Origin of the sequence: Larkinella soli, from assembly GCF_003703975.1 — a bacterium.
Classification (GTDB): Bacteria; Bacteroidota; Bacteroidia; order Cytophagales; family Spirosomataceae; genus Larkinella; species Larkinella soli.
Genome location: NZ_QTJY01000028.1, coordinates 1 through 57671 on the forward strand (window position 1 = coordinate 1; position 57671 = coordinate 57671).

The following is a 57671-nucleotide window of genomic DNA, read 5'->3' on the forward strand; positions in this document are numbered from 1 at the left end:
AATTTGTGCGGATGGCCTTTGCGGAGATTGGCGTCGAACTGGAGTTCAAGGGAGAAGGCGCGAAGGAAGTCGGCCTGATCGCCAAATCCACGAATCCGCAATTCCCGCTGGAAGCGGGCAAAGAAGTGGTCTGTATCGACGAGCGGTATTTCCGGCCGACGGAGGTGGACCTGCTGCTGGGCGACCCCACCAAAGCCATGACCAAACTGGGCTGGCAGCCTAAGTACGATCTGGCTGCGCTGGTGAAGGAGATGGTAGCGGCTGATGTTGAACTCTTTGAAAGGGATCAACTGCTGGAATCCAGCGGGCATCGCGTTCTCAATTACTTCGAATAAAAAAGACGCTTCCTAAAAAAACACCCGGACCTGGCGAAGAAAGTGTCCGGGTGTTTTATAAATTTCCTTTTAAAAATCCTGATTTAATTCGTAAATAACCAAAAATACGGACCGTACTGGCATACACTTTGCACTGATTTCTTCATCAGAAGCGTTAAATAGTGTGAAACCTAAATCAGGACGTGTTATGGTTACGAATCACATCCGGTCTGTTGAGAAGAAACAGCATGTAGCTCCAATGGCGAAAGAGAAGAAACGGCCTTATCGGTTGAACGTTCCTAAAGCTCTTATCTGGGCGGTCATTCTGCTTATCGGAATGGGATTTGCCGTTCTCTGGTACTACGTCATTGTCAGTGTAGCCAATCTGTTTTGACTTCCTGAACTTCTGTAACCTCCTCCTTCTCAGCCCCTTCTCTAACCGACCCCCTCTCTTATTTAACCACCGGAAAGGCAACGATTCTGAGCTTCGTGCAGCCGTACGGTATAAAGGTCAACGGCTCCTCCTTCTGCTCAACCTCTCCAAGATAAACGCCTTCCCGTGTCGTCACCGGCTGACGGGCAACGCCTTCCACCACCTGCCAGGCCGGGATTTTTTTCCCCACCGTCCGAATGATCACCGGAGCATTCGCTTCGTTCCAGACGAACGTATCGTCCCTAATCGGCTTCATTTCTACCTGCGTACCGGCTACGGGGTTCTCGATGACTTTCTTCGGCAACCCATAGTTCCAGTTGCTTTTCGGGCGGTATTCAAAATAGGTTCCCTCTTTGGGATGCTCCTTCTTTGAGACCTCGGCCTCGATCTTCAGGGCATACACCAGCGGCCCCCGTTCCAGGGTCCGGGAGTTTCTCGCCCAGTTGCTGGTTTTCACCTCTGCCGGCAGTTGCAGGGTCAGTTCGTCGCCCGGCTTCCAGGTCCGGTTTAGCGTAATGACCTGCCCGCCCCTGTCGGAACGCAGCCGGGAACCGTTCAGCAGCACCGTTGCCTCCCGGCACCAGCCCGGAATTCGAAGCGAAAGCGAAAAGGCAGCCGCCTTCTGTCCATTGATCCGGAAGCTTACGGTTTCTTCAAAGGGGTAATTCGTCCGTTCCTCGATCGTCACCTCTCTCCCGCCGGATAAACTGACTTTCAATGTATTAGGGGCGTATTCCAGAGCGGCCAGACCGCCGTCGGCCGTGGCATACCAGAGGTGATTCGCAAACTTGGTCCAGCCCTGGTGCATGTTGGCCGTGCAGCAGGTATAGCCTGCGTATGGCCCGAACACGTTGGTCATTCCCTCCTGAAAAGGCAGTGAGAAATCAAAGACGCCCCGCGTTACCTGCACCTGATTGGCGATCTGAAAATACTGTCGGGATACGTAATCTTCCGTCGACTGCGTCGGCATGGCATTGTACGTCATCCGCTCCAGTGCATCCATGTATTCCACCTCCCCGGTAATCCCGATGGCCTCCTCCAGCGAGAACATGGTTTCCACGATCGCGCAGAGTTCTACCCCCTGTGTCGGCTCGTTTCCGTGCAGGTCTTCGTCACCCGAAAACATGCCGTGGGGCAACCCGTGGAGTGTCATCAAATCAGAGAAACCAGTTCGGAAGGCGTTCAGGAGAGCCGGGTCCTTCTTCCCCTGATATTGCTCAACGGGTAATTTCAGCCCCATTCCGACATTGACGGCGTGGCGGTCCATCCACTTTGCACCGGTCTGGTTAACGGCCGCCATGATGGCCCAGTTGCGTCCACCGAAGTATTGAGTCCAGGGAGTCGTCTGCTCCGAAAGCAGGCCGGCCAGCTCCAGCAGGGCCTTGTCGCCGGTCTGATTATAGAGCCAGTACACCGACATCAGGTTGTCGCCACCCCGGGCGGTGGCCCATTCGGTCCACTTGCCCAGCGGGCAGGTTTTCAGGCTCGCCAGCTGGTAATGGAAGTAGTGGGTCATGAACGGAATGACCCGTTTGTCGCCCGTAGCGGTGTAATATTGCTGGAGGACTTTCAGCATAACCATGCGGGGCCACCAGTCCTCTCCGTCGGCGCAGGATTCCATTTTCCCTTTGGTGCGCTCGGCTTTGGTCAGCGGGCCGAAAAAGCCGTTCGGGCGCTGGTGGTCCAGACTCCAGTCGACATACTTCTTCACCTTTTCCTTCAGCCCGGCATCATCGAGGAGCCAGGCCAGCGGCAGAGCGCCGTCGAGCCAGTAAGGGGTTTCCTCCCAGCCGTCGCCCGGGCCGCCCAGCCAGCCGTTGTCGTTTTTGATTTTCGGATAATACTCGTCGAGGTGGCCGGTCGGACCGTCGCGCATGACCTGCAACTGCTTACGAAGCCACCCCTGGGGCCGGATCGCGCCCAGCGGGAGGTCATGGTATTTCCGGGGCGCCAGCGGAGCGCGGGTTGTGGTGAACGTCGGTGTCTGGGCCGGCAGGGCGCTTCCCGCCAGCAGCAGACCGGCCAGCACCGGCAGCGCCGGTTTCAGGGTCCTCATTCGGATCATACGGTCGGGGGGTCAGGGTTGTTTCAGCAGGGGCGCGTGAATTTCCCGCAGGGTCTCGATCGGTATTTTGATGATTTCGCGGTCGTAGGTCAGCAGGCCGTTCACCTCCCCTTCCACGTCGGTGGTCTGGGTATAAACGGCCGCCGAAACACCGAGTTTGCGGTACATCTCGGCCATCTTCGCGTATTTGGTCCGGTAGGCTTTGATCACCGTCTCCCGGTCCTGATAGGTCTGGTAGCCCCAGTTCCGGTTATTCGGGTTCCAGAGGTGGCCGGCGATGGGCCAGCCGATGCCGCCGAACTCCCCGACCACGATGGCCCGGTTGTTCTTCGGGGCCGGTTCCCGCGGGACTTCCTCGTAGGTATGAATATCGTAGAAATCGCCGGCGCCCAGATCCGACCAGCCGCTGGCCGCATTGACCAGCCGGCTGGGGTCCAGTGCCTTCACCCAGGCCGCCAGCCGAACGTTGTCGTACTGGCCCCAGCCTTCGTTATGCACGACCCAGGTTACGATGCTGGGGTGGTTATGCAGCCGGTTCATCATCCGACGCAGTTCCAGCTCAAACTGTTCCTTGCCCTTCGACCGGCGCAGGGGTTCGACCACCTCGCTGGGCGACATCGTCTGCCCTTCCAGAAAACCGGAGGGCATGTCCTGCCAGACCAGCAGCCCCAGCCGGTCGCAGTGATAGTAATACCGGGCCGGTTCCACCTTGATGTGTTTCCGGAGCATATTGAACCCCGCTTTTTTCAGGAAATCGATCTCGAACACCATGGCTTCATCCGAAGGCGGAGTCAGCAGGCCGCCGGGCCACCACCCCTGATCAAGCGGGCCGTTCTGAAAAACCGGCTTGTTGTTGAGGAGCAGCATCGGCTGGCTGCCGGCATGCCCCGGCCCGATCGAGATCCCACGCATGGCAAAATAACTCGTCACGACGTCGATCGGGCTGCCCGACACCTCGGCTCCCGCGTAGGCGGCACGTTCGGCCGGGTTGTGCCGCGGGCGGTTTCGGTTTTCGGTCCCGGCAAACGGGTCTTTCACGTTGACCAGTTCAACTTTCAGGTTATACAGGAAGGGACGGTCGGGCGTCCATAGCTTCGGGTTCGGAATGGGAAGGTAGCCCCCGCGCCCCGCCCGAAGCTGGGTGGTCGCAACGGCGGTATTCCCGTCCAGCGCGGTCAGCCGCACGGCCGTCGTCGGGTTAGTGATCGGCCGGTTGGTCAGCACCTCCACCCGCAGCCGGCTGCTGTCGAGGTCGGGGGTCAGCCGGACTTCTTCGATGTAGTTGGGATTGGCTACCGGTTCGAGCCAGACGCTCTGCCAGATGCCCGAAACCGGCGTATACCAGATGCCGTTGGGTTTCAGGTCCTGTTTGCCGCGGGGCTGTTCGCCCTCGGTGGTCGGGTCCAGAACGCCCAGCACCAGCTCGTTCGCGCCGGACTTCAGGAAGTCGGTAATGTCGAATTCGAACGGATCGGAGCCGCCGGTATGCGACCCCACCAGCCCGCCGTTGACCCATAGGCTGCACTCATAATCGACGGCGCCGAAATGGAGCAGGACCCGCCGGCCGTTCCACTGGGCCGGAATCGACACCTGTCTCCGGTACCAGAGCCGCTGGTCGGGTTTGAGCGGCTTCCCGACCCGCGAAAGGGCAGATTCGACGCAGAACGGCACCAGAATCTGCCCGTCGAAGCGGCTGGGTGCCGGGGCGGTTTTCGGCAGAATGGCATAGTCCCACATTCCGTTCAGATTCTGCCAGTCCGGCCGGGTCATTTCAGGGCGGGGATATTCCCGCCAGGCATTTTCGGGGGTAACCTGTCTTTCAAATCGGCTGAGGATGGCGGCCGTCGGGGCCTGCGCCACTGCGAAATGTACGGCGAAGGTGCCCGCGAGCACACAGCCTGCTGCCCAAAGGCCAATTTTCCGGGCCACACGGCGGAGGACGGATCGTTTCATAGTAGGTAAGGGTTCTGTTCGAATAAATGAAAAACGGACCCGAATCTACTGAAAGGATTTTACAACTTTGACCACCCCCCAACCCCCTCCTTAGCAAGGAGGGGGTGGCTTCGCCTTTTTATCATCCCGAGGAACGAGGGATCTGATGCCTGGGTACTCCAGGGAATGAGAAATTCAGCCCCAGGATCCCTCCTGCGTCGGGATGACAAAGAAAACCACCCCCCGGCCGGAGCGCCGGTCCGACCCCTCCTTGGTAAGGAGGGGGTGGCTTCGCCGGATTCAAAACGGGCAGCGCACTCCCCCTCCTTACCAAGGAGGGGGTTGGGGGGTGGTCCTGCGTGCGGAAATTACTGCTTCGTACTGGCCTGATCGATCAGCACATACCGCCCGCGGTGGTTGTCCGGCTGGGCTTTGGTGTTCACATCGATATGCTGAACCTGATAATTATTGGCGGCATTGGACGCCGGCCAGTTGGGCAAACCGGAGCCGTTGGGATTTCCGGTTTTGATAAAGTTGGCGAAGTAGTTCTGCATCACCTCCGACACCTTGTAGTCTTCCGGCGTCCAGGCATACACCTTGTTGGTCGAGAGGTTACCCATCGCGTATTCGATTTCGGCGGAGTGGACGGCCCCTTTGGCTTTGGGCGGTTTCGGGGCGTTCGGGTCGTTGCTGCGGATAACGCCCCCGGCCAGCCCAGGGGTGGCATTACCCATTTCCGGCGTCATGTCCGGGCGGGGGCGGGTATAGAAATACCGATACACGGGCTTGTTACCGCCGGTGCGGATGTGAAGGTCGCCCCACTTCCAGGTGCTGTAGCCGATGAACCGGTCGCTCGCCAGATCGGTGGCCGCCTGCATGATCTCCTCCTCGGAACTGCCCGCATATTGCTTCAGAACCTCCTCGGCGCGGGTGCCGTACAGTTTCTGAACCGCTTTGGCAAAATTCTCCGCAGTGGGGGCGTCCTGGCCGAGAACACCCCGGTACGAACCTTCTTCGGAGTTCCAGCCCAGCAGCAGCGGCACTTTTGCCTGCTCGCCGGCTTCGAAGATGGCTAACGGCGCTTTCGGAAAGAAATACCCGTCGACGGCGATGGGGAACCGGGCCGCCCCGGGTTTGGCCGTGGCTTCCAGAATCTGAGTGGCGGGCATGGCCCGCAGTTCGGCCAGCGATTTGGCCCCGATGCCGGCGGCAAACTGCTCACCCACCTTCTCGGCCTCCGCCAGCGGAACCGGCGTCAGCGTGCCCATCACGGAACCGCTCTCTCCGATGGCCCCGGCAATCAGGTTCCGGGCCAGCGGAGACGCCATCTGGGCGCTGACGGCCATCGAACCGGCCGACTCGCCCGCGATAGTTACCTTTTTCGGGTCACCGCCGAAGGCCGTGATGTTCTTCTGCACCCAGCGGAGGGCCTCACTCTGATCCATCAGACCGTAATTCCCCGACGCCTTGTTGGGCGACTCCTTCGTCAGTTCGGGGTGGGCCATGAATCCGAAAACCGTCAGGCGGTAGTTGACCGTCACGGCCACGATGCCCTTGCGGGCCATGCTCTCCCCGTCGTAACGGGGTTCGGAGCCGTCACCGGCGACAAAGCCGCCCCCGTAAAAATAAACCAGCACCGGCAAACGTTCCTTTTCCGATTTGGCCGGCGTCCAGACGTTCAGATAAAGGCAGTCTTCGCTGACGCCGTCCGACCGGAAATTCATATCCCCGAAGATAGGACGCTGCATGGCGCGGGGACCAAACTTGTCGGCTTTGCGGACGCCCGTCCAGTTCTTCACGGGCTGAGGCTCCCGCCAGCGCAGGTCACCAACGGGCGGCTGGGCAAACGGAACGCCCTTGAACGATCGGATACCGCTCGGCTCCTGGATGCCCTCCAGCGTTCCGTTAGTGGTTTTTACCCGGGGTGCGTTCTGTGCGACCACGGTTTGGGCAGCCAGAGAAGCCGCCAGTAGTGTTATAAAAAGAGTTTTCATTGGAAAAGGTTTTAGGGAAAAAAAACGCCCCTATTGTCTCAATTTATTACAATAATAACCCGATAAATCCAGACCCGCAAGTTATTACTTACCTTGCACCAAACTATGGCCTGAGGGAATGTTCTGGCATCGCGTCTCCGCTTTTATTCTGAGGAACCGGGTTTTCCTGCTGGTCACCGTCGTCCTGGGAACGATCTTCATGGCTATCCGCTCGGGGCAGGCCCGGCTTTCTTACGAACCGGCTGACCTTCTGCCCGTCTCGGACCCCGATTTTGAGTCGTACGAATCCTTCCGAAGGCAGTATGGAGAAGACGGGAACGGGATGGTCATCGGGGTCGAAACCGCCGAAATGTATTCGCTGGAAACGTTCCGGGGCTGGTATGCGCTCCACCAGGAGATCCGACGGATCGGGGGCGTCCGGGAGGTGGTGTCCAATGCGGGGTTGTTCGGGATCGTCCGCGACGACAGCCTGCTGCGGCTCCGGTTCGAACCGCTGCTCACCCGTCCGCCCACCACCCAGGCCGAAGTCGACAGCCTGCGGGGGGCCATCGGGCGGCTTCCGTTTTATCAGGGGTTTATTTCCGGTGAAAACGGCCGGACTCACCTGATGGCCATCACTTTCGACCCCGACCGGCCGGACACCCCGGAACGGTTCGGGCTGGTGAGAATCATCCGGGAGCGGGCGAAGGCCTTCGAAAGCCGCTACGGTATTCCGGTGCATGAGTCCGGAATGACTTATATCCGCACCGAATTTACGGCCAGGGTCAGCCGGGAAATGGGGCTGATCCTGAGTCTGGCTGCGGGAGTGGCGAGCCTGACCCTGCTGCTTTTCTTCCGCTCGCCGGTGGTCCTGATCGGTGCGCTGCCGGTGGTCGGCGCCGGGGTGGTCTGGTCGCTGGGCTACATGGCCCTTCTCGGATATAAAATCACCCTCCTGACCGGCCTGATTCCTTCGCTGATCCTCCTCACCGGAGTGTCGAACTGCCTCATTCTGATCCACCAATACCAGGAGGAATTCGGGCGTTCGGGCCATAAGCTCCGGGCGCTCGGAGAGGCTGCCCGGAAGGCCGGAGAAACGACCTTTTTCACCAGTCTCACCATTTCTGTCGGATTTTTTGGCTTTCTATTCACCGGAAGCCCCCTGCTGACGGAATTCGGTCTGGTGACGGCTCTCGGCGTGATGACCACCTACCTGATCTGCCTGATCCTGCTTCCGATCGTTTTCAGTTACCTCCCCTCCCCGACCGACCACCGGCAAAACCACCTGAATGGCCGGTGCATCCGGCGGTTTCCGGAATGGGCCGATGGGCGGGTTCATCGCCGTCGAAAATCCATGTATGCCCTCGCCGGGCTTGCGGTAGTGGTAGCCGTGGTCGGTATGACCCGGATTACGGCCGTGGGCTATTTTACGGACGATCTTCCGGACAATGATCCTATTGCTGCCGACCTGAAATGGTTCGAAAAGAACTTCCGGGGGTTTATTCCGTTCGAGGTGTCCATCGATACGCGCCAGCCCGGCCGGGTGCTGACGCCCCAGGTGCTGAACAAAATCCGCCTGATCCAGCGTGAATTTGAGAAGTATCCGGAATTTACGCGGCCGCTGTCTGTGGTGGAGGCTCTGAAATTCATCTATCAGGGCTACCGGGGCGGAGACCCGAACGATTACGTGCTGCCGACGGCTCTGGATTGGGGCAAACTGGCAGTTTTCACCCCGCAGGGAATAGGGAAAGAAGACCGGTTTCGGGGCCTTCTCGACAGTACCCGGCGCTACACCCGCATCAGCTTCCGGATGCGCGACGTTGGATCGGTACGAACCGCCCGCCTGGTTCAGGAACTGGAGCCTAAAATCGACTCGATTTTCAACTTCGACCGGGAAACCGGCCGTCGGCTGAGCAACGGCGACATCATCGACGCCCGGCTGACCGGCAGCAGTCTGGTGTACGCCAGGGGCCGCGAGATCCTGCCCGACTACCTGCGAAAAAGCACCGCCTGCGCCCTGGTGCTGATGTCGGTCCTGATGGCCGTTCTCCTGCGCGATCTGCGCACCATCCTGATCGCCGTGCCGGCCGCCATCGTACCGCTCCTCTTCACGGCGGGGCTGACGGGATTCGCCGGGATTCCGCTTAAACCGTCCACCATCCCGATTTTCAGCCTCGCCTTCGGTCTGTCGGCCAGCGGTACGGTCTGTTTCATCACCCGTTACCGGGACGAACTTCGGAACCGGGGAGGGAACGTCCCGCAGGCGGTTTCGGACACCATCCGCCAGACCGGGGCCGGCATGGTCTATACCGCCCTCCTCCTGTCTGCCGGTTTCGCCCTCTTTACGGCTTCGGCCTTCCGGGGGACGGTGGCGCTGGGCATGCTGGTACCCATCGCCCTGCTGATGGGCCTGCTTTCCAACCTGATTCTGCTGCCGGCATTGCTGCTGTCGCTGAACAAGCGACGAAAGAAGGAGCTAAGCGTTTGAGAATCAAACTTCTTCCAGAAGGCTACGGAAGGATACGAAGCGGTCCGGATACCGTTCCAGCACTTTCTGCTGAAGCCCGGTGGAAAAGCGGTCCTGATACTGCACATAATCCTCCATCCTGCGGAAGGAATATTGAAAGGTGTAGGTGGTTCCGCCGTTGTCGACTTCCGTGAGCAGCCGCAGCACCTTGCTCGCCACGGGCAGGCCGGTCGCCATGACCTCGGGGACGTGTACTTCCTGCATCCACCCGAGCCACTCCTGTTCGACGGCCTTATCGATGTTGATCGTTACGTTGTAAAGGATCATTATTTCAGTTTTGGAGATAGTTTCTGCCGTGGGGAACACGCCTTTTTCGGGAAAAGTTAGCCGGAATGTTGTTTCTTTGCCACGGTTTAATTCCCAAAACTACTAACTATGCTCTACAATATACTTGTCCACGCCCACTCCGGCCTTCGATGGATCGTTCTGCTGCTGCTGCTGGCGGCCGTCATCACTTCCTTCCGGAAATGGCAGGCAAAGGACGACTACACGTCCGGCGACAATAAACTGTATCTGTTCACCCTCATCGCCACCCACACGCAGGTTCTGCTCGGCCTCATTCTGTATTTCATCAGCCCGAAAGTCCCGATTTTCGGGTCCGACATCGATTTCGGCACCATCATGAAAGAGACCCTCTACCGCTTCTATACGGTCGAGCACATCACGGGTATGCTGATCGCAGCCGTGCTGATCACCATCGGCCGGTCCCGGTCCCGGCGGATGGGCGGAGCCACCCAGAAACACCGCACGGTGTTCACCTTTTTCGCCCTCGGTCTGCTCATCATCCTTGTTTCGATTCCCTGGCCGTTCCGGATTCCGGGCGCGGGCTGGTTCTGAAAAATAGAATAAAAAAGGGGACGCGGCCGCGTCCCCTTTTTTACTTCAGACCCTACTGCCCCACCCGGTTCTGCTCATCCTCCAGGCTGGTCCGCCGGTTGCGGGCGGCTTTGACGTTGCGGTTTCCGAAGTTATAGCTGAAGTTGAGCCGCACCACCCGTGATTCGTAGAACGACCGGAACCGGATGTCCATGTTCTGGTAGGCGATACGGCCCCGGTTCTGGTTCGTGTAAAAGAGGTCACTGACGTTCAGCCGCAGCGTCGCCTTCTTCTCCCACAGACTTTTCTGCACCCCCAGGCTCACCTGCCCGAACCCCCTCATTTTGTTCAGCCCGTACACAAAGGGGGAATTGTACTGCCCGACCACTTCGGCCGAAAAGCCTTTCGGCAGGGTGAAGCTGTGGTTCGACATCAGGTTGGCCGAATAGCCGCTGTTGGTCAGCCGCTTCCCGAGATAGTCGGCATCATAGGCGTTGCGGAACAGGTTGACCGACTGCCGGGTGGTCCACCAGCGGGCCACCGTGACCGGAAAGCTCAGGTTCAGGTTTAGGTTCGTCAGCACGTCAAGGTTCAGCAGGGTGACTTTCGTGACCCGGGTCCGGTCGTTCTGCTCCGTCACGTCGGTGATGACGTCCGTCGTCCGGTTGAACCCGAAACTCAGCGTCGTTTCCCCCTTGTAGGTATAGCCGACCTGGAAGGCGTTCGTGTACTGCGGTTTCAGGTAGGGATTGCCCTGAAAGTAGGCATATGGGTCCATAACGTACACGAACGGGTTCAGATGCTGGTAGTTGGGCCGGTCGATCCGGCGGCTGAACGAATACTGAAGCTGGTGTTTGTCACTGAGCTTCTGGGTCAGAAAGACGCTGGGAAACAGATTGGTATAGCTCCGCTCCACGATTTTACTCAGCGTGATCGAATTTCCCGTCGACCGCGTCTGCTCCATCCGCAGACCGGCCTGAAGGGTCCAGCGTTTCCACTCCTGCCGTCCGTTGAGGTAGGCGGCATGGATGGTTTCTTCGTAGACGAAATGATTGGTCCGGCTGGAATCCGACTGCCAGGCCCCTTCGGTCCGGGTTTCGAACCGGACGTCGTTGTCGGAGGTCACGTAGCTGGTTTTCCAGCCGGCCTCCAGCCTGGCTTTTTTGCCCAGCGGATGTACATAGTCCAGTTTCCCGGCCCGAATGGTCACTTCTGAGGGCGACAGGCTCCGCTGCACCAGCGGGGGTCTCGACTCCGCCCCGGAAGCATGGAAACTGCGGGTAATCAGGTTGTCGGTCGGGTCGATCGTCACCTTCGAACCGTCGAGGTCGACGAGCAGTTCCCGGCCCTGACCGCCCCGTCGGGTGCTGTCGAACGTATGGCGATAATTCAGATTGGCGGCCAGCCGCTCCGAGGAACGCCGGGTCGCGTTGATCATGGTCTGGCTCGACAGCAGCACCCGGTCGGCCGTCAGCACCCGGTTGTCGTTGTTGATCCGGGCCCGGCTGTCGACGAGCAGGCCGTTCAGCAGCAGACCGAAGGTGTTGCGTTTCCCGGGTGTGAAATCGATGCCCGCCCGAAAGGTGTGTCCGTCGCTCCGGTTAGGCCGGTAGCCGGTTTGTTCCACGATGCTGCGGACGCCGTTATCGTTGAAACGGCGTTCCAGGTCGATCCCGCCATAGCCTTCGCGGTGGTCGTAGTTATAGTTTCCGTAGAGGTTCCAGGCCCCCCGCCGGGAATTCAGCGTCAGCCCGCCGTTGTATTTCGGAAAACGCCCGTACCCGGCCCCCAGCGTCAGAGAGCCGTTGGTGCCGTCCGAAGCCCGGCTGCTGCGTTTCAGCCGGATATTGATGATCCCGGAGGTTCCGGCCGCGTCGTACCGCGCGGAGGGGTTGCTGATGATTTCGATGGTTTCGACGCTGTTGCTGGGCGTACTGCGCAGCAGGTTCATCACTTCGGCGGCCGAGAGGTAGGTCGGTTTGCCGTCGATCATGACCAGCACCCCCTCCCGTCCTTTCAGACTCAGCCGGTCGTTCTGCTGATCAACCACCACCCCGGGCGCTTTTTCAAGCACTTCGAGGGCCGTTCCTCCGCTCGCCACGATGCTGTTTTCCACATTCAGCACCAGTTTGTCGGGCTGTTGCTCGATGAAGGGCTTCCGGCCGGTGACCTTCACTTCGCCGAGCTGCTTCGCATCTTCGGAAAGCACCAGCGAAGCCAGACGATGGTCTGGATGGGAGGCATTTAGGGAAAATACCGGGGAGAAAACCTTTTTGTAACCGACCAGTGAAGCGGCCACCCGGTATGTTCCCGAAGCCGCAGCCTCCAGCACATAGCGGCCGTCGACGTCACTGATCGCTCCTTTGACGAGGGAGGAGTCGGCGGCCTTCACCAGCATCAGCGTAGCGAACTGAACGGGCTTACCGGCCTCGCTGCGAACGTCGCCGGACACGGTTCCGCCGGACTGCGCCCGAACACCGAAGGGAATCAGCCCGGCGACCATGACCGGAAAAAGCGGATGGCGAAACCATCGGGAGTGTAGAAGTGTCATCGTATCTGTTGTTTTCTGATGACACAAAATTCCGCTCTTTCCGCTCACCCGGCAATCGCATGAAGATGTGAAAAACCGCTACTTATTGGTAGCGATCATGGTGGATTCTTCGCTGGGTTTGAAGCCGATCCGGGCGGCTTTGGTGGTGAGGTGGCTGGTTTTAGGCAGTCGGAAAGGCTGGGTGTACAGTCGCCACGGCCCCTCGTCGATCCGGTAGCCGATGGAAGCGCCGGGCGTGTTGCAGGTCAGGGTGATCAGGTATTCGGTGTCGGAAACGGCTTTCGTCTGAACGTCGGGAAGGGCGGTTTCGGGCTGGCGGTTGTTGGGCCAGAACAGCCGGATGAGGTCGCGCTCCTGCATAAAACCCTTATCCTGAACCTGCCGCACCCATTGCTGTTCGAGCCGGCGCAGCTGCTCCATCTGGGGCCGGTAGGCGGAATTACCGGCGAGGTTAGTCAGTTCGAACGGGTCCTTTTCAGTATCGTACAGTTCCTCCGCCGGTTTGGGTCCGAACCAGCGGCCGGTGATCTCCGGCAGTTGTCCCTTCTCCTGCAACCGCAGGATTTCCAGCATCATCGGCATTTGTTTCCGGTAAGCGAGATCCTGATAATACGGCCGGTCCGGCTGATAGTTCCGGATGTATTTGAACCGTTTGTCGCGGACGGCCCGGACGCAGTCATATTGTTCGTCCATACGGTCGCGGGCGGCAAAAATGTGTGTGCGGGGCGTTCTGGCCCGCTGATTTCCCAGAAAAGCCTGCCCCTGCATGTGTTTGGGAACCGGCACGCCGGCCAGCGACAATACCGTCGGGCCCAGATCGACGAAACTGTGCAGGTCGTCCTCCCAGGTGCCGGCGCCTTTGCGGTCGGGATAGCGGACGATGAAGGGCACATGCAGCCCCCGGTCGTACAATTCGCGTTTGTACCAGGCCTGACCGGAACCGTGGTCGCTGAAGAAGAAGATGATGGTTTTGTCGAGCAGACCGTCGGCTTCGAGCTGCTTCAGAATCACCCCCACCAGACTGTCCATCACCATGATGTTGTCGTAGTTGCGGGCGAGGTCTTTCCGGATGACGGTATTCTCCGGATAATACGGCGGCAGCCTGACCCTGGCCGGATCGACCCGCAGCGGCCGGGCGGCCCGCATCCAGATCTGGGATTCGTGGGTTACTTCGAGGTTGAAGACCGAAAAGAAGGGCTGTCCGGCGGCCCGGTTGCGCCAGTGGGCGGCTTTGCCGTTTTCATCCCAGGCCGAGAACGGTGCCGCAAACTGGTAGTCGGTTTTGCTGTTGTTGGTGCAGAAATAGCCGGCCGCCCTGAGGTATTCGGGGAAGCATTTGACGTCGGCCGGCGGCACGGTTTCATAGTCGATGAGGCCGTTTCCGACCCGCGACCCCTGTACCGTCCGCATGTGGTTGCTGCCGATTCCGTTCGGATACATGCCCGTGATGATGGCCGAACGGCTCGGCGCACAGACCCCGTTGGTCGAAAACATCCGCCGGTACCGGACGCCCTCCCGGGCCAGCCGGTCAATGTTCGGTGTCCGGATGGTGGAATCGCCGTAGGCGGGCAGGTGGGCGCTCATGTCCTCACAGGTGATCCAGAGGACGTTGGGGCGGGTTTGGGCAGGCACCTGGTGCAGAACCGCAAGCAGGCCCCAGAGGATCGGCAGGATTCGGGTCATTCTCATGTACTTCAGGGTCAGGGCGGGACGAAACCCGGCGACAAGGCCACGGAAGATACACGAAGGCCGGTTCAAATCAGGCGTGAACGATAAGAAAATATCACAAACGCACCCGGGCGTTGAGCGAAATCTGGGCCGGACCGGCTTTCTCTTTGGCCAGGGCGATCCGTTTCTGGGCCTCGCGCAGCTCGTGGGCGTAGGGCTGGTTCAGCACCCGTCGGTATGGCTGTTGGGTGGGAATGCCCGCGTCGTCGAGTTCGGCGTCCCACAGACCGGAGCGATGCCAGGGCGTCAGGTGGTCCCAGTCCGGCCGGTCGATGATCGGGTACAGGCAGATGCCCCAGAGCGGAATCCCGCGCTCGATGACGGCCGCGCTTTCCCTGGAAACGAATTTGATCCAGCCCGGCCGGTCTTCGCCGGGATGGCTCGTTTCCGACAGCACCATCGGCCGGCCGTAGCGGTGATACGTCTCCAGGAACAGTTCCCGGAGCGGGCGCCAGCGGGGGTCCAGATCCTCGTTGGCCCAGCGCAGAAACTGGCCCGTGCCCACCACCCACTGGTTGTTGTAATAATAGTTCAGCCCGATGATGTCTAGGTATTCCGGCTTTCCGCCCAGTTCGGGGCACATGCGGCCGCAGAGCATATCGGTGGCCTGATACTGGTCCTGGTGGGCACGGGCCGCCTGGGCGATCTGCTCCGGGTCGGCCTCCAGGGTCGGCACCATATTGACCAGCGGCTCGGTGGTCATGATCCGGACGCCGGGGTCGATCTCCCGGAGCGCGGCCACGCCTTCGATATACGCCCGCATCAGACCGTATTTCACCTCCCAGCCATTGTTGATGCAATAGGGCGACGTGCCGCGGGCATCCCCGCCCAGCCATGACAGAAAACTGACTTCATTGATCGGCGTCACGATCAGGATTCCGTCGGGGACGAGGGATCGGTAAAACCGGATAAATTCGCGGCAGAGGGCGGCAAACCGGCGGGCAAACAGCGGGTGGAGCGGACTCAGGTCGTCCGGAAACCCGAAATGACACAGGTCCCACACCTGCTGCACTCCGCCGGCCTGACCGCGCCGGATCATCCCGGCTACGGGCTGCCAATCGTATTCATACGGTTTTTTTTCGACCCGGCTCCACCGGATGCCTTCCCGGACCGTCCGGATGTTGAACTGCTGGATGTCCTGATAATCAGCGTCGATGTGTTCGAGGTGTCCGGTCACTTCCAGAAAATCGACCCGATTGCCCCAGGCGTTGAGTTTATCGGTGCATTCATACCCCGCCATCCAGAAGGTTTGGAACGGATTTTGAAGGGAAGAAGATGAAAGAGTACCTGAATCGTTCCTGGCTTGCATGGAATGATGGGTTGATATCCGGTAAATGTAGGAAAGAAGCAAAAGGCCTAATCTCTCTTCCGGAAAAAGGTAGCGAACGGCCCCAACCCGACTCAAAAGAATTTTCCCGTTTTTTTCTCAATATGATCGTTTCAACGTGGTGAAAGAATCTTTTTTTCTCTCAATTTGTATTACCGGATCAATACTTTATCAATAACCGTAACTTAAATAAATGCAAAATCCCTACCTGGCTCTGCTCCGCACGGCCTGGCAATATGCACGACAGGAAAAAGGTCGATATGTGCTGGTGTATGCCCTGTTCGTGCTGGCGAACGTCGTAGGGGCTCTCCATCCCCTCTGGTTCGGCTGGTTTATCGATTCCATTCAACGAAAAGGGGCCGAAGTGCCGACCATCGCCATCTGGTATGCCGGTGGTTTCATGGGATTGAAAGTGCTCGAATGGTGCTTTCACGGCCCGGCCCGGGTCATGGAGCGGGAGCTGGCCTTCAACGTGAGCCGTAACTTCCTGACCGAGCTGTACCACCAGACGGTCCATCTGCCGGTCAGCTGGCACAAGGACCACCACAGCGGGGCTACCATCAACCGGATCCGGAAGGCCTACGAAGCCCTGAAAAACTTTTTCCAGAGCGGTTTTACCTACCTCCACACCATCATGAAATGCCTGTTCTCCTTCGGGGCCATGGTGTATTTCTCACCGGTGTTCGGGCTGGTCGGCGTAATGCTCGGCGCCCTGACGGTATATGTCATCCTGCGGTTCGACAAGCCGTTCATCAAGGCCGTCGACGAAACCAACGAGCGGGAGCATGAAGCTTCCTCCACCCTCTTCGACAGCCTTTCCAACATCATCACCGTGATTACACTGCGGCTGGAGAAGCAGATGGAAGTCAGCATGCTGGGCAAAATTATGGCCGTATTCCCGCCCTTCCGCCGGAATATCCGGATCAACGAGTGGAAGTGGTTCGTAGCCAGTATGCTGATCGCGCTCATCTATGTGGTCGTGACGCTGGGTTACATCTACCAGCACTACACCTCCGGGGCGGTATTTTTCGTCGGCGGGCTGGTGACGCTGCTCGGCTTCATCAACCAGTTTACCAGCGTCTTTACCGACGTGGCCTACCAGTACACGCAGATCGTGCAGTATAACACGGACGTGCAGACGGCCCGGGGCATCGGCGAGGCTTTTGCCCGCAAACATCAGCCCGACACCGTCGAATCGCTGACCGACACCTGGCATACCATCGAGATCAGCCACCTGAATTTCACCCACCCGCAGTCGGCGGTGAAATCGCTCTTCGACGACCGGGGTAAACGGCCCAGCCTGCGCGACCTGAGCATCCGCATCGAGCGGGGCCAGCGGATTGCCTTCATCGGCGAAAGCGGAAGCGGAAAAAGCACTCTGCTGACGCTCCTGCGCGGTCTGTATGCTCCGGAAGCCGGTCTGAAACTGAATGTCGATGGGGAAGAATACGGTGACCTGAGCCTGCTGGCCGATTCGGTGACGCTGATGCCGCAGGAGCCGGAGATTTTTGAGAATACCATCGGGTACAACATCACCCTGGGCCTGCCGTTCGACGAAGCGGACATCATGAACGCGTGTGAAACCGCCCGCTTCGCCGACATCGTCCGGCACCTGCCGCAGGGCCTCGACACGGCCATTCAGGAGAAGGGCGTCAACCTGTCCGGCGGGCAGAAACAGCGGCTGGCGCTGGCGCGCGGCATCCTGGCGGCCCAGACAAGCGAAATCATCCTGCTCGACGAACCGACCAGTTCGGTCGATCCCAAGACGGAGTTCGAGATCTACCACAACCTGCTGAACGCCTTCAAAGACAAGGCCGTCATTTCGACCCTGCACCGGCTCCATCTGCTGACGATGTTCGACCACATTTACATCCTGCGCGACGGGCGGGTGGTGGATCAGGGCAGCTTCGTGGATCTGCGTCGCCGGAGCCCGATCTTTCAGGAAATGTGGAAACACCAGAAAGAACAGACCGAAGAGACGCTGGAAGTTTGACCTCCAGCGAAATAGAAATCAAAAGCCGGCCCGCCAGCCGGCTTTTTTGTTAAACTAGCCCCTCGCGCATGGCTTTCAGGATGGCTTCGGTTTTGGAGTTGACCTGGAGCTTATCGTAGATGTGCCGGATGTGCGAACGAACGGTGTCGATGCTGATGTGGAGGTCGTCGGCGATGAGTTTGTAACTATACCCTGAAACCAGCCCTTTGATGATGTCCAGTTCGCGGGGCGAAAGGTTATAGTCGCCGGTGCGGACGGCCTTCTGCTGCTGAAAGAACTGGAGCACCTTCCGGGCGATGTTGGCCGTCATCGGCGATCCGCCCCGGTGAATGTCGAAAATGGCCGCCACGATTTCGGAAGGGGGCGTATGCTTCAGCAAATACCCGCTCGCACCGTTTCGGATCGCCTGGAAAATTTTGTCCTCGTCGTCGAACACCGTCAGCATCAGCACCTGCGTCCGCGGGGATACCCCCTTGACGACGGGCACGGCATCGATACCGCTCAGGCCGGGCAGGTCGATGTCCATCAGCACCACGTCGGGCTGCAACTCTCCGATTTCCTGCCGGATCCGGCTGCAATCGGCGAAAGTTCCCACCAGTTCCAGGCCGGGGGTGGCCTGAAGCAGAAAGGCAATGCCTTCCCTCAGGTTCGTATTATCCTCGTAATGAACGATATTGATCATTTCCTCCATGACAGGTTTCCTGCGGCTCCGTCTTTGACCGAAGTAAGCCGGCGGGCCGCAGCGTTCAGGTAATTCGGGTGGTCAGTTCAATCCGCGTTCCCCGGCCGGGGGCTGATACCACGGCCAGTTCTCCCCGGATTTCCTTCGCGCGTTTTTTCAGATTGGGCAGGCCGTTCCCCGACCGGACGGTGGCCGGATCGAAACCGCTGCCGTTGTCCTGAATCCTCATCGACAGCCGGCGGCCGTCCAGGACCAGATGAACTTCGATGGCCGTACAGCCGGCGTATTTGACCGCATTGTTGATGCTTTCCTTAAAGATGAGGTACAGGTTCCGGCGCTGCTCCACGTCCAGGCGCGTCGACAGAAACTGGTCCGACACCTGCATCCGGAAGTCGATGCCTTTGGCTTCGGCCAGTTTCAGCCCGAACTCCCGCATCCGGGTGACGACATCCTCCAGGCTGTCGTAACGGGTCTGGATAGTCCAGATAATATCCTGCATCGATTCGGAAAGCGTGGTGGCGCTGGTGCTGATCCGCTCCAGAATCGGCACGGCTTCGGGCCGCACCGGGCCGATCTGCTGCTGCACCACGTCGCTGAAAATCCGGATGCTGCTGAGCGTGGAGCCCATATCGTCGTGGAGGTCGGTGGCGATCCGGTTGCGGATGGCTTCCAGCCGCCGGCGCTGCCGTTCCCGGTATTGATAAATTCCAAACCCGGCCGCAGCCACCAGCAGCCCCCCGGCCAGACGAAACCACCAGGTTTTCCAGTAGGGCGGCACTACTCGAAACGCCAGGGCCGTTCCCTCCTCGTTCCAGACTCCGTCGTTGTTGGCGGCTTTCACCCGGAACGTATACCTGCCCGGTTCCAGGTTGGTGTAGGTCGCCGTCGGGTTGTCGGTGAAAATCCAGCCGGTGTCGAAGCCTTCCAGGCGATAGGCGTACCGGTTTTTCTCCGGCTGGCTGTAGTTCAGGGCCAGAAACTGTATCTGAAAGGTGTTCTGATCCGGCTCGATCCGGACCTCCCCGCCCGGCAGCGGCTTTTGTTCCTCCCCGCCGATCCGGACTTCCGGAATCACTACGGGCGGGGGAACGGCGTTACGTCGGAGCCGCTCCGGACGGAAGGCGTTGAAGGCTCCCGAAAATCCAAGAAAAACTTCCCCGCTGCGGTCCATGCAGACCCGGTTGTTGGTCCGGTCGGCGAAGAGGCCCTCGGTTTTGCGGTAATACCGGAACCGGCCCGTCTGCGGGTTCAGTTCGTGCAGCCAGCGGTCGGTGGAAAGCCAGAGCGTCCCGGTCCGGTCTTCGCCGATGCCCGCGATGTGGTCGGCCTGCAACCCGTTTTCGAGGGTATACACCCGGCGAACGTTCCCGTCGAGGTCGGCCTGCGCCAGAAATCCGATGCCGGATACCCATAGGCGGTTTTTGGAATCGATTCGAAAGGTACTCTGAATCCGGTCGGTCGGCTGCACCCGCGGGTCGGACGATCGCAGGGATACGGCTTCGGTCCGGTCGGAATGCCGGTCGATCCGGAACAATCCGTCGGAAGTCAGCACCCAGGTCCGCCCCAGACCGTCCTGATCGAGCTTATTGACCCGGGCCGGGCTTTCCGGCCGCCCGGCCGCCTTCAAAGGCCAGGAACGGACCATCCGGTTTTCCGGGTCGATAAGAAATAACCCGCTGGACGGCGTGCCGGCCCAGATCAGTCCGTCGCGGTCCGGAAAAAGGACCGTACAGTTGGGAGCCTTATCGAGGGCCAGTCCGGGGAACCGGCGCCAGCGAACCCAGCGGTTCTGCTGGGGGTCGTACTCGTCCAGGCCGCCGGTCAGGCCGATCCAGAGATGGCCGCGCCGGTCCTGAGCAAGGTCATGGACATCCCAGTTGCTCAGCCCCCTGCGGTGGTCGATGAGCGTAAACGTGTCCGAAGGGCGGTGCCACCGGAACAGGCCCGCCCCCCAGACGCCGATCCAGTACAGGGATGAATCGCTCCGGTCCTGAAGCACTGTTCCTACCTGATTATAAGGATTGGCCTCCCTGGGAATCGGCAGCCATTTCCGGGTGAATTTCACCGCATACGGATCGACTTTCTGAAGCCCGCGCTCGGTCCCGATCCAGACCAGGCCGGTCTGGGGATCTTTATAGAACGAATCGGCCACTCCTCCGTTATGACTGAAGGCATCCCGGAAGTCAGGCCGGAAATAGTGGTACCAGCGCCGTTCGGGAGAAAAGGCAAACAGGCCGTTGGGGCCGCCCCCCGCCCAGAAAAACCGGGTTCCGTCGGGCATCCGGTCTTCCAGCAGACTCATCACAACACTGGAGCCGTCGGGCAGGTCGATGAGGCTCCCGCTGCGTTCGTCAAACTGCATGAGCCCCTTTCCGAAGGTGGGGAACAGGATACGGCCCTGACGATCCTCATAGATCGAGGTAATGGGCGTGCCGGAGTGCCGGCCGTCGCGGCCGCCCAGATAGGAATAACGTCCGGAAGGCGGATCGAACTGGTAGGCCGCCCCGCCGTGCAGCACCCAGAACCGCCCCTTCCGGTCGATATAGGGCACGCTGAAAAACGAAGGGGAGACGGCCGGGACCGGAAAGGCCGTCAGCTTCCGGGTACGGAGGTCGATCCGGTAGAGATTCCGGACGGCGGCAAACCAGCCGAACCCCTTCGGGTCGGTGACGAGGATGGAGACGAAGTCGTTGTCGGCTTCGCGGTCATGCTGGGTCGGCAGCGGAATCGGCTCGAACCGTTCCGTCAGCGGGTCCAGCCGGCATAGGCCGCGGTGCGTCGACACCCAGATCGAGCCGTCGGGGGCCAGGGTCAGGCCGGTGATGTAATTTCCCGGCAGTCCGTCCGGGCGCCCCGTTCTCCGAAACACCCTGAACCGCAGCCCGTCGAAGCGGTTGAGGCCGTTTTTGGTCCCGAACCACATAAAGCCCTGCCGGTCTTTCAGGATGGTGGTGATTTCGTCGTTGGAAAGCCCCTGATCGGTGGTATAGTGCTGAAAGGAGAAGTCGGCCGTCTGGGCGAAACCCCGGCCGGGCATCCCCAGCCCGACGACCAGAACCAGCCGTCGCAGCCAGGCGGCCCCTACTCCGGATTGAAAGCAGCATCTACCCATACCCAAAGATACGATCCTTCCGGCCGCCGTCCCAATCCGGGAGGATCGCATGAAGATGCGACTTCATGGGGTCAGGTCAGACCGCTTCATGACCCGATCCCCGGCGTGTATTGCCGGATAGTAAAAACTTTCAGGGAAGAACCCGTTTCCTTCCATTCAATCCCCTATTTTAACTTTAACAATTTGATTAACAGGCAAAAAACAAGTCTTATAATCTTCCTCCAGGTTCTTTTTTTAACCACATTGACCCGATGAATCTGATCCGAACCCTCCGCACCCTGACGGGCCGATGGAATTTACCCGAAAATTCGCCCCTGACGGAAACAGAAAAATTCAAGCAGGAGCAGCGAACGCGCCTGAATAATTATCAGATCGGCGGAAAAGATAGTTATGGAAACACCATTTCCACCGTATACGGCCGGGGAAATGAATATGTCATTTATGGCATTGAAGCCAAAAACATCGTGGATTCAGTCAGAATCTGGGTCGATCCTGAAACGGAAGAGGATAAAAACGGAGTTCAGAAAAAATTCGACGCGGTCCGGATCCAATATACGCATGTCAAGGGACTGCTTTTCAAAACCGGCGGTGATCCCTCCTATAAAACCCGGATCGCCCACATTCTGGCTCATGCGCTGACCGTCGACCCCGACGAATCCAATGCCATGTTTGGGAAACTGGCGGATGAAATCAACGAGAACTACCAGGACCTTTTCAATAACCGGATTCGCTATCTGCTCTCTTCTCTCGCCTTTACGCTTTTAAACTGCGCCGTTGCCGTTCTGGTTTTCCGATACCCGCTGTTGCTTCCATCACAGGAACTGCATAATCTGGTCTACGTGGCGGCCGGCGGCAGCCTGGGCGGCTTCATTTCCATCTCGCGACGGCTGAATCAAACCACCTTCGAGAAGGGGGTCAATAAATATCTGTATATTGTTTATGGAATCGAACGGATTATCATTGCCGTTTTCGGTGCCACCATCATCTACTTTGCCATTCGGACAAACCTGCTGTTCGGAATTGCCAACAAGGCTGAAAATCCGCAGTTCGCCTACCTGATCTTCGCCATCGTCGCCGGATTCAGCGAAACGCTGGTTCCGAACCTCCTGATCAAACTGGAATCGGACAAATAAGGTGCCGTCATTCACCGCGGACATAAACCACATCTTCCGGCAGGCAGTAGGGCGGGCACGTTCTACCGTTCGCTAAAATCAGGCTTTGACCGAGCTGGTCTTTCAGGCCGGCATTGGAGGTTCCGATAATCGCTCTTCCCTCCGGATCGATTCCCATGACCACCAGCTTCATTTTACCGTCCGTCCCTTTCCCAAAACAGAAACTTACGGCATCGGCATGCTGCAGAATCTGCAACAGCATTTCTTTCCCAAACAGCTCCGACCATACGGTATCCTCCTGAGGCTCTCCTTTCTTCTGTTGATCGTCCTGATAACAATGGATGTAGGTTTGGGCTTCCTGAAGACTAATGAACTGACCGACCTGGGAAAAGCTAAACTTATTTTTATTTTCCATAGCCATCTGATTTTTAGCTTTTTCCATAAAAGTAAAAAATCAGAGCCAGATTACACACTGGCCAGACCGATGGATTCGGAATGGCGGATGGCTTCGGAACTGTGTTTAAAATAACAGCACGGCACACCGGCAGCCTCGATCTTCCGGACGCATTCCATCGTGCGGGCCTCGTTCTCCTGGTGGACCCGGCGCAGGTACACGCAGCGAATCTGTTTCGGGAAGTGAGAAACGAGCGAAGCGTAGATGTTGGGGTCTTCCTGCGTATCGTCGCCCAGAAGGATAAACTGCATGTCGGGAAAAGCCTCCAGCACCCGCACGATCCGGGTGAACTTGGTTTTATGCTTGTTCTGCCCGGTTTTGAACACTTCGCTGAGGCTTTTCAGCTGGCTGAGCAGGAATATCCCGTCCGGGATGCCGTTCCTTTTGCAGAACGTCTTGATGTATTCGTAGAGATTCCACTCGCTGCTGGACACGTAAAAGAACGGGTTGGGCGTCCGTTCGTCGGTACCGGCGCGGGCCAGAAGCTGGTAGTGACGGGCGACATCCTCGAAGGGGTCCCGGCTGTGGGCGTTTTCGGTCAGCAGCACGTACAGGCGTTTCCGCAGGTTGGCCGAGTGGGAAATCAGGAACGTATCGTCGATGTCGGAGATGCAGCCGTACTGAGTCCGGTTGGGGAGATAAAATTCACCCTCCCCGGTGGCAATGGGTTGTTCTGCCCCCCGGTTGCCGGTAACCAGATCGATCCGGACGGGATGCCAGCCCGGCGAAAGCGTCGTTTCGGGCGTCCACTCCAGCCGAAAAAAACCATCTTTTTCGGTCACGAACCGAACGTCCTCCGCCATTCCCCGGACGCGGACGGTAGCTCCCCCGACGGGCTGCATCATGAACAGCCGCAGCAGCGAAAACGTGTTGACCAGTAAATTCTGGCGGTAGCGTTTCCGGGGTAACGGACTCAGGTCCAGCACATGGCCGAAGATCACGGCCTTTCCCTGATGCACATAGCCGCGATATACCTTCACTACGGGCCGGCTGGTCAGGCGCATCCAGCCTAATATTTTCTGTTTAAAGCTCTCCTTTCGCTTCATTCTTCGTTAATTGGCGATTTAGTTCCGAGAACCGTTTTTTTGTAGGTTCCCCTTCCATGCTTTCCTTGCAAACCGGTACCGGTAAAAAAACATGACTCAGGAGAAAAAGTTACGATTTCTGTTTGCCATCAATCCGGTTTCGGGCGGAAAAGACAAATCGGACTGGGACGCGGGCATCCGGGAGTACTTCCGGGAAGCCCCTCACACGATGGAAATCCTGAATCTGAACGGAGAGACCGACGAACAAACGCTGCCCGATCGCATTGCCGCCTACCGGCCCGACCGGCTCGTTGCCGTAGGGGGCGACGGCACCATCAAATTCGTAGGGGAGTTCGCTCTGGAAAGAAACCTCCCGCTCGGTATCCTTCCGGCGGGGTCGGCCAATGGCCTGGCCAGTGAACTGGGGTTGCCGATGACCGTCCGGGAAAGTATCGAGATTGCCGTCAACGGCATCGAAACCCCGATCGACCTCATCCGCATCAACGACCACGATCTGTGCCTGCACATGAGCGACATCGGCATGAACGCCCAGCTCGTCAAGTATTTTCAGGACAACAACCTCCGCGGTAAACTGGGCTACGCCCGGGGGGCGTTTCGGGTGCTGATGCGGAGCAAACTGATGCAGATCGAGATCGACACGGGGGAGGAAACCGTCCAGCGGGCGGCTTTCATGGTGGTGCTGGCAAACGCCCGTCAGTACGGCACGGGGGCCGTCATCAACCCGGAGGGCGACGTTTCGGACGGCCGGTTCGAGGTGGTCGTGCTGCGGAAGCTTTCCTTCTTCGAAATCCTGAAAATGTTCTACCGCTTCCGCCCGTTCGACCCCTCCCACATCGAAATCTTCCAGGCCACCGAAGTCCGGCTGACGACCCGACGGAAAGCCTACTTCCAGGTCGACGGCGAATACCGGGGCAAAGTCCGGCAGATCCGCGCCGAGATCCTGCCGGGCCGGCTGCGGGTCATGCTGGCAAAACCGGCGTAATCTCCAAAAAGAGTATCTTGCCGATCAGTTTAATCACCCACCACATCGTGTATAGTTTCATTTTGCCCAGAAAACCAAAATCTTATAATACGTTAAACACCACTAAAAGACGGGATTACACCCAAGCCCTGCAAAATGCATTAACTCGGTATCACGGAACAATAAATCCATTGAAAGGAAACCTTTATGGCCTGGTATATCATTTCTTCCATAAAGACTCGGGCTTGGATGCAGACAACTTAAGTAAACCGGTCTGGGATTGTTTAAAGAGCATCTTATTTGATGATGATAAACAAATAAAATGGCGGACTGCGGGTAGCTTTTACTTACAGAGCCACGACATTACTCTTATCGACTTTTCAGGAATCCCATCACTGATCATTACGGACTTACTGGAAGCGATTGAAACGGAAGACCATATTTTATACGTCGAATGTGGGAGATTTGACATTTCTATGGTCAAAATAAACCTTGAGGTCTTATGAAAATCAAGCAACGACACTTGCAAAAGTATATGCATGACATTGCGGTCGAACAGTTAGCTGCGGATTATTCCGAAAAAGGCTATAAGGTCTCTAAAGAGGAACCGATTGGACAGTTTCGTGTAGACCTGGTAGCCCGTAAGGGCAATGAAACCATCCTGATCGAAGTGAAAGCCGGAAGTTTAACGCCTGAAAAAAAGAGCGAAATTCAGGCGATCGGAGATTTTGTAAAAAATAATAATAACTACCGATTTTTGATTGCAATTGCTACTCCCCCTAAGGAAAAGAAAATTGAAATAGAGAATCTGGACCGCCTATTATTCCTTTACATCAGTGAACACGTTCCCGAAGATTTATCCAGGCTTACCCACTTTGTTTCCATTCAAAATGTAATGGAAGTCGATCCAGACGAAATTATTACGACAGGTTCGCAAAAATTCAGAGTCGTGGGAGATGGAATCGTTACCGTTAATCTCAGGAATGAATCAGGTGAAGCACTAAAGCATAATAGTCTGATTGAGGAAAGCTTCCCTTTTACTTTTGAGGTCATTCTGACAAATGCCGGTAACGAAGGATTTATCCTTTCACAGGCCATCCAACTAACCGTGGATGTTTCATCAGTAGAGTAAACGGTTTGGAAGTGCTAACGACAGCGGACTGTCCGTTTTTTCTTCTTATTCCTCAAAAAGCACCCATTGCCGATTCCCGTTCGCCTTTTGGGTGGATGCGGTTTACCTTTATGGCCGTATTCACATTCGAACCAATCCACAACATGGCGAACGAAAAAACCACCATCGACGAATGGGCCGTCAAGGACCTGGAAGACGGCTCTTCCCTCCGGATCACCGTTCTGGGCTGCACCGAACTGGGCAACGAGGGCCAGCCGGGCATCCAGGTGTATTATATGGGTAACATCATCAACTACGAACCGCTCATCGTCGAACGCTGGGCCTACCAGGCGTCCAAAACCGGCCAGTCGGAGTACCTGCTGGAGAATTACTCGTGGCTGGCGCATGAGGACCAGTATATCAAAAATTCGCTGATCCTCGGTTCACCGCTCAAAGCCCGGGTCGAGGTGAAAACCCGGAGCTCGAAGCCGGTGGTGAAGGAATACGAACTGCCGTTCGAGGTCTGAGGCTATTTGGCCGCCACCATCAGCTGGTACATCTGATCGGCAACGAGCTGATTTCCGGCATCGTTCAGGTGAACCCGGTCGGTGGTCAGAATGCCCTTTTCGGCGTTGTTCGGGTTGTTTTTCAGGTTATAGTCCAGAAACGCCTTCCGCAGGTCGCACAGGGGCAGGTTGTTGCGGGCGGCCAGCTGCCGGATAAGCGTCGAATACTGATTCAGGTCGCCGTCCTGGTCGTTGGAGAAGTCGGTTTTCTCGCCGATCACGGCCGGAGTGCAGAGAATGACCCGGCTGCCGGCGGCCTGAAGCTTTTTGATGATCGCTTCGTAGAACTTCACGAACTTGTCGGGGTCGGTGCCGGTACCGGAGGAGCGTTTGTGCCAGACGTCGTTCACACCGATGTAGATGAAGGTGAGGTTCGGCTGTTTGGCCAGCACGTCCTCCTCCATCCGCAGAAACAGGTCGTAAACCTTGTTACCGCTGATCCCGGCCCCGATCAGCTCATAATTGGCCGCCAGATTCTGTTTGGCGAGCATCTCGTTCAGCCGGGAGATGTAACCGCCGGGTTTGACCGCGGCCTGGGTGATGGAGTCTCCGAAAAAGACCACCCGGGTTGGTTTCGACGGCGTTAGGGCCATCCACATGATGGTCAGGAGAAGAATGGGAAACGTACGCATTGGAATGTTAAGATTAAGAGTTCAGGCGCCCTGAAAAGGGTGAATGGATCAATAGGTCAATCTTCGTTTGCGGGCATCGACCGTCCACCGGCCGACCACCTCCCCGCCCTGCACCACCTGAGCTTCGTCGTGAAGGGCCACCGTCGGGCAGATGTGGAACGGAACGCCGTAGAACGCATCCCCCACCGCAATCATATCCCAGTCGGATACCTTCAGCACCAGGTGCTCCTCGCTCTGGCCGATGACCTCATAGCCTTCCAGATTCAGGAATTTTACCCGGCGGTCCAGCGGATTTTCGGCGGCAACGGCTTTGTGGCCGAGGTCGGTGGTGACGATGCCGGGGGCGGGTTTGGAAACGACCCGGGTCAGCAGCAGGGCCGCCCATTCGAACGGCTGCTCGGGCAGCAGGGCGTCGTAGCCCCAGTCCCACAGCAGGCAGGTTCCCGGACTGCACCAGACGCCGGGCCGGTGGGCGTGGACCGAAAAAGTCGGCGTTCCGCCCACGATGAGCACCGGACGAACGCCCGCTTCGGCCTCCAGCCGGTCGGCGAGGTCTTCCAGCGGCTTCAGAGCCGCATCGGCTTTGGCCTGGCGGAGTGCCAGGTCGGTATCGCGGAGATGGCCGTCGTAGGCGTGAAAACCGCGGAGGTCGAACCGGCCGTCCTCCTTCAATTCCCGGTACAGAGCTTCCAGTCCGGCATCGACCGGGTGTCCGGTGCGGTGCATACCGACGTCGACGTCGAGGTAGATCACCGGTTTGTGGGTGGTCGCGGCAAACACCTGGCCGAGTTCTTCGGCGGACGCCGGATTATCGACCAGCGTGGCCCATTCGACCCAGGTGTAGGCCTGCACCAGTTCGCAGAACCGGCGGAGCTTGGGGCCGGTGAGCTGGTAGGCCAGCAGCACGTGACGGGCGCCGGTATCGGCCAGCATCTCGGCTTCGGCAATAGTGGCACACTTGAATTTGTCGATCCCGGCGTCCACCTGCCTCTTCACTACCTCGGCCATCTTATGGGTCTTGACGTGGGGAATCAGCTTTTCCGCATCGCCGTCGACCATCGCCAGCATCGTCTGAATGTTGCCGGCGATGCGCTCCGGATAGAGCAGCAGGGCCGGCGAATCGACCTGATTCAGGTTCTCGATCAAATATTCGTTCATGCCAGTTCAAAAACCGCTTCGATCTCCACCGGAATGTTCTCCGGCAACGAACCCATCCCCACCGCCGAGCGGACACCGACTCCCTTATCTTCCCCCCAGACTCCCACGAACAGTTCGCTGCATCCGTTGATGACGTACGGGTGGCGTTCGAAATCCGGGGTGGCATTGACCATGCCGAGCACCTTGATGACGCGCCCGATCCGGTCGAGACTGCCCAGATTGGCTTTCAGAGTCGAAAGAATGGTTAAACCGACCTGCCGGGCGGCCAGTTTGGCCTCGTCGGCGTCCATGCCGTCACCGACTTTGCCGATGATCCGGCTGCCGTCGTTCTGCACCGGGCCGTGGCCGGAAACATACACCAGGCGGTCGACGATCAGGAAGGGTTTGTAGACGCCCATCGGTTTCGGCGCGGGTGGAAGCGTTAGGTTGAGTTGCTCGAATTGTTCGTCAGCGGTCATAAAAAATGAAAACAGGTTGATTAAACCACCAAATTTAAAGCCAATACCCCAAACAGCCCGATAATCGACACAATAGTTTCCATTACGGTCCAGGTTTGCAGGGTTTGTTTGATGGAGAGGTTGAAGTATTCCTTGAACAGCCAGAAACCGCCGTCGTTCAGGTGCGACATCATCAGACTGCCCGAGCCGATGGCCAGCACCATCAGTTCAGGTTTGACGGTCTGCTGCTGAATCAGCGGGAGAATGATGCCCACCGTCGTCAGGCCGGCCACCGTGGCGGAGCCGACGCAGACCCGGATGACGGCCGCGATGCTCCAGCCCAGCAGCAGGGGCGAAATAGCGACCCCCTGGAGCATATCGCCGATGTACCGGCTCGTGCCGCTGTCGATGAACACCTGCTTGAGCGCCCCGGCCCCGGCGATCACCAGCAGCACCGGCGATGCGGCTTTGATGGCTTCCTCCAGATCTTTCATCACCGCCTTGACCGGCTGCCCGCGTTTGATGCCCAGCCAGTAAACGGCCACCAGCACCGACAGCAGCATCCCGAAATACGGCTCCGCCAGCAGCGTCACCAGCTTGTGGCCAAACGAGCCGGCCGGAAAAACGCTTTTCAGCGGGCCGGTCATCGTCAGCAGCAGAACCGGCAGCAGCGCCACCAGAAAGCTGATGCCGACGCCCGGCAGGTCATGGTCCGGCACTTCCCGGATGTTGAAAATTTCCTTTTCCGGTTTGATCTTAAATTTCGTCAGGGTTTTTCCGAAGATCGGCCCGGCGATGATGATGGCGGGAATGGCGACGATGATGCCGTAAATCAGCGTGCGGCCCAGATCGGCGTGCAGCTGGCCGGCAATGGCCGCCGGGGAAGGGTGCGGGGGCAGATACCCGTGCGCCACCGACAGCGCCGACAGCATCGGAATGGCGACGGTCATCAGCGGCAGGCCCGACGAAGCCGCAATAGTGAAAATAAGCGGGACGACGATGATGAAACCGGCATTGTAGAAGAGCGGTATCCCGATGATGAACCCGGCCAGGGCCAGCCCCCACCGGATATTTTTGATCCCGAAAATATTGATCAGGACATTGGTGATGCGCCGGGCGGCCCCGCTTTCGGCCACCAGCCGGCCGAGCATGGCTCCGAAACCGATGATCAGCACGAGGTCGCCGAGGGTGCCCCCGATGCCGGTCTGAATCGATTTGCCGACGGCCGTTACGTCCATGCCCGACGCCAGCCCGATGCCGAGCGAAACCAGAACGAACGAGATGAACGTGTCTAAGTGAAGGAAGGCGATCAGGAATATCAACGCCAGAATTCCCAGGAAAGTAAGTACAAGAGGCATCGGGAGGAAAGGTTTAGTGCCGCAGATTACGCAGATTTTCTCATATTTTCTACATCCGGGCCTAATCTGAACCCATCCCCTACCCTGTGGACATGATTTTCAGGACTTCTTCCTCCATCGGGCGGGTGAGGTCGAAGGGCACCACCCGCAACTGCATGGTCGGATCGTAACCGAAACCGTTTAGGGGGGACCGGAAGGATTCGCCGGCCGGGTAGATCAGCACCAGCTCGGAAGCCCCGTATTTCTTGCCGTACGCGTAAAGCTGGTAAAGATCGGCCTGGTCGAGGCCGTAGTTCCCGGTCGGGTTGGTGGGTTCAATGCGTTTCCATTTGGTATCAAGCACCGTCACCAGGCCGTTTCGCCGGATCACGATGTCGGGGCGGAGCCGGAATTTCTGAACCCCGCTGTGGTCATCGACCAGATGCCGCGACGACTCCTGAATCGACACCTCACCCTCCCCCGCATACCGCCGGAAGCCGGCCGCGACGTAATCCTCGAAGAGCCGGTCCATCGGAAAAAGCAGCGTCAGGCACTGGTTTTCACCTCCCGAAATACCAAACGCCCTTCCGCCCAGCAGGGCTTCGGCCCAGCGCAGGGCCGGCTCATACCGACTGAAAAGCCGGTTTTGCGTCCGGGCGGCCTGGAGGTCTTTCTGAACCTGTGACGAAGGAGGCAGATCGTCCAGAACGAAAAGGAGCTGCCGGATGCGGCTCTGGTTGGTGCGGTCGACGGAGCGCCCGGCCACGAACCGCAGGGCCGATTTCAGCAGCCGGTTCTGCGGCAGATCGGTCGTCTGTTCGTCGTAGGTGACGGAGAAACGGTCGGCTTCATACGCGGCCCGGCGAAGCTGATCGGCCAGGTTCAGTTTTCCCCGGAGAAACGGTTGCGTACCCGATTCGGATACGTAGGATGTCCGAAGGCCCTGTGCCAGCAGAGTGCTTACTTCATCCAGAAACAAAGCGACGAACACCTCCCAGAGCGGCAGCCGCTCGGAACGAAACCCGGCGAAACCGGCCCGGCAGAACGGACTTCCCCGCAGATGTTGCAGCATTTTCAGCAGGATTGCCCGGCTTTGCACCGCTCCGTTTTCTCCGGCTGCGGTAATTTTGGGAAGGATCTCGATCCGGCTTCCGTCCCTCGTCTCCAGCAGCCCTACATAATTCTTCAGGCGGATGCATTCCCGGCCTTTTTGCCAGAAAAACGTCATGACCGACTCGGTCTCGCTTTCGGTTATGAAGGATTTCAGGGCGTCGAAGGTGTCTGCGGGTACAACAATCCCGTTCAGGCCGTCGGGCGGGTCTGAGCCATCGCCGGCCCTGCGGATCAGGCCGTTTTCAAGGACGGAATACGTTTCCGGCAAGAGCTAAAAATTGATCAGGTGAACGGTAACGGCTCCGGCCGTCAGGGGGAAGCCCGCTGCGCCGTGCCGGTTTCTTTCGGCCCCTGTTTTCGGAACGACATGACGTACTGCCCGTCGGAGAGCAGCGTCAGCCGGTTGTTGCTGATCCGGTACAGGCTGGCGCTCTGGAGCGCCGACAAAAAGCCGCTTTCAAAGTTATACGGACAACCCCGGCGGGTCAGCGTGGCGGGTTCCAGTTGAATCCGGTCCCCTTCGGCCCGCATTTTACCCTCCATCGTATTGCAGCCGGTGAATCCCTGCAGCACCTTTTCCCGGGTGTTCAGGATCAGAAACGGCATCTGACGGTTGACGAACTGGGCGGAATGTAACCGCTGCCCCCGGTAGGATTCCAGCACCCAGGTGCTGTTCAGCCGGGATACTCCGTTCAGAAAAGAGCCGCAGCCGGAATACCGGCGGCCGTTGGCTTCCACGTTCACCGAATAGGCGAAGGCCTCTCCGGTTTTCGTTTCCCGGCAGGCCACCGGGTTGATGGTTACCCGCAGGCGGCTCCCCTGCGCCTTGGTGTCGAAGATGATACCGCCCGCCCGGGCATCCCGCTGCGGCTTCGGAACCGGAACCGACACGACCGCCCCGTTCTGGCCCTGGAAGCGAATGGTTTTGGTGAAGTCGATGTCCAGCACCCAACCGGGGTCTGCGCCCTGCGCGGTGAAGTCGAAGCCCTGTTTTCGTTTTCGGTCCCACCCCGACGTTTCAATCGGCCCGTCGTCTTTTTTGGGAGTACGACTGGGCGATGAGCGCCGGCAGCTTTCCGTAGAAAACGTCAATACCAGCAGGAAAACGGCGATCCAGATGTTTTTCATAGTCCATCGGGTAATCATTGCAATAACGACTTTCGATGGAATAAGTTATGGACCGCACGCTCGGTTATCCCGTAATTTTCACCACGGCCCGGGTGCGGGTTGATTCATAAATGGCCTGGAACAGCTCGACCACGCGCCGGCCGTCCTCTCCCGTGACCAGCGGCCGTCGTCCTTCCCGAATGGCCTCGCAGAAGTCGGTCAGCTGCTGAACGAAGAAGTAGGTGAACGAGTCGATGGAATGGAAAAAGTCGGAATCCTCCTTCTGCCAGTCGCCGAGCCGTTCGGCTTCACCCGGCACGGTCCAGATGTCGTTGACGGGCGGTTCGAGGATAGAGGTCATCCCGGCGATGAACATGGCCCCGCCGTCGGTCTGCACCCCTACGGACGCTCCGTTCTGCCCGTGGACATGAATTTTACCGTAAATACCGGGTTTCTGGGAGTTGCTGAAGGTGATGGAACCGACGCCCCCGTTTTTGAACCGGACCACGGCCACGGCCGTATCGTCCACTTCGATATAGGGGTGATTCACGTTGGCCCAGATGCCGTACACCTCCTCGGCCTCGCCCATGTACCAGAGCAGCAGGTCGAGCTGGTGGGGTGCCTGATTGACCAGAAGCCCTCCGCCCTCCCCCTGCCAGGTACCCCGCCAGGGGTCACTGCTGTAGTAGGCTTCATCCCGCCAGCTATACAGCTGGGCCGTGCCGAGCACAGGCTGCCCGATCTTTCCTTCGTCGATGGTCTGCCGCATCCGGCGGCAGGGCGCGTAAAACCGGCGCTGGCTCACCACCCCCAGTTCCCGCCCGACCCGCCGGGCGGTTTCGATCATGGCGTCGCAGTCTTCCAGCGACACGGCCAGCGGCTTGTCCACCAGCACGTGGGCACCGGCTTCGAGGGCGGCAATGGTCACCTCCCGGTGAACCGGATGCGGAGTGCAGACGATGCAGATGTCGACGTTTTCCCGATCCACCATGTCGTAAATGTCGGAGTAGGCAGCGATGCCGTACTCGTTCGCGAAGGCTTCGGCTTTGGTGTGGTTGCGGCCGTAAACGGCAACCAGTCGGGCGTCGGGGGTTTGAAGGGCGGCTTTGGCGTGCAGGTGGGCCACCTTGCCGGGGCCGATCAGGGCAATGTTAAGCGGTTTGGATGTGTTCACTATTGATGGAAAATTACAACCATTGGAATGCTAAAAGAGTCATACCGACAAAAACCATTCGGGTATGAAATACAGCGTTTTTCTCCTGCTGGGTCTGCTGATCGCCGTCTCCTGTAAAAAAGCCGACCGGAACGTTGCCCCGGACGACCTCCTGTACCGGACCTGGAAACAGGTCGGGGTAAAATTCGATAAGGAGGCCTGGAAACCGGTGACCGGCTCCCCCGTCCTCGAATTCCGAACGGACGGCGGCATTGTCCACTACAGCCCCAAAGCCGCCTGCTGCGCGCCGACGCAGGTCGAACGACGCGGTTCGGTGCTGAAGGTGACCGGTACTTATGCCGGAGCAGGCTGCGAATACGTCGACTGCATCGGTCCCTCCGACATCCGGATCGTTTCTCTGACGCAAAATCAGCTGGTGCTGGAATATATGTACGGAGCCATCGGGGCAATGTCGGCAAGATTCGAGCCGGTACCCGGACTGTCAGGGCTTTAACACGACCTTGATTAGCCCTTTCTCCTTGTCATACAGCCGTTTGAACCAGTCGGCGCCTTCTTCGAGCGGCACTTCCGCGCTGAGAATGGCCTCCACGTCGATCCGGCCGGAGGAAATCATCGCCAGAGCGGCTTCGTACTCGCCGTTGATGGCACACGACCCCTGAAGCCGGAGCTGGCTCGTCACCACTTTCTGGATCGGAATTTCGACGGTCGGGGTCAGGTTTCCGACCAGCGTCACCGTCCCCCCTTTCCGGACACTGTCGATGGCCGTCCGGACGGTGGGTCCGATGCCCACGACCTCAAAGGCCACATCCGCCCCTCGGCCGCTGGTCAGGGCCTTTATTTCGGCCGGAATATCCTCCCGGTCGACGTTCAGGACCCGATCGGCGCCCAGTTTCCGGGCCAGGGCCAGCCGGTCGTCGTCGAGGTCGACGGCGATGATCTGCCCGCAACCGGCCACTTTCAGAGCCTGGATGATGAACAGACCGATCATGCCGGCCCCTACCACCACGGCCGAATCGTTCACCTGCATGGGCGTCAGGCTCAGCGCGTGCAGGGCCACGGCCACCGGTTCCACCAGGGCCGCCTGCGTAAAGCCGACATTATCGGGAATGGCGTACAGGATATGCTGCGGCACCACTACAAACTCGGCAAACGCACCCTGCCGGCGAAAATCCGGCGTCGAAACGCCCAGCACCTCGCGTCCGTCGCTCAGGTTGTACATTCCCCGGCGGCTGTACCAGTCGTCGAGTGCATATACCGTCGAATCGAAGGTTACCCGGTCACCCACCTGCCAGTGTTTCACTCCGGCGCCGGTTTCGACGATGATTCCGGAGGCTTCGTGGCCCATTACGACGGGCGGAATCCGGCGGCCGCTGCTGCCGTCCATGCCGTGGACGTCGCTGCCGCAGATGCCGACGGCCTGCACCTTCACCAGCACGTCGGTCGGGCCGGGCGCGGGGCGGGGAATATCCTGCAATTCAAAATGATTGTACTCAGTCAGCACGAGCGCTTTCATACAATAAGACAGAAGTTAAAACGGGGCCTTCTCAGGCCGACGGTTTTTGGTAGATACAAATAAACGCTTCTTTCGGCACTTGATCGTAAGCCCGGGCCAGAAGATTGGGATTAATTTCGTAGGTGGTAGCGTCGTCGGTCCCGGACGGCTCTTCGCCGAACAGTTCTCTGGTTAAAGAAAGGGAATACTGCTTTTTTACCCGGATCAGTTTCTGATCGGGCGCTTTTCCCCAGGCCGCGTTGTCGGCCAGCACCAGCTGGATCTTTCGCCAGTCGTTGTAGAAATACTCCTGAAGCAGGGGAATGATGCGGTCCAGGAAGGCGTCGCACAGGGCTTCGTGCGACGCGACGCCCATCAGGTAGGCATGACCGATCTGATGATCCCGGTCGTACAGGTATTCGATGCGTTCGTTCAGGATGTGCAACAGGGCGCCGAGATCGACTCCGTCGACGGTCGGTAGCAAAGCCGGGTTCGGCAGTACTTCCCGGAAATGAAACCGACGGCGCAGGGCCACGTCGAGCAGGGCAATCGACCGGTCGGCGGTATTCATCGTTCCGATTACATACAGATTCGGCGGCACTCCGAACCGCTCCTGAGAGTAGGGCAGCGTCAGCCATAGTTCATCCCGCGCGCCGAGCCGTTTTTCCGGTTCGAGGAGCGTGATGAGCTCCCCGAAGACTTTGGAGAGATTGGCCCGGTTGGTCTCGTCGATCACCAGCAGAAACGCTTCGGCCGCGGCCAGGCGTTCCCGGCGGGAATCCGGCCGGTCATCGAGGCAGTCGGCCAGGGTCGCATACCCGGCTTTCTGAACGGCCGCCACGCAGGCCCGGTAGAACAGGCCTTTAGCGATGCGGTAACTGACCTGCCCGCCGATGGTCTCGGGCCGGATGCCCTCGATGAACTCTTCGTAGCCCAGTGAGGGGTGAAACGTCAGCCATTCCGTATCGAACAGGCGGCTCAGCCGCAGGGCCTCGTAGGATTTTCCCGTACCGGGCGGGCCGTACAGGATCAGGTTGAGCGGAATGTCGGGACGGAGCGGTTCGGGTCGGCGGTAGTCGGCCGGCGGTTCTTCGAGCTGCGTCATCGGGTCGCCGGTTTCGCCGGCGTCGGGCCGGACGAGGGCGGTCATCAGTTCCTCCCGCAGAGCCTCGTCGTCCGCTGCCTGATAAATATAAGGGTTATGCCGGATTTTATGGGGGCCGCGCTTGGATGTGACCAGCATTTCCATCAGGCAGTCCTCCCAGCACTGGCGCAGGATCGGGTGGTTCAGCAGATGGGCCGTCGACAGCCCGACAACGATGGAAACATAGTCGGATTTTTCCGACAGCGGCACCACATCCACTTCGGCCAGCGATTCGATGCGTTCCTGACATCCTTTTTTTACCGTCAGCCAGAACTCGGCTTCGCCGTGTCGGGGGCGGTACAGCCGCAGGCCGAGAAAAAAATTGATGTGGGCGGAGATGGACTTCCGGTCCGGGTCCACGACAAAGGCAAGGCGGACGTCACCGTTCGGAAGGTTCACGATATCAATCAGTTCTTTCAGCAGGCCGAGGTATTTCCGGACGGCTTCCGGCTGGTTGATCGAGCGAAGCTTATCGAGGAGTTGCTTTCGTTGGGGTGGCTGGGTCATGGTGTCGATGGAGAGCCCGCGAATCGAAGCTACGACATTTTGCCAAATAGTTTGTACTTTGGTAATCCGATTGCCCTCTATGCTGTCTTATTTATGAAGAATTGGTTCGGCTGCGGATGGCTGTCCATCCTGATGTTGGCCTGCACGCTCGATGACCCGACGCCCCACGACCGGGTCTGTCTGGTAACGGACATCGTCCGCTACCGGCAGGACAGCGCCTTGCCGAAGGAAAGCAGCCGCCAGTCGATCCGCTATCAGGGCGGGCTTCTTTCCGGCTACCAGGAGTCGAATGCCAAACGAAATGTTCTCTTTACCCTGAGTTACGAGGGCGGCATGGTGTCCCGCGCCCGGTCGGCCGACGGTTCGCAGGTGCTGGCGTTGAAATACGACAAAAACGACCGCATCGAAAAGGCATCCTTTCTTATCAACGACCAGGAGCAATCGATATTCTCTCTGTATTACAACGACAACAACGACCGGCGTGCCCGGCTGATCCGGCTGGTCGAATCCCGGGTGACGCTGCCGGGGAACAGCTTCATTTCCAGCCGCACCTTCCAGTTCGAACACGGTACCATCGGCAATAATACCCAGGACGTGGTGGCCCAGACGCTGCAGATCGGTTTCCGGGACGGCACCCGTTCGCAGGAGCGGCTTACCTTTCAGCAGGACCCCAACCGCCATTCGGCCTTTTACGACACCAGCCAGCCTATCGTTCTGGTCCTGCTGGCCCTGACCAACCCTACCGAGATGCTGCCGGCCCGTTTCCTGCAACGCTTCGGCTCTCAGTCGATGCTCCGCCGGGTTCTGGACATCGACGGCTCGACGCTCCTCAATGAATCCAGCACCTTCACCACGGAGGTCGACGGTAATTTCAACCCCACGCAAACGACCGAACTATCCCGCACTTATGCCCCGAACGAGTCCGGAGTCGCCAGAACCTACGGCCACACGTTTCAGTATGATTGCCGGGAGTGACGGGTTAGAGGGATTGTCGTCCCGGGGCTTTTTGTCATCCCGACGCAGGAGGGATCTTATAGCTTAATTACCCATTTCTTTGGGCGCTTAGCCACCAGATCTCTCCTGCGTCGGGATGACAAAAAGCCGCTGGTTGGCAAAGCCAATACCCAACCTCCCTAACCCCTCAACCCCCAAACGCTTAAACTCCTATCTCAACGCGTCGAACAGAATTTCGGCGGGGTGTTGGGCGTGGCGGCCGGTGCCGTCCTTGATCTGGTGGCGGCAGCTGGTGCCGGGGGCGGCTATGATGACGTCTTCCGGCAGACGGCGAACCGTCGGGAACAGCACCAGTTCCCCGATGTTCATGGAGACCTCATAATGCTCAGCTTCATAACCGAACGAGCCGGCCATGCCGCAACACCCGGAAGGAATCAACTGAACGGTATAATTCCGGGGCAGCGACAGCATCTTTTTGGTCGGCACGAGGGAGGAAATGGCCTTCTGGTGGCAGTGGCCGTGGAGTTTGATCAGCCGGGTTTCGGTGGTGAAGGCCTCCGGCGAGATGCGCCCGCCGTCGATCTCCCGGGCGATGAACTCATCGATCAGCAGGGCATTTTTCCCAAGATGCTGCGCATCGGCCTTCAAACCGGCGGGAACCAGATCGGGGTATTCGTCGCGGAAACCCAGAATGGCCGAGGGTTCGATACCGAGCAGCGGGGTTTCCTCACGGATCAGGGCTTTCAGGCTGCGGACATTTTCTGCCGCAATCTTCTGTGCGTCACGAACCAATCCTTTCGAAAGATACGTCCGACCGCTCTCCTGATGGTCCGGAATGACCACTTCGTATCCGAGCCGCCAGAGCAGCTGAACGGTTTTCTGTCCGACTTCCACGTCGTTGTAGTTCGTAAATTCGTCGCAGAACAGGTACACCCGGCGCGGCTCAGAACCGGACGGTATCTTCCCGGATTGCCTCCGTTGGTCCGATGCCTTTCTGAACCACGACCGCAGCGTCGTTGCGCCGAGTCCGGGCATGGTGCGCTCCGGGTGGAAACCGACCATCCGGTTGGCGATCCGCCGGAGGGCGGGCGTATCGAAAACCGCGTTGTAAGCCCAGGGTGCGATACTGGCGAGGCTCATCAGCCGGGTGAAATTGCCGACCAGCCGGGAGCGCAGGGGCGTCCCGTTGGCGTCGTAATAGTGCTGCAGGAATTCGGCTTTCATCCGGCTGATGTCCACGCTCGACGGACATTCGGCCTTGCAGCCCTTGCAGGAGAGGCAGAGGTCCATCACCTCCTTGATTTCCTCGTGGTTGAAGGAAGCCGGTCGGTCGGCGGTGCCGGTCAGGAAGTGGCGCAGGATGTTGGCCCGGGCGCGGGTGGTGTCCCGTTCGCGCCGGGTCGCCATGTAGCTGGGGCACATCGTCCCGCCCGATAGCTGCGTTTTCCGGCAGTCGCCCGAGCCGCTGCATTTTTCGGCCAGGTGCAGAATGCCTTCATTGGCCGAAAAATCGAATAGGGTATTCAACTCCTGCGGATTCTGCTCCGGCGCATACCGCAGAAACTCGTTCATCGGGGGCGTATCGACGATCTTGCCGGGATTGAAAACGCGGTTCGGGTCCCAGGCCTGTTTGACATCCTGCACCAGCCGGAAATTCGCTTCCCCGAGCATAAACGGGATAAACTCGCCCCGCAGGCGGCCGTCGCCGTGTTCGCCGGAGAGAGAGCCGCCGTATTTTTTCACTAAAGCGGCCGTGTCGGCCAGCAGGGCACGGAATTTTTTCCGCCCCTCCCCGGACTTCAGGTTGATCAGCGGCAGCACGTGCAGTTCCCCGGCCCCGGCATGCGCCGAATATTCGAGCGTCAGGCCGTGTTTTTCGGCGGCCATGCGGTCCAGTTCGTCGATATAATCGGGCAGGTCATGAACGTCCACGGCGCAGTCTTCGATGACGTTGGCCGGCTGGTCGTCGCCCGGTACGTTATACATGATGCTCAACCCGGCTTTCCGGAGGTCCCAGGCTTTTTTGGCTTCCGGCCCGAACAATACCGGGAAGGCGTAACCGAGGTCTTTCGCCTTCAGATCGGCAATCAGGGCCCCGGCTTTGGCGGTGACCTCCTCCACGGTGTCGGCAAAGAATTCGACCATCAGGACGGCTTTCGGGTCACCGTCGACAAAATCCCGGTTTTTGGCCTGTTCGATGTTTCCCTTCGTCAGTTGCAGAATGTAATCGTCGACCAGTTCGGAGGCCGAGCAGCGGTGCTCCAGGGCCAGGAGGTTGGCTTCCAGCGACTGACGGATGGTCAGGAAGTGGGCGCAGACCAGCGCGTTGTGTTTCGGGGGTAGGGGCAGCAGGTTCAGTTTGGCTTCGGTCACGAAGCAGAGGGTTCCTTCCGAACCGGCCAGAAGTCGGCAGAAGTTGAAACGGCCGTCCGGCGAGGTAAAAAACGGCAGCAGTTCATCCAGTGCATAGCCGGTATTGCGCCGGGTAATCGAAGGTTTGGGGAAACCTTCCACGATGCTTTTCTGATGGGCCGGATGGGTCAGCAGGTCCCGGATGTGCCGGTAAACCGTTTGTTCCAGCGGGCTGACGACGTTTTCACCCCGGCATTTGGCCTCGAATTCCGCCCGGTTCAGTTCCCGGAAGGTCACCTCGGCGCCGTCGCTCAGAATCGCTTTGACTTCCAGGAGGTGGTGGCGCGTGCTGCCCCAGACGATGGAATGCAGGCCGCAGGAGTTATTCCCGATCATGCCTCCGATCATGGCCCGGCTGGCCGTGGACGTTTCCGGCCCGAACATCAGTCCGTGTGGCTTCAGGGCTGCGTTCAGGTCGTCGCGGATGACCCCCGGCTGAACCCGAACCCACCGCTCGGCCGCATTGATTTCCAGAATGTCGGTAAAATAACCCGAACTGTCGGCGACGATGCCGCTGCCCACCACCTGCCCGGCCAGAGACGTTCCGGCCGCCCGCGGAATCAGGGAGGTATGGTGCTGGCGGGCAAAGCGCACGAGCCGTTTGATGTCCTCCACGGTTTTCGGAATCGCCACCGCCACCGGCAGTTCCTGATACACCGACGCATCGGTGGCGTATAACAGTCGCTGGGCCTGATGCTGCGGAGATTCATCAAAATACAGTTCTCCGTCGAACGATTGCGCCAGCGAGGAAAACGTGGGAGTAGGAATACGAAACATACCGGTCGGATGCCGGCGAAAACCGGCGGAAATACGGACGAAATTACCGAAAATTCCGGAGAACCGGGAAATCGTCTTTTATCCCGGAAAATAGATTCGGCGCGGGGCCGCAGACAAAACCGGCCGGATGCAGTTTAATGGGTAAATTCATCAAACTATAACTATGAACGTCAAGCGTGTATTCGGAATCCTGCTTACTCTTGCCGGACTGATCGGTCTGATCTACGGCGCGATGGACCTGACAAGCGGGGGCGTGGCCCGTGCCTCGATCGTCTATCTGGTTTTAGGGGGAATCTTCTTTTTCTCCGGTATCGGCCTGATCCGGGGAACAAAAGACGTTGCAGAATAGATAGGGCATTCATCAGGACGGCCCTGCCTGAGGCCGTCCTTCCTTTTTCATTGGGGAGATAGCACCGAGGAGGGGCCGGGTTCGAGCTTCAGCCGCCGGACCAGCCGGAAAAACCGCGCCGTCAGCAGAAAAGCGGCCATCGTCAGCCCAGCCAGCAGCCCCATCCACACCCCGGCCGCGTCCAGTTTCAGCCAGAAACCCAGCACGTAACTCATGGGGAGGCCGACGATCCAGTAGGCAAACAGGGTAATCACCGTCGGCACGTTTACGTCCGACAGGCCCCGCAGCACCCCGACCCCGGCGACCTGAACGCCGTCCGAAAGCTGAAAGAATCCCGCCATGATCACCAGCGATGCGGCAATCGCGGCCACCTGCGCGTTATCCCGGATATACAGCCCGACCAGCCATTCGTTGGCCGTCAGGAAGACGATGGTCCAGCCGGTCATGAAGAGGGTCGTCAGCAGAAGGGCCGCCACCCCGGCTTTCCGGACGGCCTCCCGGTTGGAACGGCCGAAGGCGTTGCCGACCCGAATGGCCCCGGCCGCCGAAATACCCGTCGCCATCATGTAGGTGGTGGAAGCCATATTGATGGCGATCTGGTGGGCCGCCAGCCGGTCGGCGCCCAGCCAGCCGATCATCATGGCCGACAGCGAGAAAGTGGCGGCTTCAAAAAAGAAGGTAAACCCGCCCGGAAGGCCAAGTTTCAGAATTTTCTTCACCTTATCCCCGACCGCCGTCCGGATGAACTCCGGCTGAAAATAAGCCCGAAACCGGTCGGAGCGGAGAATGTAGACGAGGATGGCCGTCGCCATGTACAGCCGGGAAAGCAGCGTGGCGACCGCCGAGCCATACACCCCCCATTCCGGGAACGGCCCGGCGCCGGTAATCAGCAGGTAGTTGAACAGGGCGTTGATCAGGAGCGCGGAAAGCGTGATCGCCATCGCCACGCGCGGCTGGGCCAGCCCGTCGCACAGCTGGCGGGCGGCAATAAACAAAAATAACGGCAGGTTGGAGAGACTGAGGATCACCATGAACAGCCGTCCGATCCGGGTCACTTCCGGCCCCTGGCCGAACAGCTCGAAGCTCAGCCCCAGACCGATCCCGACGGCGCCCAGAACGAGGCCCAGCAGCAGGGCCACCCGCAGGCCCGCCCGGAACAGCCGGTTGATCTCGGCCGCATCGCCCCGACCCCGCGCCTGCGAAACCAGTGCCGCGATGACCGAAAGCCCGCCGACCCCGATGCTCGACACCAGAAACGTCAGCGATACCGACAGGCCGGCACCGGCCAGCGGCACGGCCCCCAGCAGCCGGCCGACAAAAAGATTGTCCGTCACGCCCATCAGAATGACCCCCAGCTGGGCAATCACGATCGGGGTAGCCAGGCGAATGGTGCCGGCCAGTTCCGGTTTATAAATTCGGTACCACTGTTTCATGATTTCGCAACAGCCACCGGCCGTTTCTTGTTCCTTCTGGTGATCGTATCAAAAACGGGTTTCTATTAGTTTTCTTCTTACTTTTGCCTGAACACTTAAAAGACGTCCGAATCGCTTGAAAGAGTACGGCAGCAATATCCAGAAACTTGTCGATCATCTCCAGACCATCGAGGACCGCGAAAAGCGCACGCGGTATGCCCACATCCTGGTCGAACTGATGCGGCAGATCCATCCCAATATGCGGGATAATCAGGACTATTATAACAAACTGTGGGACGACCTGTACATTATCTCGAACTTCTCGCTGGATGTGGACAGTCCCTACCCTCCCCCGCCGGTTGACGTACTCGGCAAGAAGCCCCAGCCCGTGCCCTACAACACCCACGGGCTTCGTTTCAAGCACTATGGGCAGAACATGAACCTTCTGATCGCCAAGGCCATATCTCTTGACGATGAAGAAGAACGCCGGGCCTTCGTCTCCTATCTGGCCCGCCTGATGAAAACCTTCTATTCCACCTGGAACAAGGAGGCCGTCGAGGACGAAACCATCCTGCAGAACCTGGATGAAATGTCGAACGGAAAGCTGCACGAAGACATTCAGACCATCCGGACCAGCGGCTTCGTCGAAGCCACCCCGCGTGAACGAACCGGCGACCAGCAGCCCCGCCGGAACATCGGCGGCCCCTCCTACGGCCAGCCCTATAACCGGAACGAAACCTCCGGAAACCGCCAGAACAACGGCTACTACCAGAATCAGAACCGCGGCAACCGCAACGAAGGCGGGCAGGACCGCCGGGACAACCGGGGCGATTCCGGCCACCGCTTCCGGGGAAACAATCAGAACAACAACCGCAGAAGACGGTAGTTATAAAGCAGACATCCTTCCTTCTTCAGGACCGGCCCCCGCCGGCCGGGGGCCGGCTGTCGTTCCCTATTAACCGAATTCGAACCAATGGCTTCTTTCCGCATTGCCGGTGACCGGCGATTGAAGGGTGAGATCGTACCGCAGGGTGCCAAGAATGAGGCTCTTCAGATTCTCTGCGCCGTTCTGCTGACCGATCAGCCCGTCACCATCCACAACATTCCCAACATCCGGGACGTCAACAAACTGATCGAATTACTGGAAAACCTCGGTGTAAAAACCGAACGCCTGTCCGAATCGTCCGTGCGGTTTCAGGCCGACGACGTCGACATCGACGTGCTGGACTCGGAGGATTACCGCAATAAAGCCTCGACCCTGCGCGGGTCGGTGATGCTGCTCGGCCCGATGCTGGGGCGTTTCAAAACCGGCCGGATTCCGCGGCCGGGCGGAGATAAAATCGGCCGCCGTCGGCTGGATACCCACTTTCTCGGCTTCGAACAGCTGGGTGCCCAATTCAACTACGATTCCGAAGACGGCGGGATGTATCACGTTGATGCCAGCCGGCTAAAAGGAACCTATATGCTGCTCGACGAGGCCTCCGTTACCGGAACTGCCAACGTCGTGATGGCTGCGGTGCTGGCCGAGGGCACGACCACCATCTACAATGCCGCCTGTGAACCGTATCTCCAGCAGCTCTGCGCGATGCTCAACCGCATGGGGGCGAAAATCAGCGGGATTGCCTCCAACCTCCTCACCATCGAGGGCGTCGGGAAACTTGGCGGAACCGAACATACCATGCTGCCCGACATGATCGAGATCGGCTCGTTTATCGGGCTGGCGGCCATGACCCAATCGGAAATTACGATCAAGGACTGCCGGATTCCCCAGCTCGGCATCATCCCGAACGTATTCCGGCGGCTGGGGATTCAGCTGGAATTTCGGGGCGACGATATTTTTATTCCGGCTCAGGAGCGGTATCAGATCGAAAGTTTTCTGGACGGCGGCATGATGACCGTCGCCGATGCCCCCTGGCCCGGTTTTACCCCCGACCTGCTGAGCATCGTGCTGGTCACGGCCATTCAGGCGCAGGGTACGCTGCTGATTCACCAGAAGATGTTTGAAAGCCGGCTGTTCTTCGTCGACAAGCTGATCGAGATGGGAGCCCAGATTATTCTCTGCGACCCGCACCGCGCCACGGTGATCGGTCTGGATCGTCGCCAGCAACTGAAGGGCATCCGGATGTCGTCGCCCGATATTCGCGCCGGGGTCGCCCTGCTGATCGCGGCCCTCTCCGCCAAAGGGGAGAGCATCATCGACAACATCGAACAGATCGACCGGGGTTACCAGAACATCGACCTCCGGCTGAACGCCATCGGCGCCCGGATCGAACGGCTCTGAGCGTCAGGACGCCCGCTACAAAAAAGCCGAACCCGGTGCGGGTTCGGCTTTTTTGTTGATTACCGGGCTTCCATGAAGTTCGCCGGGTACAATCATGTGATAAACGTTCGTATTATTTGATGAACGGATAGTACTTTTTTTCGATTTCAGCGTTTTACTGATGTGCTGCCCGCCCGAGTGACCCGAGAATAAGTTTCCACTTACAACAACAAATACCATGAATCCCGTCACCGAACTCTACCAGCGGCTGAGTGCCCGCCGGAATGCACTAATGGTACACTATGGGCACAATAACAGCCTGAGAACCAACGATCCTGCCACCTACACCCGGTACCAGACCGAACTCCGGGAGCTGAACCGAAAGCTCCGGATGATCCGAAACCAAATTGAGGAAAATCCCATTCTGCACTGAATCCGGACCGGTTCAGGTATATGAATTTTTCGGAGCCGTCCGGTCCATCCGGACCGGTTCGGAATCCGGCGTGTCCCGGCCCAGATAAAAAGTGGCATGGCACCGCCGGCAATGAAAAAACTTCAGTGTCAGATAATCGTAAAACCGGCGAACATACCTCGGCCGGTTTTTTCGTTCCAGGTGGATGTCCGTCCGGCAGTGGGGGCACTCGCATTTCTTTTGTACGTTCATTAGAATGGTGAACAATCCGACGAAATAAACTGAGGCAACACTGATAAATACCAATAGACCTGAATTCATTGAGTACTATCTGATTAATGAGGTGTCATTGTACAGCCTGAAAACTACAAATCTCGGGCCAAACCCAGGTTGACCGGGCGGCTCATTTACTCTATTTGTATCTTTGGGTTTTCCTTTAATCGGCATTATGGCGAAACCGCCCAAATTTTACGTGGTCTGGAAAGGCCGGGAGAAAGGGGTCTACGATACCTGGGAGGCCTGTCAGGAGCAGATTCAGAACTATCCCGGAGCGCTTTACAAATCCTTTGAAAGCCGGACCGTGGCCGAAAAGGCGCTGGGCGAAAAGCCGCACCTGCACCTGAATCCCGCCACTGCCCCGGCTGCGGCCGGCAAGTCTCAGAAACTGTTCGTTGGGCAGCCCATCCGGGACAGCCTGGCCGTAGATGCGGCCTGGAACACCGCTTCCGGCGACATGGAGTACCAGGGCGTCCATGCCGGAACGAAGCAGCTCCTTTTCCATCAGGGGCCGTTTCCCGACGGGACCAACAACATCGGCGAGTTTCTGGCCATCGTCCACGCCCTGGCCTGGCTGGACCAGCGCCGGAGCAACCTGCCGATCTACTCCGACTCCCGGACGGCCATCGGCTGGGTTCAGAAAGGCAAGGCCAATACCAAACTGGCCGAAACCCCGCGCAATGCCCAGCTGTTCGAACTGATCGCGCGGGCCGAAAACTGGCTGAAAACTCACCGGTACGCCAACAAAATCCTGAAATGGGAAACCGAACACTGGGGAGAGAACCCGGCCGATTTCGGTAGAAAATAATGTTCCGATTCAAGCAATTTACCATCCGGCAGGACCGCACCGCCATGAAGGTCTGCACCGACGCCTGCGTGCTGGGCGCCTGGGCGGACGTCGGCCGGGGCGGGCGTCTGCTCGACATCGGTACCGGCACCGGCCTGCTCGCCCTGATGGCCGCCCAGCGCAACCCGGAGGCCCGGATCGAAGCCGTCGAGGCCGACGAAGCGGCCGCCGGACAGGCCGCCGGAAACGTGCGGGAAAGCCCGTTTGCCGACCGCGTGCGGGTGGTGCCGGCCCGGATTCAGGACGTTACGACCGAACCGTTCGACCGCATTCTTTCCAATCCGCCATTTTATACCGGCCACCTCCGTTCGCCGGACGCGGCCGTCAACCGGGCGCTGCACAACGACGAGCTTCCCTTTGAGGAACTGATTTCCAGCATCGTACGGTTATTGAAGCGGGACGGCGAGTGCTGGGTGATGCTTCCTCCTTCCGAATTGCAGCGATTCAGCCGGCTGGCCGAAGCCGCCGGACTGCGGCCCTACCGGACCCTGGCGCTTCGGCACCATGCCCGAAAGCCGGTTTTCCGGATGATAGCGGGCCTTCGCTACGACGCCCCGGCCGTGCCCGACCGCCGGGAATTGTGCCTGTACGAACCGGACGGAAAGACCTATACCGCCGGCTTTCGTTCATTATTACAACCGTTTTACCTGATTTTCTAAAAACCTTGCGAGCTTTGCGCTGCCCTTTGCGAACTTTGCGTTTAGTAGTAAGGAATTAGGCGTCGTCTCCCGAAGAGACTACAGAAATGACTGAGCAACTTCAACTTTCCGTCGTTATCCCCCTCTACAACGAAGAAGAGTCGCTGCCGGAACTGCACGACTGGATCGTTCGGGTCGTGACGGAACAGGGCTATTCCTATGAAATCCTGTTGGTCGACGACGGCAGCACCGACCGGTCGTGGGCGGTAATTTCACAGCTTTCCGAGCGGAATCCGCGCGTCCGTGGCATCCGTTTCACCCGCAACTACGGCAAAACGGCGGCCCTGCAGACCGGGTTTCAGGCCTGCCGGGGAAAAGTGGTCGTCACGCTCGATGCCGACCTTCAGGACAACCCCGAAGAAATCCCGGAACTCTACCGGATGATTACCCAGGAAGGTTACGACCTGGTCTCCGGCTGGAAGCAGAAGCGGTACGACCCGCTCAGTAAAACCCTCCCGACCAAGCTGTTCAATGCCGTTTCGCGGTGGGTGTCGGGCGTTCATCTGCACGATTTCAACTCCGGTATAAAAGCCTATCGCCTGCCCGTCGTCAAATCCATGAACCTGTACGGAGAGATGCACCGGAATCTGCCCATCGTCGCCAAATGGAACGGATACTCCCGCATCGGCGAAAAAGTGGTGCGCCACCAGGCCCGGAAGTACGGCACGACCAAATTCGGCCTTGACCGCTTCATCAACGGTTTTCTGGATCTGCTGGTCATCGCCTTCGTCCATAAATTCAGCCGGCGGCCGATGCACTTTTTCGGAACCTTCGGGACTCTCTCCTTTTTTGTCGGCAGCCTGATCACGGCCTATCTCATCGGCGAGAAGCTCTATAACATCGCCAATCATCTGAAATACCGGAATGTAACCGACAATCCGCTGTTTTTTCTCGCCTTAGTGGCGATAATTCTCGGGGTTCAGTTATTTTTGGCCGGGTTTTTAGGGGAATTACTCGTGCGGCAAACCGCCGGCAAAACCGGTGACTACCTGATTGCCGAACGAACCGGCCAGGATACCTTTACGTCGACATCCGTCTGACCTCCAAAAAGCGAAGAGAAACTATACAACCTTATGAATCACCAGTTTAAAGCACATCCCTGGCACGGGATTCCCATCGGCGAGAATGCACCGGATACGGTGACGGCCTTTATCGAGATCGTACCGACCGATACCGTAAAATATGAGGTGGATAAAGATACGGGGTATCTGAAAATCGACCGGCCCCAGAAATATTCCAACATCGTTCCGGCCCTGTACGGGTTCATTCCCCAGACGTATTGCGACGAGGAAGTGGCTTCGCTGGCCCGCGAACGGTCCGGAAGGGAAATTGAAAAGGGCGACGGTGACCCCATCGACATCTGTGTCCTGAGCGAGCACGCCATCACCCACGGGAACATTATCCTTCAGGCCATTCCCATCGGCGGTTTCCGGCTGCTCGACAAAGGCGAGGCCGACGACAAGATCATCGCCATCCTGAAGGGCGACGCCATGTATCAGAACTACAAGGACCTGCACCAGCTGCCCGACAGCGTCGTCCAGCGGATGAAGCACTACTTTCTGACTTACAAGAACTTACCCGGCGAGCCGATGACCTGCGAAATCGTCAACGTCTACGGGCGGGAGGAGGCCCACGAAGTCATCCGCCGGTCGGTGGAGGATTACTGGCAACTGGTTCGCTCTCAGGCCACCATGAGCCTGTAAGGGGTTCCATCCTTTTATCCTCCCATTGACACATTCAACACAAATTCAGGAGACCGCTCCCGGTCTCCTTTTTATTTTTGTTAATTAGCCGATGAAGAACGCCTTCCCGCGAAGACCCGATAGGCTTCTTCACCGGTTTCCAAAACACAAGTAGCTAACTTAAAATATGCGTCAATTCCTTAAATACGTCCTGGCAACCGTTGTCGGACTTATGGTTTTCTCGTTCGTGGCATTCCTCATGCTGCTGGCGGTCGGATCGGCTCTTTCGGCGGCCTCCGGGGATGAGGTTTCGGTAAAGGAGAATTCCGTATTGAAACTGAACCTGAACAGCCCGATCCGTGAAATCGGCGTCGACAACCCGTTCGGCGGCTTCGGCCCGCTTAACTCCGAAGGCGACGTCATCGGTCTTATCGACCTGAAACGCGCCCTGGCCAACGCCAAACTGGACCCGAACATCAAAGGCATCTACATCGAGTCCGAATACCCGCAGGCCGGCTGGGCGACGCTGGAGGAGGTCCGGAACTCCCTCATCGACTTTAAGAAATCGAACAAGTTCATTACCGCCTACGGGGAGGTGATGACCGAAAAGGGATATTATCTGGCCTCCGTAGCGGACAACATCTGCCTCAACCCCACCGGGGCGCTGGAGTGGAACGGGCTGGAAGCGGAATACATCTTCTTCAAGGGAACCCTCGACAAGCTGAACATCCAACCGATGATCTTCCGGGTGGGCGAATTCAAAAGCGCCGTCGAACCTTTCTTCCGGGAAAACATGAGCGAGGCCAACCGGCTGCAAACCGCATCGTTCCTGAATTCGATCAACGATCATTTCCTGCAAAGCATCTCCAAAAGCCGCCGGATCGGGGTTCCGGAGCTGCGCAAAATGGCCGACGACCTCACCATCCAGACGGCGGGCGACGCCGTGCGGGCAAAACTGGTGACGAAAGCGGCCTATTATGACGAGGTGGAGACCGATATGAAAAAGGCCCTGAAGATCGACGCCAAAAAGAAAATCGACTTCATTTCCCTCGGCAAATATGAGAACGCCAAAAACTACGTCGAGGAAGGCAACCTGAAAAACCGCATCGCCGTCATCGTAGCCTCCGGCGACATTACGTCCGGCAAGGGCGACGACGGTATTGCTTCCGACCGCGTAGCCGAGCAGATCCGGAAGGCCCGGCTGGACGAAAAAGTGAAGGCCATCGTCATCCGGGTGAACTCGCCGGGCGGCAGCGCCCTGGCCTCCGACGTGCTCTGGCGGGAAATTTCCCTCGCCAACAAAGCCAAGCCGGTAGTCGCTTCCATGTCCGACTATGCCGCTTCGGGCGGGTATTACATGGCGATGGGCGCCCGCCGGATCGTGGCCGACCCGAACACCATCACCGGCTCGATCGGGGTTTTCGGGCTGCTGTTCAACATCGAAGGCTTTTTTAAGGAAAAGCTCGGCATGACCTACGACCGCGTCACGACCAACACCTATTCCGACTTCCCCAGCCTGACCCGCGAAATGTCGGCGTTTGAGAAAAACCGCCTGCAGCAGAACGCCGACCGGTTCTACGAAATCTTCACCAAAAAAGCTGCCCAGGGCCGCCGGATGCCGGTCGACAGCCTGAAGGCGCTGGCCTCGGGCCGCGTCTGGTCCGGAACGCAGGCCAAGGCCAACGGGCTGGTCGATGAACTCGGCGGGCTGGAGACGGCCGTGGCGCTGGCGGCTAAGGAGGCTAAGCTGAAGGAGGGCGACTATCGCGTTCGCTACACCCCGGAGAAGAAAAACGCCCTCGAAGAGCTGATCAAGAACTTTACGGGCAGTGAGGAAGAACGGATGGAAGCCCGGCTCGGCGAGCTGGCGCCCTATGTCAAATACCTGAAGATGCTGGACAACCTCCAGGGCGTTCAGGCCCGTCTGCCTTTCGAAATGAATATCCGCTGACCAGGAGCCGGAAGGTCTTTCCGACCTTCCGGCTTTTCAGTAACTTACGGCAGCAATCCGAACCTATGAAGATACTGCCGGTCCATCTTGACTTATTTGCGCTGATCATTCTGCTGGGAATCGCCCAGGGAATCTTTCTCGGCGTTTTCTTTCTGACGGGCGAGCGGAGACGAAATATCGCCAACCGTTGCATGGGCTGGATGATGCTGGCGCTCTCGGCCATCACGGCGGAAATCTTTCTGAACTATACCAATTATATGTTCAGAATGCTGGAGATCGTCGACTTTTCCGAGCCGTTCAATTTTCTGCCGGCTCCCTTTTTCTACCTGTTCACCTACAGCCGGATTCACCGGAAACTGCCCCGCCGGTGGGGACTTCACCTGATTCCGTTCGCAATCTGGCTGGTCAACATGGTGACCTGGCTGTATCAGCCCATCGAGTTCAAATACAACTCCTACATCTATTCCCACCATCCGGAACTGCCGTTCATCGACCCGGTGCATATGAACCTGGAGGAAGATTTTACGGGCCTGCGGGATCTGGTCAGTGAAATGACCCTATTGAGCTGCCTGGTCTACGCCGTGGCGGGCATCCTGCTCATTCTGAGGTCCTTCCGGCGGCTGGGGGAACCGTTCTGGAGCGGCCGGCCCCTGGTGCTGGCCAAACTGCGGAATCTGTCGCTGATTTTTCTGGCCTTTCCGTTCCTGATCATGGTCGTCAAACCTCAGTATTATCACGACCTGGGCGATTACCTGCTGGCCTGTTACGTAACGCTGATCATCTACGCGACCAGTCTCTCCGTCATGAGCGGTTCGGCCTTTTTTCGGGACGAGGTCCGGCTCGACCTGCCCTCCGAAACCGAATCCGATACCGCCCCCGTCCGAAAAAAATACGAGAAGTCGGCCCTGTCCGACGAACTGGAGGAGAATCTGCTCGGCAAGCTGACCAGCCTGCTCGATACCGAAAAGCCGTTTCTGGAAAGCGACCTCTCCCTGCCCCGGCTGGCGCAGCGGCTGAACACCTCACCCCACCACCTTTCCCAGCTGATCAACGACCGGCTGGGTCAGAGTTTTTTCGACCTGCTGGCCACCTACCGCGTTCGCGAAGCCCAGCGGCTGCTTCAGCATCCGGACTCCGTCAACCTGAAGATCGATGAGATTGCCGAGCGGGTCGGGTATAATTCCACCTCCGCCTTTCATACGGCATTCAAGCGCCTGACGGGCCAGACGCCGGCCCAGTTTCGGGCTGCTGCGACTTCGTCCCGTTCGGCATGAAGTTCTTGACGATCGGAAAATGGCGTTTCCGGGCCGCTTAAGGCCATCTTTGCTCCCGGAAAATCATTCGACGCCATGCAACCAATCGTATCTGAATCTTCTCTGAACCCGCCCTCCACCGGGGCCCCCTCCACCCGTCGGTATGACCTGGACTGGCTGCGGGTGATCGCCATCGTCATCCTTCTGTTCTACCATACCGGCATGATCTTCGTCAGCTGGGGCTGGCACATCGAAAGCCCGAACACCAGCCCGGCCCTTCAGGAAGTGATGCACTGGCTTCATTACTGGCGGATGCCCCTGCTGTTTTTCATCTCCGGGGCCGGAACGTTCTTCGCCCTGAAGAAACGCGCCTTCGGCACCTACGCCGGAGAGCGGGTCCGGCGGCTGTTCATTCCGCTGGTGTTCGGGATGCTGGTGATCGTGCCGCCCCAGATTTATTTCGAGTGGCTGTTCCGGGGCCGGTTCAGCGGCAGCTATGCCGAATTTTACCCGAACGTCTTTCAGTTCCAGCCGTACGAAGACGGGGGCCGGGGTGGGGCGTTCAGCTGGCACCACCTCTGGTTCGTAACTTACCTGTTCCTCTACTCTCTGATCAGCATTCCGGTCTTCCGGTATCTGAAAAAACCGGCGGGCCGTCGGCTGATCGACCGGCTGGGGCGGCTCATCCGGCGCCCGGGCGGGGCAATGTGGCTGGCCGGTTTCATCGTCGGGAACGATCTCATCCTGGGCGGCTTTTTCCCGAACGAAACCCACGCCCTGCTCAACGACTGGGCCTATTTCATGGAAAACCTGATCCTGTTCTGGCTGGGGTATGCGCTGGTCAGCCGGCCGGAATTCTGGCAGACGCTGACCGACCAGCGACGCGGCTTCGCCTTCGGGACCCTGGCCTGCACGATTATTTTCTACACCACCCTTGCCATGGGCGACCGGTTTCCGGCGCTGCGCGAAAATAAGGTCTGGGTCACCTTCTACAGCACCAATACCAACTGTCTGATGTGGTTCTCGATTCTGACCTCCGTCGCCTACAGCTTTCGGTATTTAAACCGGAACCACCGGCTGCTGCCCCACCTGAACGAAGCCGTCTATCCGTTCTACATTCTGCACCAGACCGTCATCGTCTGCATCGGATATTTTGTCCTGAAAACGAACCCGGGCGTACTGGACGGCTTCCTGATCATCAGCTTTGCGTCCCTGTTTACGAGTATCGCGCTTTATCTGCTGTTCATTCGACCTTTTACACTGACCCGGTTGCTGTTCGGGCTGAAAACCGATTCCCGTTCAACGATCAAACAACCATCCCTATGAAATTCATTCTCTTCTGGCTCACCCTGACGGCCCTCCTGACGCTTTCCGTTCCCTCCTTCAGTCAGGCCCCTTCCGCAAGGACCTCACCCAACCCCGGCGAGTGGCCGGCTTACGGACGGGATGCGGGCGGGATGCGGTACTCGCCCCTGCGGCAGATCAACGCGGCCAACGTGAAGAATCTGAAACCGGCCTGGACCTTCCGGACCGGAGAACTCGAAACCTACGAAGGCACCAACACGAAGGAAAAAGCCGCCTTCGAGGCTACACCGCTCCTCGTCGACGGAACGCTTTACTTCACGACGCCCACCACCCGGGTTTTTGCCCTCGACGCAGCCACCGGCCGGAAAAAGTGGGAGTTCGACCCGGAAGTCTATCTCCGGCAAGATCTATCCGAAGTAACCTCGCGGGGGGTGTCGATCTGGCCCGCCGACGGCCGCCGTCTGCCCAAACGGGTCTTCGTGCCCACCCTCGACGGCCGGCTCATCGCCCTCGATGCCAAAACCGGCCAACCCATTCCCGGTTTCGGCCGGGAAGGCAGCGTCGACCTGCGGACGGGCGTCGGCAACATCAGCGTGACCTCTCCGCCGGCCGTGATCGGCGACCTGATCGTGGTCGGCTCGTCGATGGGCGACAACCAGCGTTTCAATTACGAACGGGGCGTCGTGCGGGCGTATGATGCCCTGACGGGTGCGCTCCGCTGGAGCTGGGACCCGATTCCGCGGACCAAAGACGACCCCGGCGCCGACACCTGGCGGGGGGCCAGCGCCCTCCAGACGGGGGCCGCCAACGCCTGGTCGATCATCTCCGCCGACCCGGAACGCGACCTGGTGTTCATCCCGACCACCTCCCCCAGCCCCGATTATTACGGCGGAGAGCGGCTGGGGAAGAATCAGTTCGCCAGTTCGATCGTCGCCATTCGGGCGTCGACCGGCAAAGTGGTCTGGCACTTCCAGACCGTCCACCACGACCTCTGGGACTACGACAATGCCGCACAGCCGCTCCTGTTCACCCTGAACCGTAACGGGAAGGAAACCCCGGCGGTGGCCGTCGGCACGAAGATGGGGCATATTTTCATCCTCCACCGGGAAACCGGCGAACCCCTGTTCCCGGTGGAGGAGCGGCCCGTTCCCGCTTCGACGGTGCCGGGGGAGGAAGCCTTTCCGACCCAGCCCTTCCCGACCACCCTGCCCCGGCTGGGCCTCCACCAGGTCGAAGCCTGGGGGCCGACGGCCGAACTGAAAGCCGTGGCGCAGAAACGGATGGACAGGCTTCATTATAAAGGCATTTTCACCCCTCCCTCCTTTCAGGGCACCATCGTTTCGCCCGGCAACGTCGGCGGCATGAACTGGAGCGGCATGTGTTATGATCCCGAGTCGGGGCTGCTGATTACCAACGTCAACCGGCTGGCGGCCGTCATCACCCTGATGCCCCGGGAGAAAATGTCGGGAGCGATGAAAAGCAATCAGGAGCTGCTGCGGGCCGAAACCGGCTATCAGGCCGGGACACCCTACATCATGAAGCGCTCCTACCTGTTCGGGCAGAATGAACAGGGCATCGTGCCGCAGACCACCCCGCCCTGGGGAACGCTGGCCGCAGTGAACCTGAAGAAAGGGACGCTGGAATGGGAAGTGCCGCTCGGATTCATGTACGATGTGGCCCAGTATCCCGACGCCCGCCAGTGGGGATCGCTGAATCTCGGCGGGGCCATCGTGACGGCCGGCGGGCTGGTGTTCGTGGCCGGCACCATCGACGGGCATCTGCGGGCGTTCCGAACCCAGGACGGCAGCCTGCTCTGGGAGGCCGCGCTGCCTGCCGGAGGCCAGGCCACCCCGATGACCTACGAGGTAAACGGTAAACAATATGTGCTGATCGCGGCCGGCGGCCACGGCAAACTCGGGACGAAGCTGGGCGATTTTGTGGTGGCCTACCAGCTGCCCTGAAAGATTTTTTTCAAAGCCACGCAACCGAAAGGAAGCGATCCTCGTATATGTGCAGGAGAAGCCTTTGGCCCGACCTATTCAACGAAGCGCCAGGGGAACCGCTGAGTTCGGGTTCGTGTCGAAGGTTCTGATTGAACACGCCCGGTCATCCCTGTTACTACAGGGAAGGCCGGGTGTTTTTTCTTTGCCCGACACCCCTGGCCGGACCGGCGCACCGGCCGGGGGTGTGCGGATTGGCACTCTCTTCGCCCCTCTCTTGCTACGTTCCACTCTGCCCCCTACCTTTGAACCGCGAAGTTTAATTATTTTAATTTACAGTGGGATTCTTGGCTTAAACCAAAGGACGGCCGGCAAAAGGTGCAAGTCCTTAGTCCAAGAACGCCCATGTGGGAATAATTGAACTTCGCAGTGACCGGCCTATCTTTTCATCATCACCTCCTTTGGTTATGCGAAGTTCAAACAACTCTACCCACCAATCCCGCCCGGATTATCCCAAAGCCTACTTTCGGCCCTGCGGCATACCCCGACGCTTGTTTTTACAACTAATTGAGGCCGAGCCCCTGCTCTCCGCCCAACCCGACGGCCAGGGCGTCGTGCAGGGCTTCCTCCGCACCGTCCTGCGTCGCTACCTGCTTGAACGCCGAACCTACTACGCCCGTCTGCACGAAAACCGCACCGGCCGGCCCCTCCAGCCGCCCCAGCACCATCCCCTGCTTCATGCCGCCCTGGGTGCCTACTGGCGGGTCTTCTGCCGTACGCTCGCCAAACAGGATTTATCGCTGGAAAACCAGCTTCAGCAGCAGGAGCTATCGTGGCTCAACCACCAGATCGTGCCCGAACTGGAGCGGCAATTGACGGAGGTAAGCACGGCCCGCGACCGGCTGTTGAGCGAGAACGAGCGTCTGAACCGGGCGCTGGCGATGCTGATGAGCCGGTGCCCCCCCCCAGCCGGTGCGCCGGTCCGACAGGACCAATCAGAAAAAGTAGGTAATTGAGGCCCGGGGGAAGAAGGGCGTTCCCGGGGTGAAATGGATTTCGTTGACCGGAGCGGGTTCTCCGCGCAGACGGCTTTCGGTGGCAAACTGCGTTTCTTTCCAGCGGGTGTTGAACAGGTTCTGCACCGACAGACCGAACTGGAGCCGGGTAAGCGTATAGTTGGCCTGCAGATCGGTGATGAAATAGCCCTTCGCCACGATGGAATTGTCTTCATTGGCCGGCCGGGCCGCCATATACCGATACCGGAGCGAGCCGCTCAGCCCTTTCCGGTTCTGAAGTGTCAGGCCGCCCGTGGAGGTAAACGTCGGTGCCAGCGGCAAATAGTTCTGCCCGGCCTCTGCCCCAAGGGCCCGGGGCCGGGCCGTGTTGAGGTCCAGATCGAAGAAAAGCCGGGGGGAGAGCTGCCAGCGCAGAGAAGCGTCGAGGCCATACCGCCGGGATTTGCCGCTCGGTTCGATCACCCCTTCGTCGCCCACATAAACAAACTCCTGCTCCATCCATAGATACCAACCGGCCGCCTGAATTAGCAGGTTCGGAAAAGGCTTGAAAATCAGGCCCAGATCGGACCCGTAGGCCGCCGGCAAGACCTCCCTCCCCTGCTGTTCGACCACTACCCGCGTATCGTTCGAATGGAAGCCGCGACCGGTATTCAGATAAAGTTGCAGCCGCGGGTTGACGGTGTAGTACAGATTCAGTTTCGGCGAAAGGATCACATCCGAGGCCCGAAGCGTCGGCGCCGGGCTTTGAAGGAGGTCGGTATAGCGGTTCCGCAGGTAGTCGGCCCGTACTCCGGTATTGAGGGTAAACCGGGCCGAAAAGGCAATCGATTCGTCGAGATAGAGCGAGGCATTCCCTTCGTCGATGCGCCCGAGTTTCCGGCGGCCGAGGGTTTCGCTGCGGTTCAGGGTGTGGGAAAGTTCGGTCGGCCGGGTGAGGTCCCGGCGATACTGAAGCCCTGCCGTGGTGGTCAGGAGCGCCCGCCCGATGCGGCTATTGCGGGCTATACTTCCGTTATAGCCAAACAGATGACGGCTTTCCTTTTGCCGGATCTGGTCCCCGTTGACCGAATCTTCCCGGAAAAAGGTGAAGTTGGAATACAATTCGAAATCATACCGGCTGTAGTAGACTTGCTGACGAAGGGTGAGATTCGGGCCGACCGTCGTCACCAGCTGCCCGTTCAGGTTGGTCCGGCCGGTTTCCCCGCCTTCGGTCGGGTCGACGGAACCGTAAAAACCGACCTGACCCGACGCCACCGCCCGGTCCGGAATCTGGCCCGAATGATTCCACCGGCTATGGAAGGTCGAGCCGGTGAGCGTCAGCCG

The 57671-nt window shown here is 58.8% G+C and carries 47 protein-coding genes (1 of these 47 running past the window's edge); 24 read left to right on the forward strand and 23 right to left on the reverse strand.

Going from position 1 to position 57671, the window contains the following annotated elements:
• Positions 1–335: GDP-mannose 4,6-dehydratase (locus DX909_RS27630; protein ID WP_206513066.1), on the forward strand; the 335-nt coding region annotated here is incomplete at its 5' end.
• 431 nt (positions 336–766) lie between these two features.
• On the opposite strand, the gene DX909_RS27635 is transcribed toward DX909_RS27630, so the two are convergent.
• From DX909_RS27635 to DX909_RS27645, 3 genes are all read right to left on the reverse strand, one after another.
• Positions 767–2812 (reverse strand): beta-L-arabinofuranosidase domain-containing protein, encoded by a 2046-nt coding sequence (locus DX909_RS27635; RefSeq protein ID WP_229311229.1) that lies wholly within the window; start codon positions 2810–2812, stop codon positions 767–769.
• A gap of 12 nt (positions 2813–2824) precedes the next feature.
• Positions 2825–4765 carry a glycoside hydrolase family 2 protein gene (locus DX909_RS27640; protein ID WP_128548495.1) on the reverse strand — a complete coding sequence of 647 codons (1941 nt, stop codon included), beginning with the start codon at positions 4763–4765 and terminating at the stop codon, positions 2825–2827.
• Between the two features lie 347 nt (positions 4766–5112).
• Positions 5113–6738, reverse strand: coding sequence for a carboxylesterase/lipase family protein (locus tag DX909_RS27645; protein ID WP_128548496.1), 1626 nt, complete (start codon positions 6736–6738; stop codon positions 5113–5115).
• 118 nt (positions 6739–6856) lie between these two features.
• Here DX909_RS27645 and DX909_RS27650 point away from each other — a divergent pair, with 118 nt between their 5' ends.
• The gene (locus tag DX909_RS27650; protein ID WP_128548497.1) at positions 6857–9205 is read left to right on the forward strand and encodes an efflux RND transporter permease subunit; all 2349 of its coding nucleotides are present in this window, start codon (positions 6857–6859) and stop codon (positions 9203–9205) included.
• 3 nt (positions 9206–9208) lie between these two features.
• Here the strand turns inward: DX909_RS27650 and DX909_RS27655 are convergent, their stop codons facing one another.
• Positions 9209–9511: a DUF4286 family protein gene (locus DX909_RS27655; protein ID WP_128548498.1), complete on the reverse strand. Its 303-nt coding sequence runs from the start codon at positions 9509–9511 to the stop codon at positions 9209–9211.
• A gap of 108 nt (positions 9512–9619) precedes the next feature.
• On the opposite strand from DX909_RS27655, the gene DX909_RS27660 reads away from it, so the two are divergent.
• On the forward strand, positions 9620–10081 hold the full coding sequence (locus tag DX909_RS27660; RefSeq protein WP_128548499.1) for a cytochrome B: 462 nt from the start codon (positions 9620–9622) through the stop codon (positions 10079–10081).
• A gap of 52 nt (positions 10082–10133) precedes the next feature.
• On the opposite strand, the gene DX909_RS27665 is transcribed toward DX909_RS27660, so the two are convergent.
• The 3 genes from DX909_RS27665 to DX909_RS27675 all read right to left on the reverse strand — a co-directional run bounded on the left by DX909_RS27665 (position 10134) and on the right by DX909_RS27675 (position 15648).
• Entirely contained in the window at positions 10134–12611 is a 2478-nt protein-coding gene (locus DX909_RS27665) for a TonB-dependent receptor domain-containing protein (RefSeq protein WP_128548500.1), read from the reverse strand.
• 78 nt (positions 12612–12689) lie between these two features.
• Positions 12690–14294, reverse strand: coding sequence for a sulfatase family protein (locus DX909_RS27670; RefSeq protein ID WP_164851433.1), 1605 nt, complete (start codon positions 14292–14294; stop codon positions 12690–12692).
• Between the two features lie 100 nt (positions 14295–14394).
• Complete coding sequence (locus DX909_RS27675; RefSeq protein ID WP_128548502.1) at positions 14395–15648, reverse strand: glycoside hydrolase family 1 protein; 1254 nt, start codon at positions 15646–15648, stop codon at positions 14395–14397.
• Between the two features lie 211 nt (positions 15649–15859).
• On the opposite strand from DX909_RS27675, the gene DX909_RS27680 reads away from it, so the two are divergent.
• The gene (locus tag DX909_RS27680) at positions 15860–17659 is read left to right on the forward strand and encodes an ABC transporter ATP-binding protein (RefSeq protein ID WP_128548503.1); all 1800 of its coding nucleotides are present in this window, start codon (positions 15860–15862) and stop codon (positions 17657–17659) included.
• Between the two features lie 49 nt (positions 17660–17708).
• On the opposite strand, the gene DX909_RS27685 is transcribed toward DX909_RS27680, so the two are convergent.
• Positions 17709–18341 (reverse strand): response regulator, encoded by a 633-nt coding sequence (locus tag DX909_RS27685; RefSeq protein WP_229311230.1) that lies wholly within the window; start codon positions 18339–18341, stop codon positions 17709–17711.
• 64 nt (positions 18342–18405) lie between these two features.
• Complete coding sequence (locus DX909_RS27690; protein WP_164851434.1) at positions 18406–21453, reverse strand: sensor histidine kinase; 3048 nt, start codon at positions 21451–21453, stop codon at positions 18406–18408.
• A gap of 251 nt (positions 21454–21704) precedes the next feature.
• Between DX909_RS27690 and DX909_RS27695 the strand changes: the two genes are divergently transcribed.
• A complete protein-coding gene (locus DX909_RS27695) occupies positions 21705–22586 on the forward strand; it encodes a hypothetical protein (protein ID WP_128548505.1) in 882 nt (293 codons plus the stop codon).
• Between the two features lie 7 nt (positions 22587–22593).
• Here the strand turns inward: DX909_RS27695 and DX909_RS27700 are convergent, their stop codons facing one another.
• Positions 22594–23007 carry a hypothetical protein gene (locus tag DX909_RS27700; protein WP_128548506.1) on the reverse strand — a complete coding sequence of 138 codons (414 nt, stop codon included), beginning with the start codon at positions 23005–23007 and terminating at the stop codon, positions 22594–22596.
• 23 nt (positions 23008–23030) lie between these two features.
• On the reverse strand, positions 23031–24065 hold the full coding sequence (locus tag DX909_RS27705) for an App1 family protein phosphatidate phosphatase (RefSeq protein WP_229311231.1): 1035 nt from the start codon (positions 24063–24065) through the stop codon (positions 23031–23033).
• Positions 24066–24156: 91 nt separating this feature from the next.
• On the opposite strand from DX909_RS27705, the gene DX909_RS27710 reads away from it, so the two are divergent.
• The 4 genes from DX909_RS27710 (at position 24157) to DX909_RS27725 (ending at position 26664) form a co-directional block, all read left to right on the forward strand.
• Positions 24157–25047, forward strand: a complete 891-nt coding sequence (locus DX909_RS27710) for a diacylglycerol/lipid kinase family protein (protein ID WP_128548507.1) — start codon at positions 24157–24159, stop codon at positions 25045–25047.
• A 47-nt stretch (positions 25048–25094) separates the two neighbouring features.
• The gene (locus tag DX909_RS27715; RefSeq protein WP_164851435.1) at positions 25095–25532 is read left to right on the forward strand and encodes a RusA family crossover junction endodeoxyribonuclease; all 438 of its coding nucleotides are present in this window, start codon (positions 25095–25097) and stop codon (positions 25530–25532) included.
• Positions 25529–26158: a hypothetical protein gene (locus DX909_RS27720; protein ID WP_128548509.1), complete on the forward strand. Its 630-nt coding sequence runs from the start codon at positions 25529–25531 to the stop codon at positions 26156–26158. Before DX909_RS27715 ends, DX909_RS27720 begins: the two co-directional genes overlap by 4 nt.
• Positions 26159–26301: 143 nt before the next feature.
• A complete protein-coding gene (locus DX909_RS27725; RefSeq protein WP_128548510.1) occupies positions 26302–26664 on the forward strand; it encodes a hypothetical protein in 363 nt (120 codons plus the stop codon).
• A gap of 2 nt (positions 26665–26666) precedes the next feature.
• Here DX909_RS27725 and DX909_RS27730 read toward each other — a convergent pair whose 3' ends face one another.
• The 7 genes from DX909_RS27730 to DX909_RS27760 form a co-directional block, all read right to left on the reverse strand.
• Complete coding sequence (locus DX909_RS27730; protein WP_128548511.1) at positions 26667–27335, reverse strand: SGNH/GDSL hydrolase family protein; 669 nt, start codon at positions 27333–27335, stop codon at positions 26667–26669.
• A gap of 48 nt (positions 27336–27383) precedes the next feature.
• Positions 27384–28493, reverse strand: coding sequence for a D-TA family PLP-dependent enzyme (locus DX909_RS27735; protein ID WP_128548512.1), 1110 nt, complete (start codon positions 28491–28493; stop codon positions 27384–27386).
• Positions 28490–28951 (reverse strand): RidA family protein, encoded by a 462-nt coding sequence (locus DX909_RS27740; RefSeq protein ID WP_128548513.1) that lies wholly within the window; start codon positions 28949–28951, stop codon positions 28490–28492. The genes DX909_RS27735 and DX909_RS27740 overlap by 4 nt, the downstream gene beginning before the upstream one ends.
• Positions 28952–28971: 20 nt before the next feature.
• On the reverse strand, positions 28972–30288 hold the full coding sequence (locus DX909_RS27745; RefSeq protein WP_128548514.1) for a gluconate:H+ symporter: 1317 nt from the start codon (positions 30286–30288) through the stop codon (positions 28972–28974).
• 79 nt (positions 30289–30367) lie between these two features.
• On the reverse strand, positions 30368–31648 hold the full coding sequence (locus DX909_RS27750; RefSeq protein ID WP_128548515.1) for an McrC family protein: 1281 nt from the start codon (positions 31646–31648) through the stop codon (positions 30368–30370).
• Positions 31649–31689: 41 nt separating this feature from the next.
• Positions 31690–32508 (reverse strand): META domain-containing protein, encoded by an 819-nt coding sequence (locus DX909_RS27755; RefSeq protein WP_164851436.1) that lies wholly within the window; start codon positions 32506–32508, stop codon positions 31690–31692.
• 64 nt (positions 32509–32572) lie between these two features.
• Positions 32573–33661 carry a Gfo/Idh/MocA family protein gene (locus tag DX909_RS27760; RefSeq protein ID WP_128548517.1) on the reverse strand — a complete coding sequence of 363 codons (1089 nt, stop codon included), beginning with the start codon at positions 33659–33661 and terminating at the stop codon, positions 32573–32575.
• Between the two features lie 64 nt (positions 33662–33725).
• Between DX909_RS27760 and DX909_RS27765 the strand changes: the two genes are divergently transcribed.
• Positions 33726–34154, forward strand: coding sequence for a hypothetical protein (locus tag DX909_RS27765; protein ID WP_128548518.1), 429 nt, complete (start codon positions 33726–33728; stop codon positions 34152–34154).
• Here the strand turns inward: DX909_RS27765 and DX909_RS27770 are convergent.
• Together DX909_RS27770 and DX909_RS27775 are read right to left on the reverse strand one after the other, a co-directional pair.
• Positions 34143–35174 carry a galactitol-1-phosphate 5-dehydrogenase gene (locus tag DX909_RS27770; protein ID WP_128548519.1) on the reverse strand — a complete coding sequence of 344 codons (1032 nt, stop codon included), beginning with the start codon at positions 35172–35174 and terminating at the stop codon, positions 34143–34145. The genes DX909_RS27765 and DX909_RS27770 overlap by 12 nt on opposite strands.
• Before the next feature lie 31 nt (positions 35175–35205).
• Complete coding sequence (locus tag DX909_RS27775) at positions 35206–36804, reverse strand: McrB family protein (protein ID WP_128548520.1); 1599 nt, start codon at positions 36802–36804, stop codon at positions 35206–35208.
• Positions 36805–36897: 93 nt separating this feature from the next.
• Between DX909_RS27775 and DX909_RS27780 the strand changes: the two genes are divergently transcribed.
• The gene (locus DX909_RS27780) at positions 36898–37779 is read left to right on the forward strand and encodes a hypothetical protein (RefSeq protein ID WP_128548521.1); all 882 of its coding nucleotides are present in this window, start codon (positions 36898–36900) and stop codon (positions 37777–37779) included.
• Positions 37780–37968: 189 nt separating this feature from the next.
• Here DX909_RS27780 and DX909_RS27785 read toward each other — a convergent pair whose 3' ends face one another.
• Positions 37969–40947: an FAD-binding and (Fe-S)-binding domain-containing protein gene (locus DX909_RS27785; RefSeq protein ID WP_128548522.1), complete on the reverse strand. Its 2979-nt coding sequence runs from the start codon at positions 40945–40947 to the stop codon at positions 37969–37971.
• A 163-nt stretch (positions 40948–41110) separates the two neighbouring features.
• Here DX909_RS27785 and DX909_RS27790 point away from each other — a divergent pair, with 163 nt between their 5' ends.
• On the forward strand, positions 41111–41296 hold the full coding sequence (locus tag DX909_RS27790) for a hypothetical protein (RefSeq protein ID WP_128548523.1): 186 nt from the start codon (positions 41111–41113) through the stop codon (positions 41294–41296).
• A 47-nt stretch (positions 41297–41343) separates the two neighbouring features.
• On the opposite strand, the gene DX909_RS27795 is transcribed toward DX909_RS27790, so the two are convergent.
• Entirely contained in the window at positions 41344–42729 is a 1386-nt protein-coding gene (locus DX909_RS27795) for an MATE family efflux transporter (protein ID WP_128548524.1), read from the reverse strand.
• Between the two features lie 115 nt (positions 42730–42844).
• Between DX909_RS27795 and DX909_RS27800 the strand changes: the two genes are divergently transcribed.
• The 12 genes from DX909_RS27800 (at position 42845) to DX909_RS27860 (ending at position 56348) form a co-directional block, all read left to right on the forward strand.
• The gene (locus DX909_RS27800) at positions 42845–43594 is read left to right on the forward strand and encodes a DUF4290 domain-containing protein (RefSeq protein ID WP_128548525.1); all 750 of its coding nucleotides are present in this window, start codon (positions 42845–42847) and stop codon (positions 43592–43594) included.
• 87 nt (positions 43595–43681) lie between these two features.
• Positions 43682–44989 (forward strand): UDP-N-acetylglucosamine 1-carboxyvinyltransferase, encoded by a 1308-nt coding sequence (gene murA / locus DX909_RS27805; RefSeq protein ID WP_128548526.1) that lies wholly within the window; start codon positions 43682–43684, stop codon positions 44987–44989.
• A 217-nt stretch (positions 44990–45206) separates the two neighbouring features.
• The gene (locus tag DX909_RS27810) at positions 45207–45401 is read left to right on the forward strand and encodes a hypothetical protein (protein WP_128548527.1); all 195 of its coding nucleotides are present in this window, start codon (positions 45207–45209) and stop codon (positions 45399–45401) included.
• A 427-nt stretch (positions 45402–45828) separates the two neighbouring features.
• Positions 45829–46464: a ribonuclease H1 domain-containing protein gene (locus tag DX909_RS27820; protein ID WP_206513067.1), complete on the forward strand. Its 636-nt coding sequence runs from the start codon at positions 45829–45831 to the stop codon at positions 46462–46464.
• Positions 46464–47162 (forward strand): tRNA1(Val) (adenine(37)-N6)-methyltransferase, encoded by a 699-nt coding sequence (locus DX909_RS27825; protein ID WP_128548529.1) that lies wholly within the window; start codon positions 46464–46466, stop codon positions 47160–47162. The genes DX909_RS27820 and DX909_RS27825 overlap by 1 nt, the downstream gene beginning before the upstream one ends.
• An 86-nt stretch (positions 47163–47248) precedes the next feature.
• On the forward strand, positions 47249–48241 hold the full coding sequence (locus tag DX909_RS27830) for a glycosyltransferase family 2 protein (RefSeq protein WP_128548530.1): 993 nt from the start codon (positions 47249–47251) through the stop codon (positions 48239–48241).
• A gap of 33 nt (positions 48242–48274) precedes the next feature.
• A complete protein-coding gene (locus DX909_RS27835; protein WP_128548531.1) occupies positions 48275–48904 on the forward strand; it encodes an inorganic pyrophosphatase in 630 nt (209 codons plus the stop codon).
• 166 nt (positions 48905–49070) lie between these two features.
• The gene (gene sppA, locus DX909_RS27840) at positions 49071–50834 is read left to right on the forward strand and encodes a signal peptide peptidase SppA (protein ID WP_128548532.1); all 1764 of its coding nucleotides are present in this window, start codon (positions 49071–49073) and stop codon (positions 50832–50834) included.
• 65 nt (positions 50835–50899) lie between these two features.
• A complete protein-coding gene (locus DX909_RS27845) occupies positions 50900–52108 on the forward strand; it encodes a helix-turn-helix domain-containing protein (RefSeq protein WP_128548533.1) in 1209 nt (402 codons plus the stop codon).
• A 75-nt stretch (positions 52109–52183) separates the two neighbouring features.
• Positions 52184–53413, forward strand: a complete 1230-nt coding sequence (locus DX909_RS27850; RefSeq protein ID WP_128548534.1) for an acyltransferase family protein — start codon at positions 52184–52186, stop codon at positions 53411–53413.
• Positions 53410–55353 (forward strand): pyrroloquinoline quinone-dependent dehydrogenase, encoded by a 1944-nt coding sequence (locus tag DX909_RS27855; protein WP_128548535.1) that lies wholly within the window; start codon positions 53410–53412, stop codon positions 55351–55353. Before DX909_RS27850 ends, DX909_RS27855 begins: the two co-directional genes overlap by 4 nt.
• Before the next feature lie 446 nt (positions 55354–55799).
• A complete protein-coding gene (locus DX909_RS27860) occupies positions 55800–56348 on the forward strand; it encodes a hypothetical protein (RefSeq protein WP_128548536.1) in 549 nt (182 codons plus the stop codon).
• Here the strand turns inward: DX909_RS27860 and DX909_RS27865 are convergent.
• Positions 56328–57671, reverse strand: the 3' portion of a protein-coding gene (locus DX909_RS27865; protein WP_128548537.1) for a TonB-dependent receptor. 915 nt of this gene lie beyond the right edge of the window; the window shows 1344 of its 2259 coding nt (coding positions 916–2259); its start codon lies beyond the right edge, outside the window; its stop codon occupies positions 56328–56330. The genes DX909_RS27860 and DX909_RS27865 overlap by 21 nt on opposite strands.

Bases quoted from the DNA above. Each gene is read 5' to 3' on its own strand.
- sppA (WP_128548532.1), top strand. From the start codon at position 49,071: ATGCGTCAATTCCTTAAATACGTCCTGGCAACCGTTGTCGGACTTATG.
- DX909_RS27845 (WP_128548533.1), top strand. From the start codon at position 50,900: ATGAAGATACTGCCGGTCCATCTTGACTTATTTGCGCTGATCATTCTG.
- DX909_RS27810 (WP_128548527.1), top strand. From the start codon at position 45,207: ATGAATCCCGTCACCGAACTCTACCAGCGGCTGAGTGCCCGCCGGAAT.
- DX909_RS27825 (WP_128548529.1), top strand. From the start codon at position 46,464: ATGTTCCGATTCAAGCAATTTACCATCCGGCAGGACCGCACCGCCATG.
- DX909_RS27725 (WP_128548510.1), top strand. From the start codon at position 26,302: ATGGCGAACGAAAAAACCACCATCGACGAATGGGCCGTCAAGGACCTG.
- DX909_RS27755 (WP_164851436.1), bottom strand. From the start codon at position 32,508: ATGAAAAACATCTGGATCGCCGTTTTCCTGCTGGTATTGACGTTTTCT.
- DX909_RS27675 (WP_128548502.1), bottom strand. From the start codon at position 15,648: ATGCAAGCCAGGAACGATTCAGGTACTCTTTCATCTTCTTCCCTTCAA.
- DX909_RS27660 (WP_128548499.1), top strand. From the start codon at position 9,620: ATGCTCTACAATATACTTGTCCACGCCCACTCCGGCCTTCGATGGATC.
- DX909_RS27685 (WP_229311230.1), bottom strand. From the start codon at position 18,341: ATGATCAATATCGTTCATTACGAGGATAATACGAACCTGAGGGAAGGC.
- DX909_RS27765 (WP_128548518.1), top strand. From the start codon at position 33,726: ATGAAATACAGCGTTTTTCTCCTGCTGGGTCTGCTGATCGCCGTCTCC.
- DX909_RS27690 (WP_164851434.1), bottom strand. From the start codon at position 21,453: ATGGGTAGATGCTGCTTTCAATCCGGAGTAGGGGCCGCCTGGCTGCGA.
- DX909_RS27655 (WP_128548498.1), bottom strand. From the start codon at position 9,511: ATGATCCTTTACAACGTAACGATCAACATCGATAAGGCCGTCGAACAG.
- DX909_RS27745 (WP_128548514.1), bottom strand. From the start codon at position 30,288: ATGCCTCTTGTACTTACTTTCCTGGGAATTCTGGCGTTGATATTCCTG.
- DX909_RS27635 (WP_229311229.1), bottom strand. From the start codon at position 2,812: ATGATCCGAATGAGGACCCTGAAACCGGCGCTGCCGGTGCTGGCCGGT.
- DX909_RS27740 (WP_128548513.1), bottom strand. From the start codon at position 28,951: ATGACCGCTGACGAACAATTCGAGCAACTCAACCTAACGCTTCCACCC.
- DX909_RS27670 (WP_164851433.1), bottom strand. From the start codon at position 14,294: ATGACCCGAATCCTGCCGATCCTCTGGGGCCTGCTTGCGGTTCTGCAC.
- DX909_RS27710 (WP_128548507.1), top strand. From the start codon at position 24,157: ATGACTCAGGAGAAAAAGTTACGATTTCTGTTTGCCATCAATCCGGTT.
- DX909_RS27860 (WP_128548536.1), top strand. From the start codon at position 55,800: ATGCGAAGTTCAAACAACTCTACCCACCAATCCCGCCCGGATTATCCC.
- DX909_RS27645 (WP_128548496.1), bottom strand. From the start codon at position 6,738: ATGAAAACTCTTTTTATAACACTACTGGCGGCTTCTCTGGCTGCCCAA.
- murA (WP_128548526.1), top strand. From the start codon at position 43,682: ATGGCTTCTTTCCGCATTGCCGGTGACCGGCGATTGAAGGGTGAGATC.
- DX909_RS27680 (WP_128548503.1), top strand. From the start codon at position 15,860: ATGCAAAATCCCTACCTGGCTCTGCTCCGCACGGCCTGGCAATATGCA.
- DX909_RS27720 (WP_128548509.1), top strand. From the start codon at position 25,529: ATGAAAATCAAGCAACGACACTTGCAAAAGTATATGCATGACATTGCG.
- DX909_RS27790 (WP_128548523.1), top strand. From the start codon at position 41,111: ATGAACGTCAAGCGTGTATTCGGAATCCTGCTTACTCTTGCCGGACTG.
- DX909_RS27835 (WP_128548531.1), top strand. From the start codon at position 48,275: ATGAATCACCAGTTTAAAGCACATCCCTGGCACGGGATTCCCATCGGC.
- DX909_RS27730 (WP_128548511.1), bottom strand. From the start codon at position 27,335: ATGCGTACGTTTCCCATTCTTCTCCTGACCATCATGTGGATGGCCCTA.
- DX909_RS27780 (WP_128548521.1), top strand. From the start codon at position 36,898: ATGAAGAATTGGTTCGGCTGCGGATGGCTGTCCATCCTGATGTTGGCC.
- DX909_RS27820 (WP_206513067.1), top strand. From the start codon at position 45,829: ATGGCGAAACCGCCCAAATTTTACGTGGTCTGGAAAGGCCGGGAGAAA.
- DX909_RS27795 (WP_128548524.1), bottom strand. From the start codon at position 42,729: ATGAAACAGTGGTACCGAATTTATAAACCGGAACTGGCCGGCACCATT.
- DX909_RS27665 (WP_128548500.1), bottom strand. From the start codon at position 12,611: ATGACACTTCTACACTCCCGATGGTTTCGCCATCCGCTTTTTCCGGTC.
- DX909_RS27650 (WP_128548497.1), top strand. From the start codon at position 6,857: ATGTTCTGGCATCGCGTCTCCGCTTTTATTCTGAGGAACCGGGTTTTC.
- DX909_RS27785 (WP_128548522.1), bottom strand. From the start codon at position 40,947: ATGTTTCGTATTCCTACTCCCACGTTTTCCTCGCTGGCGCAATCGTTC.
- DX909_RS27830 (WP_128548530.1), top strand. From the start codon at position 47,249: ATGACTGAGCAACTTCAACTTTCCGTCGTTATCCCCCTCTACAACGAA.
- DX909_RS27695 (WP_128548505.1), top strand. From the start codon at position 21,705: ATGAATCTGATCCGAACCCTCCGCACCCTGACGGGCCGATGGAATTTA.
- DX909_RS27850 (WP_128548534.1), top strand. From the start codon at position 52,184: ATGCAACCAATCGTATCTGAATCTTCTCTGAACCCGCCCTCCACCGGG.
- DX909_RS27640 (WP_128548495.1), bottom strand. From the start codon at position 4,765: ATGAAACGATCCGTCCTCCGCCGTGTGGCCCGGAAAATTGGCCTTTGG.
- DX909_RS27705 (WP_229311231.1), bottom strand. From the start codon at position 24,065: ATGAAGCGAAAGGAGAGCTTTAAACAGAAAATATTAGGCTGGATGCGC.
- DX909_RS27735 (WP_128548512.1), bottom strand. From the start codon at position 28,493: ATGAACGAATATTTGATCGAGAACCTGAATCAGGTCGATTCGCCGGCC.
- DX909_RS27770 (WP_128548519.1), bottom strand. From the start codon at position 35,174: ATGAAAGCGCTCGTGCTGACTGAGTACAATCATTTTGAATTGCAGGAT.
- DX909_RS27775 (WP_128548520.1), bottom strand. From the start codon at position 36,804: ATGACCCAGCCACCCCAACGAAAGCAACTCCTCGATAAGCTTCGCTCG.
- DX909_RS27700 (WP_128548506.1), bottom strand. From the start codon at position 23,007: ATGGAAAAAGCTAAAAATCAGATGGCTATGGAAAATAAAAATAAGTTT.
- DX909_RS27855 (WP_128548535.1), top strand. From the start codon at position 53,410: ATGAAATTCATTCTCTTCTGGCTCACCCTGACGGCCCTCCTGACGCTT.